This is a genomic window from Pseudoxanthomonas sp. UC19_8, assembly GCF_042700505.1.
Classification (GTDB): Bacteria; Pseudomonadota; Gammaproteobacteria; order Xanthomonadales; family Xanthomonadaceae; genus Pseudoxanthomonas_A; species Pseudoxanthomonas_A winnipegensis.
In genome coordinates this window covers 1,786,108-1,841,102 of sequence record NZ_CP170559.1, presented here as the reverse complement: position 1 = coordinate 1,841,102, position 54,995 = coordinate 1,786,108, and the positions used below count along the sequence as shown (strand labels likewise).

Below are 54,995 nucleotides of genomic sequence, written 5' to 3'. Positions count from 1 at the left end.
GACGCCGGCCTGCTGGATCGCGTCGAGGCCGCGCTGGCCACGCAGCTGGCCGCGCTGCCGCGGGCGGACATCGCGCGCCGCGCGCTGTCGGCCTCGCGCCTGGTCCAGGTGCGGACGCTGGAGGAGGCCTTCGCCATCAGCAACCGCTACGCGCCCGAGCACCTGATCCTGGCCCTGCGCGAACCGCGCGTGTGGCTGCCCAGGGTCGAGGCGGCCGGTTCGGTGTTCCTGGGCGATTACACGCCCGAGGCGCTGGGCGATTACTGCAGCGGCACCAACCACGTGCTGCCCACCAGCGGTGCGGCGCGCGCCTACAGCGGCGTGTCCGTGGCCAGCTTCCAGAACTTCGTCAGCGTGCAGTCGGCCAGTGCCGCGGGCATCCTGGCGATCGGACCCTCCGCGGTGATCTTGGCCGAGGCCGAGAGCCTGGAGGCCCACGCCAACGCCGTGCGCCTGCGCCTGGCGGAGGCGGCCCGATGAGCGCCCCCGATCCGACGCCCCGCGATCCGCTCGACCTGGTCCGCCCGGACCTGCGGGATTTTAGCGGCTACAAGTCCGCCCGCACCGAAGCCCTGCGCGGCGATGTCTGGCTCAACGCCAACGAGAGCGCCTGGAGCAATCCGGCCGACGCCAGCGCGACCTCGCGCCGCTATCCCGATCCGCAGCCGGCCGCGCTGAAGGCCGCGCTGTCCGGCCTGTACGGCTGTGCGCCGGAGGAACTGCTGATCGGGCGCGGCAGCGACGAGGCCATCGATCTGCTGGTGCGCACGCTGTGCGTGGCGGGGCGCGATGCGGTGGTCGTCACCCCGCCGGTGTTCGGCATGTACGCGGTCAGCGCGCGCCTGCAGGATGCGCGGCTGATCGAGGCGCCGCTGGTCGACGGGCCTGACGGCTTCGCGCCGGATTTCGACGCGATCGCGCAGGCGGTGCTGGAGCAGGGCGCCAAGCTCGTGTTCCTGTGCTCGCCGGCCAACCCGACCGGCGCTTCGATCCCGCTGGCCGAGATCGAAGCGCTGCTGCAGCGCCTGCAGGGCCGCGCCCTGGTGGTGGTCGATGAGGCCTACGGCGAGTTCTCGGAAGTGCCCTCGGCACTGACCCTGCGTGCGCGCTATCCGGAAGTGGCCGTGCTGCGCACGCTGTCCAAGGCCCACGCCCTGGCCGCCGCGCGCGTGGGCGTGGTGATCGCCGATGCGCGCCTGGTGGCCGTGCTGCGCGCCTGCCAGGCGCCGTATCCGGTGCCCACGCCGTGCGCCGAGCTGGCCGTGGCCGGGCTGTCGCCGGCCGCCCTGGCGGCCACGCGCGCGCGCATCGCCACGGTGATCGAGGAACGCGCGCGGCTGGCCGCGGCGCTGTCGGTCCTGCCCGGCGTGCGCCACGTGTACGCTTCCGACGCCAACTTCCTTCTGGTGCGCTTCGACGATGCGCAAGGCGCGTTCGGCGCGCTGCTGGCCGCCGGCATCGTGGTGCGCGACCAGCGCGCCGCGCCGCAGCTGGGCGATGCGCTGCGCATCACCATCGGCGCGCCCGAGCAGAACGCCCGCGTCCTGGCCGCGCTCAATGCGCAGGCGGTGGCCGCATGAGCCAGAAGATCCTCTTTGTCGACCGCGACGGCACCCTGATCGAGGAGCCGGCCGACTTCCAGATCGACGCCTACGAGAAGCTGCGCTTCGTCAAGGGCGTGATCCCGGCGCTGCTGAAGCTGCGCGATGCCGGCTTCCAGTTCGTCATCGTCACCAACCAGGACGGGCTGGGTAGCGAAGGCTATCCGCGCGAACGTTTCGACGGCCCCAACGATCTGATGCTGCAGATCTTCGAAAGCCAGGGCATCGCCTTCCGCGAGGTGCTGGTGGACTGCAGCTGGCCGGCCGACAACGCGCCCACGCGCAAGCCCGGCCTGGGCCTGGTGATGCACTACCTGCGCGATCGCGGCATCGACCTGGACGGCTCGGCCATGGTCGGCGATCGCGAGACCGACATCCGCTTCGCCGAGAACCTGGGCATCCGCGGCTTCCAGCTCAAGACCCCGCAGTTCGGCGGGGAATGGGACTGGGCCGGCATCGCCCATGCGCTGGCCGACAAGCCGCGCACGGCGCGTGTGCGGCGCAAGACCAAGGAGACCGACATCCTGGTCGAGCTCGACCTGGACAAGGTGGCCGAGCCGAAGATCCACACCGGCCTGCCGTTCTTCGACCACATGCTCGAGCAGATCGGCAAGCACGGCGGCTTCGCGCTGCAGATCCAGACCACCGGCGATCTGCACATCGACGAGCACCACACCATCGAGGACACCGCGCTGGCGCTGGGCGAGGCCTTGAAGCAGGCGCTGGGCGACAAGCGCGGCATCGGCCGCTACGGCTTCACCCTGCCGATGGACGAATGCCTGGTCAGCGCGGCGCTGGACTTCTCCGGGCGGCCGTACCTGGTGTTCGACGGTGCGTTCAAGCGCGAGCGCGTGGGCGACATGCCGACCGAGCTGGTGCCGCATTTCTTCCGCTCGCTGTGCGATGCGGCCGGGCTCAACCTCAACCTGCAGGTGCGCGGCGACAACGACCACCACCAGGTCGAGGGCTGCTTCAAGGCGCTGGCGCGCGCGCTGCGCCAGGCGATCCGGCGCGAAGGCTCCGAGCTGCCCTCGACCAAGGGGGCGCTGTGACCACGCTGGCCCTGATCGATGCCGGCGGCGCCAACATCGGCTCGGTGCGCTATGCGCTGGGCCGGCTGGGCGTGGAGGCGCAGCTGACCACCGATGCGCAGGTGATCCGCAGCGCGCAGCGGGTGATCCTGCCCGGCGTCGGCGCGGCGGCGCAGGTGATGGCGCGGCTGCACGAACTCGACCTGATCGACACCCTCCGCTCGCTGGAGGCGCCGCTGCTGGGCGTGTGCGTGGGCATGCAGGTGCTGTTCGAACATTCCGAAGAGGACGACACCCCGTGCCTGGGCCTGCTGGCCGGCCGCGTCGGCAAGCTGCCCGTGGCCGACGGCATCCGCGTGCCGCACATGGGCTGGAACACGCTCACCCCGACGCGCGCGGCCTCGCTGACCGCGGGCATCGGTGCGCAGGACCAGGCCTATTTCGTGCACAGCTACGCTGCGCCGGTCGGCGAGGACTGCCTGAGCACGACCACGCACGGCCAGGCCTTCGCGGCGGTGGTGCAGCGCGGCCGCGTGGCCGGCGCGCAGTTCCACCCCGAGCGCTCGGCCGCCACCGGCGCGCGCCTGCTGCATAACTTCATCGAATACGGCCTGGCCTGATGCCCGCGCCCGCACCTTGGCTCATGACCTCCGACTCTTCCTTCCAGCTCTATCCCGCCATCGATGTGCGCGGCGGGCGCGTGGTGCGCCTGGCCCAGGGCGACTACGACCGCGAAACCACCTACGGCGACGACCCCTTGGCCGCCGCGAGAGGCTACGCCGACCAGGGCGCGCGCTGGCTGCATCTGGTCGATCTGGATGCGGCGCGCGCCGGCGGCTACACCCTGGCGCCGCTGCTGCGGGCGCTGCGCCAGACCACCGGCCTGCAGGTGCAGACCGGCGGCGGCGTGCGCGGGCGCAGCGATGTGCTCGCGCTGCTGGAGGCGGGCGCGACGCGCGTGGTGATCGGCTCGCTGGCGGTGCGCGCCCCGCTTGAGGTGCTGAGCTGGCTGGCCGAGTTCGGCCCCGAGCGCATCACCGTGGCGCTGGACGCGCGCCAGGACGCGGCGGGCGTGTGGCAGCTGCCGATCCACGGCTGGACCGAGGGCTCGGGCGTGGCCTTGGACGAACTCGCCGTGCGCTATGCCGACGCCGGCCTGCAGCAGCTGCTGTGCACCGATATCGCCCGCGACGGCATGCTGAGCGGCCCCAACTTCGCCCTTTACCGGCATCTGGTCGCGCTGCTGCCCGGCGTGCAGGTGCAGGCCTCCGGGGGCGTGCATGCGGTCGGCGACGTGCGCGAGGCCAAGCTTGCCGGCTGCGGCGGCATCGTGCTGGGCCGCGCGCTGCTGGAAGGCCGCTTCACGCTGGAACAGGCCTTCGCGGAGGCCGCCTCATGCTGAGCCGGCGCATCGTGCCCTGCCTGGACGTGCGCGGCGGACGCGTGGTCAAGGGCGTGAAATTCCGCGACCACATTGACATGGGCGATATCGCCGAACTGGCGCTGCGCTATCGCGACGCCGGTGCCGACGAACTGGTGTTCTACGACATCGGCGCCAGCCCAGAAGGGCGTTCGGTCGATTACGGCTGGGTGGAGAAGGTCTCGCGCCTGCTCGACATCCCGTTCTGCGTGGCCGGCGGCATCCGCAGCGTGGAGACCGCGCGCGCGGTGCTGCATGCCGGCGCGGACAAGGTCTCGATCAACACCCCGGCGCTGGAACGACCGGCGCTGATCGGCGAGCTGGCCACGGCCTTCGGCGTGCAGTGCGTAGTGGTGGGCATCGATTCGGTGCGCGAGGCGGACGGGCAGTGGCGGGTGCGCAGCTACACGGGCGACCCGAGCAAGACCCGCGCCGAGGGCCTGCGCACGCTGGACTGGATCGTGCAGGCCCAGGACCCTGGGCGCCGGCGAGATCGTGCTCAACTGCATGGACAGCGACGGCGTGCGCCGCGGCTACGACATCGAACAGCTCAAGGCCGCGCGCGCGCTGTGCCATGTGCCGCTGGTCGCCTCGGGCGGTGCCGGCGCGCCGGAGCACTTCGTCGCTGCGTTCCAGGACGCCGATGTGGACGCGGCGCTGGCCGCCAGCGTGTTCCACAGCGGCGCCATCGCCATCCCCGACCTCAAGCGCACGCTGGCCGATGCCGGCATCGCCGTGCGCCCGGCCGCGTGAGCGGCCTTCCAATGGATTCCGAACCGATGGGTACGACCGACACACTGGACTGGGCCAAGGGCGAGGGCCTGCTGCCCGCCGTGGTGCAGGACGCCGACACGCTGCGCGTGCTGATGCTGGGCTACATGAATGAAGAAGCCCTGCGGGTCACGCGCGCGTGCGGCCACGTCACCTTCTTCAGCCGCAGCAAGCAGCGCCTGTGGACCAAGGGCGAGACCTCCGGGCACTTCCTGGACCTGGTCGACATCCAGGCCGACTGCGACAACGACACGCTGCTGGTGCTGGCGCGCCCGCACGGGCACACCTGCCACCTGCAGCGGCCCAGCTGCTTTGCCGAAGCGCCGGCTGCGGTGGGCGTGGGAGCCGCCACGGCGGCGAATGGGCCTTCCCGGGGAAGCCCCATCGCCGCCATGGCGGCTCCCACGGATATCGGGTTCCTGGGGGAGCTCGATGCGCTGATCGCCCAGCGCCACGCGCAGCGCCCGGAAGGCAGCTACACCACGCGCCTGTTCGAGGGCGGCACTCGCCGCATCGCGCAGAAGGTGGGAGAGGAGGGCGTGGAAACCGCGCTGGCCGGCGTCGCCCAGGGCGATGCCGAACTGCTCGGCGAGAGCGCCGATCTGCTCTATCACCTCACCGTCCTGTTGCGGGCCCGCGGCCTGTCGCTGGCCGACGCGGTCGCGGTGTTGCGGCAGCGCCACGCCGGTTAGAAACCGGTTCCTCACGCGACGCAGCGCAGCAAGCCGCATCTTCATCGCGGGTGCAACGCGCCGAGAAAACGTTGCCAGCACGACGTGCGCTTGTCCGCGATCGGACAACGGCGCACGACATCGCCGCTTGTCTGCAACGGACACGGCAGGCGCCGCCGCGACAACACGCGCCGATCAGCTCCGGGGCATAGCTGTCGCAATGCCTGCGAGGCCCGGAAGTCCTGCGGCGACGCGGTCGGCGTGACCGCTGTCCCGACGCGCGGCGGGAGCGGACCGATACGTTGTTTCGCCCTGGCTTCGCCCAATGCGTGCAGCGGCCAACGCATGACGTGGCGATGCAATTCCATGGCCTGATTTCGACAAGCGAGCGTCACCCGCAGGCCAAATTTCCATCATCAGCGCGCGCGAAGAAGCCATTGCGACTGCGGCCACAGAACCGAACATCATCCGTTGACAACGTTGTCTTCGGCAAAGCACGGTCGGTTTGCGGCAGATGTCAAAAACGCCATATGCCGCAGTCGCAGCTGGCGCCTGCCATCAGGGGGAGGCGGGCCAACAACGCCCAGGCGGGGTTTCAAGCAACCGCGCCATCCACTGGAGAGAGACATGATGTCCACCCGCAAATCGACGTTGTGGTCGTTGATCAGTGCAAGCGCCACCACCGGCATCCTCGGATCGCTGGCCTCGGCGGCCGTCGTTACCTTCGTCCCGATGCAGTCGGCGCAGGCCCAGACCGCATGCGCGGCGGCATGGAGCGCCTCGTCCGTCTATACCGGCGGCAATACCGCCAGCAAGAGCGGCATCAACTACGTGGCCAACTGGTGGACCCAGGGCGACGACCCGACCACCCATAACGGAGGTGCCGGGTCGGGCCAGCCCTGGACCTCGCAAGGCGCCTGTTCGTCCACCGGCGGTGGCGGCGGTGGTGGAGGCGGCGGCGGGGGAGGTGGTGGTGGGGGCGGTGGCGGGACGCCGACCAACCCGACCTATCCCAGCTTCGTGTTCAGTCCCTACAAGGACGTCACGATCAACCTCAACTGGAACACCAACGTGATGCAGTCCAAGGTCACCGGCACCGCCTTGCCGGTGGCGGGCGCGGGCAGCCTGATCTCCACGCAGGTGCCGAACCTGCAGGCGGTGACGCTGGCCTTCGCGACCGGCACCTGCGGCAGCGAGACCTGGGGCGGCGTGTCGGCCGATGCCTTCAAGAACGCCAATATCCCGGTGCTCAACAATGCCGGCGTGAACTACATCGTCTCCACCGGCGGCGCCTCGGGCACCTTCACCTGCGGCAGCGCGACGGGCCTGGCCAACTTCATCGCCCGCTACTACACCCCGCACATGATCGGCGTGGACTTCGACATCGAAGGCGGCCAGACCCAGGCCAGACCGATGCGCTGGTGGCCGCGGCCAAGGTGGTCGAGAGCCAGTATCCCGGCATCCGCTTCTCCTTCACCCTGGCCACGCTGGCCGCGTCCGACGGCAGCTACGGCGGCGTCAACGCGCTCGGCAACCAGGTGATCCAGGCGGTGCTGGCCTCCGGCCTGCAGCACTACACGATCAACCTGATGGTGATGGACTTCGGTCGCGCCCAGGCGTCCAACTGCGTGCTCAAGAGCGGTGGGCTGTGCGACATGGGGGCCTCGACCATCAAGGCCGTGGAGAACCTGCGCCACACCTACGGCATCGCGCCGCAGCACATCGAGGTGACGCCGATGCTGGGTCGCAACGATACGGCCGACGAGATCTTCACCCTCGCCGACGTCGACACCGTGGCGCTGTATGCCGCGCAGAACGGCCTGGCCGGTGTCCACCACTGGTCGCTGGATCGCGATACGCCGTGTGCGACGCCGTCGGATTACGCCTCGCCGATCTGCAATTCCTACACCGGCCCGGGCATACTGGCCTACACCAAGCGTTTACTGACCGATCTGGGGTTCTGAGTGGGGTTGGCTGCCAGGGAAGGCGGCCCTTTTATTCAAGTCGCTCGTTGGGGTGGGAACACCTGTTTCCTCAACTCTAGCGCCCGCCCGTCTGTAGAGCGGAGCTTGCTCCGCTGCTCTTCGGCCGGCTCGTGGGGAAGGCCCCAACGGAGCAAGCTCCGCTCTACAGGGAGCAAGCATCGCTTCAAGCCATCAAGCGACCACCAGATCGTCCAGGCGCAGCCTGGCGATCTTCTCGATCTGTTCCAGGCAGGTGGCGATCTCCGCCTCGGTCGGCTGCTCCACGCGCTCGCGCAGCGCGGCGATGATGCTGGCGCGCGTGTGGCCGCGCACGGCCAGGATGAAGGGAAAACCGTGTCGTTCGCGATAGCGGCGGTTGAGCTCCACCAGCTCGGCGTACTCGGCGGGCGTGCACTGATCCAGGCCGGCGCCGCGCTGCTCGCTGGCCGAATGCGCGGTGAGCTCGCCGGCGATGGCGGCCTTGCCGGCCAGCTCGGGATGGGCGCGGATCAGGCCGAGCTGCGCCTCGACGCCGGCCTCGCCCACCACCTGGCACATCGCCGCATGCAGCGCCTCGCGCGAGGGGTAGGGCCGTGTCGCCGCAGCGCCGGCCGGCACCCACGGCGAGTGTTCGAAGATGCCCGCCAGCGCGCCGATGAAGGCATCGCGCGGCAAGGCGTTGAGTTCGGCCAGGGCGATCATGCGGCCACCACGAACGGATGCCGCTGCTGCCAGTGGCGCGCGATGTCGATGCGCCGGCACACCCACACTTTGTCGTGCTTGGCGATGTGATCCAGGAAGCGCTGCAGTGCGATCAAGCGCCCCGGCCGCCCCAGCAGCCGGCAGTGCATGCCCACCGAGAGCATCTTCGGCGCGTCCTCGCCCTCGGCGTAGAGCACGTCGAAGCTGTCGCGCAGGTAGTCGAAGAACTGCGTGGCGGTGTTGAAGCCCTGCGGGGTGGCGAAGCGCATGTCGTTGGCGTCCAGCGTGTAGGGCACCACCAGATGCGGCTTGCGCGCGCCGTCCGTGGTCTCGACCTGGGTCCAGAACGGCAGTTCGTCGCCGTAGTAGTCCGCGTCGTAGGCAAAGCCGCCGTGCTCGACCACCAGCCGCCGCGTGTTGGGGCTGTCGCGCCCGGTGTACCAGCCCAGCGGCGCACTGCCGGTCAGCCGCGTGTGCAGCTCGACCGCGCGCTGCAGGTGTTCGCGCTCGGTGGCCGGGTCCATGTCTTGGTAGTGGATCCAGCGCCAGCCGTGGCTGGCCACTTCATGGCCCAGCTCGACGAAGGCCGCGGTAGCCTCGGGGTGGCGCGCCATCGCCATGGCCACGCCGAACACCGTCAGCGGCAGGCCGCGCCGTTCGAACTCGCGCAGGATCCGCCACACGCCCACCCGCGAGCCGTATTCGTAGATCGACTCCATGCTCATGTGCCGCGCCGGATACGAGGCCGCGCCGACGATCTCGCTGAGGAACTGCTCCGAGCCGGCATCGCCGTGCAGGACGTTGTTCTCGCCGCCTTCCTCGTAATTGAGCACGAACTGCACCGCGATCCGCGCGCCGCCCGGCCAGTCGGCATGCGGCGCATGGCGGCCGTAGCCGATCAGGTCGCGGGGATAGTCGGAGCTGGTATCGGACATCGCGGCACTCGTGGAGCGTTGGAAGGCTTGCACTGTAGGAACAAGGCCGCGGTGGCACAACGCATGGGGGCCGCTACGGCTCTGGTCCTTCCAGATCACCGTGACGCAGCGCGATGCGGATGGCCTGCGCGGTGGTGCTGGCCCCCAGTCGCTTGCGGATGCGGCGCAGGTGGTGCTCAATCGTGCGCGCCGACAAGCCCAGCGTCGCGGCGATGTCGGCCTGGCGACGGCCGGCGGCGGTCCAGGACAGGATCTCGCGCTCGCGGGCGCTGAGCGAACTGGGCGCGGCGGCTTCGGGGGCTTCCAGCAAGCGACGCGCGGTGCGGAACGCGGCGGTGCCGACCATCGCCAGCGACAGTCTGGCTTGCGCCGAGGCGTCGATGCGTGCGCCGCCCAGGCTAAGCGCGCCTTCCAGTCCGAGCGGCCCGAAGACCGGGATCTGCAGCCCGTGCACCCCCGGCCCGCGTGGCACGCGCACCACGCGGTAGCGCTCTCCGGTGGGCGCCTGGGTCTTGGTCCAGAAGAACGGCATGCTCGCCCGCACCACGTGCCGCGTCACCGGGCAGTGGCGCACATAGGTCTCCGCATCGACCTGCGTGCCCGTGCCGAACCAGTCGCCATGAATCCAGTAGATCCGCTCGAGCAGGTCTTCCTGCGCCATCGACGCGGCGAACACCACGACCCGGTCATAGCCCAGCGTCGCGGCGAAGTGGCCGAATCCCGCCTGCAGCGCAGGCAGCGCGGTGCTGGCCTCCATCGCCAGCGTCGCATCGAACGCCGCCTGCGCCGCGCCCTCGCTCATCGCCGTGCCACGTCGTTCAGCAGCGTGCGCGCCGCGAGCTTGCCAAGCTCGTTGGCGGCCAGCGGGCTATCGCCGGTCAGTACGCGCCGGTCGCGATGGACCATGCCCGACATGTCGGCGTTGACGATCTTGACGCCGGCCTGGGTCAGGCGTTCGCCCAGCAGCCAGGGCATCGCGCCGGGCAGATAGCCGATCTCGACGTTGGCGCCGGCATCCAGACTGTCCGGGAACACGCACATCTCATAGCCGCGGAACGGGAAATCGGCCGCCTCCTTGCCCAGGCCCGCGGCCAGCAGCCCGGCCGGGCCGTGACACAGGCTGATGACGTAGCGCTCGTTGGCCATCGCCCACTCCAGCGCCTTGCCGACCTCCTTGCTGAAGGGCAGCCCGTTGAGCGCGCCATGGCCGCCCGGGATGAACACGCCCAGATAGTGGCCGCCCTCCAGATCGTCGACCAGGTCGGAGAGCTTCTTCGGCGTCCTGAAGCGCTGCAGATACTTGGCATAGGTCGCCTTGACCGCCTCGTCCTGATGCGGGAACGCCCAGTGCTCCAGCTTCACCGGATCGCCGGAGATCGTGGCGACCTCGATTTCGAAGCCGGCCTTGTCCAGGTGCAGCATCGGCAGCAGCGTCTCGACCGGATGGTTGCCGGTGGAGAAGAACTTGCCGTTGCCCATCAGCAGATAGCGCTCCTGGGTGGCGATCATCAACATCTTCCACTTGCCGCCGGTGTAGGCGTCGGGATAGTCGGCGCCGTCGAAATCGGTCTTCGGCGAGGTGTATTGCGACAGCGAATAGGGCGAGGGGAAAAAGGCGTCGTGCTCGGCTGCGTCGGGCGCGGGCGCGCGGTCGTTCTGCTCGGTCATGGCGTGCTCCAGGTTCGGTCGAATCGATGGAGTGTCAGGCTAGGACCGTGACAGGGGCGCGGCAATGCGGGTTTTCCCCTAACGTCGCGTCGAGCGCACGCGCGCGTCTCAGCGATCCAGACGACGCACGTAGAAGCGCGAGTCCACCGCCATCAGCGGAAAGCGCGGCGGCAGCGCCTCGCGCGCGATCGGCGCGAAGCCATGCTTCTCGTAGAAGCGGTGCGCGGCGAGGAAGCGGTCGGTGGTGCCCAGATAGATCGCGCGCAGCGCGCTGGCCTGCGCATGCGCATGCGCCAGCAGCGTGGCCAGCAGGCGCGGCGCCACGCCATGCGCGTGGCCGCGATGGCTGGCCGTCACGAACATCTTGCGCAGCGCGGCCTCGCCCTCGCCGATGTCGCGCAGGCCGATGCAGCCCACGATCCGGCCCGCGTCCTCGGCGACCCAGAAGCCGCCTTGGCCCTGGCCGTAGAAGCCTTCCACATCGATCAGGTCCGGCTGCGCGGCCAGGTCGATGTCCAGGCCGAACTCGCCGCGCTGGATGCCGACGATCAGCGCGCCCACCGCATCGCGGTCGGCCGGCTGCCAGGGGCGGATCGCAGGGGCGGGCATCAGGCGTGCGGCGGCTCGGGCGACAGCGGTTCGGAGGATCGCGCGCCGCCCAGGCCGTTGAACCAGAGGTTCAGCGCCACGCAGGCCAGCGTGGCCAGGGCGATGCCACTGTGCAGCAGCGGCGCCAGCGCCTTGGGCAACTGGTCGAACACCGTCGGCGCGGCCACCGGCGCCATCGCCAGGCCCACGCCGACCGCGACGATCAGCAGGTTGTGCCGGCGCCCCTGGAAGTCCACCAGCCCCAGCACGCGGATGCCGTTGGCGGTGACCATGCCGAACATCACCAGCCCCGCGCCGCCCAGCACCGCCGGCGGCACCGAGGCCACCAGCACCGCCAGCTTGGGCACCAGCCCCAGCACGATCAGGATCGCCCCGGCCAGCACGCACACCCACCGGCTGCGCACGTTGGTCAGCGCCACCAGGCCGATGTTCTGCGAGTACGAGGTATCGGGGAAGGCGTTGAACACCCCGCCCAGCAGCGTGGCCAGCCCGTCCACGCGCAGCCCGCGCACCAGCGCCGGGCGATCCACCGGGCGCTGCACGATGTCGCCCAGCGCCAGGAACATGCCGGTGGACTCGACGAACACGATGAACAACACCACGCACATGGTCACGCAGGACCACAGCTCGAATTTGGGCGCGCCGAAATGGAACGGCAGCACCGGCGCCAGCCACGCCGCCTCGCGCAGGCCGCTCACATCCACGCGCCCGGCCAGGGCGGCCACCACCATGCCGCCGGCCAGCCCCAGCAGCACGCCGATATTGGCGACGAAACCGCGCCCATGCCGCAGCAGCGCCAGCACGCCCAGCAGCACCACCGCGGCCAGGCCCAGATTGATCGGCGCGCCGTAGTCGGCCGCGCCCACGCCGCCGGCGGCCCAGTTCACCGCCACCCCGACCAGGGTCAGCCCGATCACGGTGATGACCGTGCCGGTGACCACCGGCGGGAACAGACGCAGCAGCCGCCCGATCAGCGGCGCGGCCAGGATGCCGACCACCCCGGCGACCAGGTTGGCGCCGAACACATAGGGCAGGCCCAGCGCCGGATTGCCGCCGATGGCGATCATCGGCCCCACGCTGGCGAAGGTGGCCGCCATCACCACCGGCAGGCCGATGCCGAAGCCGCCGAGCCCCAGCGACTGCACCAGCGTCGCCAGCCCGCAGCAGAACAGGTCCGCACTCACCAGGAAGGCCGTGTCCTCGCGCGACAGATGCAGCGCCCCGGCCACGATCAACGGCACCGCCACCGCCCCGGCATACATCACCAGCACATGCTGGATCGCCAGCAGCCACAGCGGCCCCGCCGGCGGCACGGCATCGATCGGCGAAAGCGAGGGCAGGGCGCGGGACATCGGCAGGCTCGATGGGGGCGAGCGCTGAACTTAGCCTGCAGGTGGTGCGGCGCACAATCCTCCGGTGGGCCAGGATCGCTTGAGCTTCTTCATCGTCGAGACGTGGGATCTCGGTGCCGAGACGCGCACTTCGGCCACGATTCGATTGCAGTGGAAGGCCTTGCCAGGGCTTGTCGAACTTCCGCTCAGCGCCCGATCACGAACGGATCCGCGCCGCAGGGGAAAAGCTGGCTGTCGTCGCATGGCCAAAGCGCAGCGGGCACTTTCTGCAGGACCTCGAAGCGATCCTTCTGCCAGACCAAGAATCCACCGTGGACGAAATTCCCATGGTCGAACGTGCGTGCGTCCTCGACGAGCTTGCGATCCGGATCGGCTTCCGCGATCCAGCGCACAACGGGAACCTTGTCCAACTGCAGCGTCAGCGCAAACAGCTCGCCCACACCTTGATCGGTGTACTTGGGGGTGATGCCCTCGACCTTGGCCGCGAGCGCAGCGGTGACGTCCTCGGGTGCCGAGGTTCCCTTGACCACGTAGGCGCGCATGCCAACCGTGCTGGCCGGACAGCCGTTCAACTGCACCAGATAGCCTGTCGTATCGCCGGCACTGTGGAAGGCGCGCATCCAGTAGTGGAAGTCTGGTCCGCTCTTGTCCGTGACCAGGAAGTCGCTGTCCTTTCCAGCGCCGGGGATCGCAAAGAGCTGCACTTTCGCGGAATCTTCGACCCGGCAGCCTAGCCCTTGCAGCACCTGCTTCGCGACAGGCGGCAGCGTTGTGTAGGTTCCGCCTTCCCGGGAACTCCCCGAGGCCTCTGGCAACGGCGGTAGTCCCGTGTCCTTGGAAGACCCTTGCGTTGTGACAGGAGCGTTCGGTGCGGCTGCTGCCGGTGCCGGGTCCGTCGCGCCCTTGGTCTGTGGCTTGCCAGCCGGTGCGCATGCGCACGCGATACACATCGCAACCACTGCCGTCATGTCGAGATGAATGTGCGTTCTCGTTTTCATCGGTCAGCGGCCACCTAGGGCAGGCGCATCCTGCTGCTGCTGCGCGGGAGTGTGCTGGGTGGGAGCATCGACGGCTTGTTCCCGCGTCTGCTGCTGGAGCAGTCGCAGGCTCGTGTCCACAGCGGTCTGCTGGAGCTCAGCGGCATTGACCCCCACGCGCAGCGCCCCTGGATCGCCAGGGCGGCCCTGCACCAGGAACAGCGTTTCGCCGGCCGCGCGCGTGCCCGTAGCGTTGCTGGCCACCAGATCGTCCACGCGCGTGATGCCGCCGGCCTTGGCTTCGTGCAGCATCAGCAGGCTGTAATCCTCGGCGTGCTGCGCGTACCGACCTCCCATGGCCCGCAGGCGTGTGCTGATCTGCTGCTGCATGGCGTGGTCGCTGTGCTGGGCATGTCTTGGGTCATTGGCAGGATCGACCTGCACACCTGGATCAAGCGTGCGAGGTTGGCCCGGCGCTACGGACGTCAGCACATACTGCCAGCGGTCCTGGCCCGGCTCCGCGCGCACGGTCTGGACGAAGTCGTTGTATCGCCCTCCGCCAATGGTCTGGCAACCGGCCGAATCGGTATTGCGCGAACTGCCGCGATGGATCTTGAAGGTATCGTTGAGATCCTGGACACCATGGGTATCCCGGGCATCGAACCAGCCATCGCCATTGCTGTCGCGCTCGACGCGGTTCGCGCCGGCGGTCAGCGCGGCCGCAGAGGGGCGAAGCGCAAATTCGTCGGCATGTCCATGGTAAGGGTGGGTCGTTGCCTGCATTTCCGTGGTGCCCTCCGCGAGCCTGCCCATGTCCTTGACGCGGTCGCCGTTGACATCCCCGCCTTCGGTCTTCGTCCGCGTCCTGACGTCGCCGAAGCCGGGACTGGGGGGCTTGGTCTTGGCGTGTCCGTCGTATTGGGCAGTAGGTTCGGTTGTAGCGTCGTTGTACTCCCTCGCATGCTTTCCGCCCTGGGCATCGGTCCAGAGCACCACGATGCGATCGTTGTAGACGCCCTGGCCTCGTTTCTCGGTGGTTCTGTCCTCGTGACGCAGTCCGAGAATGACGCGATCGGTCGTGGACAGGGCATCGCGTGCCGCTGAGTCACCGCGCACCGCAACGATGCTGCCGTAGACATCGTGCTGTTGCGCTTGGGACAAGGCGCTCGTTTCCTCACGCTCCGGCATCCTGGGCGGCCTGTCTGCCGCGGCGAGCCTGTCCAACATGGGGCGCACAGCGGAGCTGTCCGCGGCGGCAACCGCGCCGGGTTGGCGCAAGCCGCTCAGCTGTTCCCTGGCACGCGCGGCAACATATCGATCAAGCGATTCCTGCACGACGGTCGCTTGACCTTGCCGCAGCTCCGCGAGCCGGGCGGCCGCCTGACGGGCCTGATCTTGTCGCAGGAGGGCGACGACTTCATCGGCCGAGGCACTGATATCCATTTCTGGCATGGCGCATTCCTTGATCGCCGGTGAGACATCGGATTCCAGCCTACATGACCGCGATAGAGGCTGCACTCTATGCCAGTTGCAGCAGGGTAGGCCTCTGCTTTGTTCAGAAGCGGCACTGTGACCCTGCTTTCGCGTCCGACGGTCTACAGGCCAAAGAGCGAATGTCCAAGAGCGGGAATTCCAGGAGTGCCATGAATCAGATAGGAAACAGCATTGTCCGTGTCGGCGAACTTACGATGCTGGCCTGTAAGATAAGCTTCATGTGGTATTGGTAAAGCATTCCGGAAGTAGATGGCGTTCCTTGAATACACTTGGATCGCTAGGTTAAGGCCGTCAATTTCCGCATCAGTCAATACAATGCTCGTAAGTTGAGGATTCTTCATGTACTGCCTGTGCCGGCAGATCAATACGCTGATCCATGGCGTGATGGGAGCAAGTATCTCGACGGTCGTGAGCGGCGGACGCGCATACGAGACGTTGTGGTAGAAGCCATCGCCGAACAAAAACTCCTTGTTCGGCGAGAACATAACAACGAATTTTGCGCGAGTGCCGATATCATTGACGATTAATTTCTGCTGACGCCTTATATTAAGGCCCATAAGTGCCTCACGTTCCGGGCGCGGCAGTGATCCGCCTCTGAGCCTTTCAGCCAGAGAGACTGACGCCTCCCGATTCATGGGGCTGCGGACAGCAAGGGAGACAACACACTCAACGGCTCTCAGAAGCTCCTGTTCGGTTGTCTCAACAGGCATGTATCTATCGCGTAGTCCAGCAGAGGCACCAAGCTCCTCTCTCGGCAGCTGCTCCAGCCAGTCAATGAACGTTGGGAAATGGGTGTCAGCGTCATCGAATTCAGATTCGAAGCTCTCGTCCCAATGACTTGGAGCGCCGCCGTGCCCAAGCTTGATGAGATGCCCGTTGCCGATCGCTCCCAACCTGTGGGAAGCCAAGCGCAAATGGGTGCCATCGGGCTTAAGCCATCCCACCTTGCCATCCTCTCCTTCCCAGTGCTTTGAAACGCATGCTGGCCACCAATGATGCAGTGCAGATTTAAGCGGTATTTTATTTTCCATGCCCTGCATTCTGATTATGGTGGCCCGTGCGCGAGATCTGCGGTCAAGGTTGATCTCGATTAATGCTAAATAATTTTCTATTAAAAGATGCCCTGACGTGACTTCTTAATTCGTAGATCGTAAATGACGTCGTGTGCGTTTAAGATTACCGCTAAAAGAGCCACCGATGGTCTTTCAGCTGTCCCCGTTCTTCTTTGCGAGCTTTTTCGTGGGCCTCCCCACCAACCGCGCCGGCAGCCCCTGCACCGCGCTCACCACGCGCGCCAGCACCAGCTGCGCGGCGCGGCTGGGTTGGCGGCGGGGGGCGGTGCAGACGGCCAGCTGCAGGGGGCGGGCCTGCCAGCCGTGCAGGGGGACGAAGGCCAGGGTGCCGCGTTCCAGGTCGGCGGCCACGTCGATCAGGCTCAGCACGCCCACGCCGCCGCCGTCGCGGATCAGCGAGCGGATCAGGCGGGTGTCGTTGCAGGTGGTGACCCGGCGCGGGTCCACGCCGTGGCGCACGTACAGGCTGCGGGTGCGTTCCTCGATCACCAGGGGCGCGGCGGGCACCAGCAGGCGTTCGTCCAGCAGCCGGCTCATCGCCAGGCTCTTTTCATCGGCCAGGGCGTGGCCGGGCGGCAGCACGGCGCCGACGGGGATGTCGATGGCGGTGCGCACCTCCAGGTTGCCGTGTTCGACCGGGTCCAGCAGCACGCCGAAGTCCACTTCCGCCGCGGCCACCAGTTCGCTGGCCACGCGGTTGCCCATCACGCGCAGGTCGAAGGAGAAGCCGGGGTATTCGCGGGTCAATTCGGCCAGCAGCTGGGGCACGAAGCCTTCGCTCAGCGCGTCGATCAGCGCGATGCTGACGTGGCCGCGGCGCAGGCCGCGCAGGTCGCCGACGCGCTCGAGGGTGCGGGTGTGCTCCTTGCGCCAGCGCTTGAGATCGCCCAGCAGCAGTTCGCCGGCGGCGGTGAGCTTCATGCCGGTGGGCAGGCGTTCGAACAGCTCGGTCTCCAGCTGCTGCTCGGCGCCCTGGATCTGGCGGTGGATGGCCGAAGGCGAGACGTGCAGCACCTCGGCGGCCTTGCGCAGGTTGCCCTGGGCGGCGACCTCGATGAAGTAGCTGGCGAAGCGGGAGAAGGGCAGCACCGGGCGCACCTGTTCTGTTTTTTGCAACGCATGATTGAAAAATCTTGGATGGACTGCAACACGTGCGCCGCCGCAAGGTAGGGGCGCACCCCGCAACCGCCCCCGCCAGGTCGCCCGCCTCATGTCCGCCACCGCGTCCGCCCATCCGGCCAATCCCTACAGCCCGCTGCCGCCGGGCAGCACCTTCACCGAGCACGACTGGCGGCTGCTGGCGCGCCAGTGGCACCCGGTGGCCAACAGCAGCGAGGTCACCGGCGCGCCGCTGCAGGCGGTGCTGCTGGACGAGGCGCTGGTGGTCTATCGAGTGCACGGTGAGGTGGTGGTGGCGCGCGATGTCTGCCCGCACCGCGGCGTGCCGCTGAGCATGGGCAGCAACGACGGCGAGGGCGTGGTCTGCCCGTACCACGGCCTGCGCTTCGGCGCGGGCGGGCGCTGCAACCGCATTCCCTCCAGCCCCGGCCAGGCCATCCCGGCCAAGCTGCACCTGGCGACGTATCCCACGGTCGAGCGCTATGGCTTGGTCTGGGTGTGTCTGGCGCCGGATGCGGACAACCCGGCGCCGCTGCCGGTGATGCCGCACTGGGACCAGGCGGGGTTCCAGCAGATCAACTGCCCGCCGTTCGACATCAACGGCTTCGCGGGACGACAGGTGGAAGGCTTTCTGGATGTGGCGCATTTCGCCTGGATCCACACCGGCACCTTTGCCGACCCGGCCAACCAGCTGGTGCCGGACTACGCGCCGGTGGAGACGCCGACCGGCTTCACCGTGGACTACGTCAGCAACGTCAGCAATTACGGCGTGGGCTTCCATCACCTGGCGCCGCCGGACTATCCCTGGTTGCGCCACTTCGAGGTGCACCTGCCGTTCTGCGCCTCGCTGACGATCCATTTCCCGGGCGATGAGCGGCTGGTGATCTTCAACTGCGCCTCGCCGGTGTCGGCGCGCAGGACGCGGCTGTTCGTGCCGATCGCGCGCAACTTCAACCTGGACCAGCCGGTGGAGGAGGTGCACGCCTTCAACCTGCGCGTGTTCGAGGAGGACCGCGCGATGGTCGAGCTGCAGAAGCCCGAGCGCCTGCCGCTGGACATGACGCTGGAGGCGCACATCCCGGCCGACCGCAGTTCCATCGCCTACCGTCGCGGCCTGAAGAAGATGGGCTTCGGCGAGTTCTTCCTCGTCTGATGAACACGATCGAAGTCGTCATCGACGCGATGAGCCGGCAGGGCGCCGGCAATCTGGCCGTCGAACTGGCCCGCGCCGATGGCCTTGCGCTGCCGGCGTTCGAGGCCGGCGCGCACGTGGACGTGCACCTGCCCGGCGGGCTGGTGCGCCAGTACTCCATCGCCAGCACGCCGGCCGACACCTCGCGCTATGTGCTGTGCGTGCGCCGCGAGGCCGCCTCGCGCGGCGGCTCGGCCAGCGTGCACGAGCGCCTGCGCGTGGGCCAGGCGCTGACCATCTCATCGCCGCGCAATCTGTTCGCGCTGCGCGCGGGCAGTCACCATGTGCTGGTGGCCGGCGGCATCGGCATCACGCCGCTGCTGGCGATGGCGCACCAGCTGCAGGCGGGCGGGGCCTCGTTCGAGCTGCATTACTACGTGCGCAGCCGCGCCGAGATCGCCTTCCTGCGCCAGCTGCAGGGCGAGTTCGGCGCGCGTGCGCATCTGCACAGCGCCGAGGAAGGCCGCGACGCGCGGCAGGTGCTGCCCGCGGCGCTGGACGGGGCGGGCGAGGATCACCAGCTCTACCTGTGCGGACCGGGACCGTTCATGGCGCATCTGCGCGAGGCGGCGCTGGCGCGTGGCTGGGACGCAGCGCGCATCCACAGCGAGGCCTTCGCACCGGTCGCGCCGCTGGCCTCGGCCGAGGCCGGCGCGGACACGGCCTTCGAGGTGGCGCTGGCCTCGAGCGGGCAGGTGTTCACCGTCGCGCCCGAGCGCACCATCGCCGCGGTGCTGGCCGAGGCCGGCGTGCCGGTCAGCCTGTCGTGCGAGATGGGCCTGTGCGGCGCCTGCCTGACCGATGTGGTCGAAGGCATTCCCGATCATCGCGACACCGTGCAGAGCGAGGCGGAGAAGGCCAGCAACCGGCAGATCACCCTGTGCTGCTCGCGCAGCCGCAGCCCTCGGCTTACATTGGCGCTGTGACCACGATGGACTCTCCCACGCGCCCGGGCGTGCAGCAGAACCTCGACCTGCTCGGCGGCTATACCGCTGCGCTTGCGGATTTCCAGCCGCCATCCTCGGCACCCGCCGAAGCGGGCGATGCGGTCGATGTGCGTGTGGCCGTGCCCGAGCTGCTGCGCACGCTGCACGCGCGCAATCCGGCGCTGGTGGCCTTCACTCGCATCTTCGAGGCCGGGCTGACGGCGAACACGGACGCGAACGCGCCGCTGGCGGGCCTGCCGTTCGCGGTCAAGGATCTGTTCGACGTGCAGGGCCTGACCACCACCGCCGGTGCGGCCATGCGCCTTGCGGCGCCGCCTGCCGCGCGCGATGCGCAGGTGGTGCGCCGGCTCAAGCGCGCCGGCGCGGTGCTGGTGGGCACGACCAATATGGACGAGTTCGCCTACGGCTTCGCCACGGTCAATGCGCACTTCGGCACCACGCGCAATCCGCATGATCTGGAACGACTGGCGGGCGGGTCTTCCGGCGGCTCGGCGGCGGCGGTGGCGGCGGGGCTGGTGCCGTTCGCGCTGGGCTCGGATACCAATGGTTCGATCCGCGTGCCGGCTGCGCTGTGCGGCATCTATGGCCTGCGCAGCACGCATGGGCAGGTGCCGCTGGACGGCGTGTTCCCGTTCGTGGAGGCGCTGGACGTGGCCGGGCCGTTCGCGCGGTCGCTGGACGTGCTGCAGGCGGTGCATGAAGTGATGGCCGATGCGACGCTGGCGCCGGTGGATGTGGGCGCCCTGCGCATCGCGCGGCTGGGCGGCTGGTTCGATGCCAACCTCGATCCCGCACTGAACGCCGGGCTCGAAGCGATCTGCGCGGCCTTGGGTGCGGGCGCGAGCGTCGAGCTGCCGCAGGCCAGGACCTCGCGCATGGCGGCCTTCGTCATGACCGCCATCGAGGGCGCGTACCTGCATCGTCAGGCGCTGCAGGCGCAGCCCGATGCCTTCGATCCGGCCGTGCGCGATCGCCTGCTCGCCGGTCAGCTGCAGCCGGCGCGGGCGCTGCTGGACGTGCAGCGCTTCGCGGCGTGGTTCGCTGAGGCGATGGCGCAGCTGTGGCGCACGGTCGATGTGCTGATCGCGCCGGCCGTGCCCTGCGTGGCGCCGCGCATCGACCAGGCCACGATCGAGATCGACGGCGCGCCGGTGTCGGCGCGCGCCAACCTGGGGCTGTTCACCCAGCCGCTGGGGCTGGCCGGCTGCCCGGTGCTGGCCGCGCCGCTGTGGCGGCCGGGCCAGCTGCCGCTGGGCGTGCAGCTGATCGCCGCCCCCGGGCGCGAAGACCGCCTGTTCGCCGTGGCGCGCACGCTGGAAGCCAGTGGACTGACCGGCGCGCATGCGCCCAGTGGAGCTTCCAGCTGATGCTGCACACCTTGCGCGCCCGCCGCGGCCTGGCCGTGGCCCCGCATCATCTTGCCGCGCAGGCCGGTCGCGACGTGCTGCGCGATGGCGGCACCGCGGTGGAGGCCTGCGTGGCTATCGCCGCGACGTTGGCGGTGGTGTATCCGCACATGACCGGGATCGGCGGCGATGGCTTCTGGCTGATCCGCGAGCCCGATGGCCGCGTGCATGCCATCGATGCCTGCGGCCGCAGCGCGCAGGCGGCGACGCTGGACTTCTACGCGGGCCTGCCGGTCATCCCGTGGCGCGGGCCGGGCGCGGCCAATACCGTGGCCGGCACCGTCTCGGGCTGGGCGCAGGCGCTGACGGGGCAGAGCAACCGCCTGCCGCTGGCGCGCCTGCTGGAAGACGCGATCCACCATGCCCGGGCCGGCGTGCCGGTCACCGCAGGCGGTGCGCAGATCGCCTTGGCTAAGGGCGCGGAGCTGCGCGTCCAGCCCGGCGCCTGGGCCGCCACGTTCGAACCCGACGGCATGCCACTGCGCGAAGGCGAACTGCTGCGTCAGCCCGCGCTGGCCGCGAGCCTGCAGCGCCTGGCCGACGCCGGCCTGGACGACTACTACCGCGGCGAACTGGCGCTCAGCCTCGCCGCGGACCTGGCCGCGCTGGGCAGCCCGCTCGCGCTGGCCGACCTGCAAACGCATCGCGCGCAGGCCAGCACGCCGCTGCACGTGCGCGTGCGCGACGCCACGCTCTACAACCATGCCCCGCCGACGCAGGGGCTGGCCTCGCTGCTGATCCTGGCGCTGTTCGACCGGCTGGAAGTCGCGCAGGGCGAGCGCTTCGCCCATGTGCACGGGCTGGTGGAGGCGACCAAGCAGGCCTTCCTGGTGCGCGATGCGCACGTCGGCGACCCGGACTGGATGACGCTGGACGCGCAGGCGCTGCTGGACGATGCGGCCGCGCTCGACGCGATGGCCGCACGCATCGATCCGGCCCAGGCGCTGCCCTGGCCGCAGCCCTCGCAGGCCGGGGACACGTGCTGGTTCGGCGCGCTCGATGCGCGCGGCCAGGCGGTCAGCTGCATCCAGTCGACCTATTTCGAATTCGGCTCAGGCGTCGTGCTGCCGGGCAGCGGCATCACCTGGCAGAACCGCGGCTGCAGCTTCCGCCTGGCCAGCGATGGCTGGAACGCGCTCAAGCCCGGCCGCAAGCCCTTCCACACCCTCAATCCCGCGCTGGCGGTGTTCGACGATGGCAGCGTGATGAGTTACGGGACCATGGGCGGCGAAGGCCAGCCGCAGACCCAGGCGGCGGTGTTCACTCGCTACGCGCGCTTCGGCATGCCACTGCAGCAGGCGGTCAGCGCGCCGCGCTGGCTGCTGGGTCGCACTTGGGGCGAGGACAGCACGTCGCTGAAGCTGGAGGACCGGTTCGACCCGGCGCTGATCGACGCGCTGCGCGCGGCCGGGCATGCGGTCGAACTGCTGCCGGCCTACACCTCGGTGATGGGCCATGCCGGCGCGCTGGTGCGCGAGCCCGACGGAACCCTGAGTGGCGCGGTCGATCCGCGCAGCGACGGGGTGGTGGCCGGATGGTGAGTGCCCTGCTGCGCGCGCTGTGCGCCCTCGCCATGCTCGCCTGCCTGCTGGTGCCGGCCGCGCGAGCGGCCGAGTCGCAGGCACAGGAAGCGCCGATCCCGGTGATCGTGGACAACGACTTTGGCACCGATATCGACGACGGCTTCGCGCTGTCGCTGGTGCTGGCCTCGCCGCGCCTGCGGCCGCTGCTGGTGACCACGACCTATGGCGACACCCGGTTGCGCGCACAGCTGGTGGCGCAGCTGCTGCAGGACACCGGCCACACGCGGGTGCCGGTCGCCGCCGGACCCGCGGTCGGCACGCGCGAGGGCGAGATCGGGCAGGCCGGCTGGCTGCGCGATGCCGATCGGCCGGTGCGCGCCGATGGCGTCGAGGCGATGCTGCGCGTGCTGCGCCAGCGGCCGGCCGGGCAGGTGACGCTGCTGGCGCTGGGGCCGCTGACCACGGTGCAGGCCGCGCTCAAGCGCGATCCGGTGGCCTTCGCCCGGCTCAGGCGCGTGGTGCTGATGGGCGGCTCGCTGCGGCGCGGCTATGGGCCGGTGGCCGGCACCAACAGCGACACGCCCAGCGCCGAATACAACATCAAGCTGGCCCCGCAGGCGCTGCGCGACCTGCTGGCCAGCGGCGTGCCGGTCGAGGTGCAGCCGCTGGATTCGACCGAGATCGCGCTGCCCGCCGATTTGCAGGCGCGCATCTTCGCCGCGCCCACGTCCTACGCCGATCCGCTGTCCAGACTCTATGCGCTGTGGGCCGCGCGCAGTCCCTGGGGCACGACGCCGACCCTGTTCGACGTGGTGCCCGTGGCGCGCTTGCTGGACCCGACGGTGTGCACGCCGGTGCCGCTGCATATCACGGTGGACGACGACGGCATGACCCGCGAAGGGCAGGGCGCGCCCAATGCCAGCGCCTGCCTGGACGTGGACAAGGCGCGCGTGCTGGCGCTGGTGGCCAGTTCCCTGGCGCCGGCCGCCAAGGCCGCGCAGGTGCAGCCATGAACGCCCCGGCGCTGCATCGTACCGCCGGCGAGCGCGCCATCGCCCGCTGCGATGCGCTGGGCGTGGCGCCGTACAGCGATGCGGACAGCGGCCTGTATCGCGCCTGGCTCACGCCGGCGCATCGCGAAGCGCAGGGCTTGGTGGCCGAGTGGATGAGCCAGGCCGGCATGGCCACGCGCCTGGACGCGGCCAGCAACCTGATCGGTCGCTACGAAGGCGCGCACCGCGACGCGCCGGCGCTGCTGATCGGCAGCCACCTGGACAGCGTGCGCGACGCGGGCCGCTACGACGGTCCGCTGGGCATCATGCTCGGCATCGAATGCGTGGCCGCGCTGCACGCGCGCGGCGAGCGCATGCCGTTCGCCATCGAGGTGATCGCCTTCGGCGACGAGGAGGGCTCGCGCTTCCCGGCTTCGATGTTCACCAGCCGCGCGGTGGCCGGCACCTTGGCGCCCGGTGCCCTCGACGGCGTGGTCGATGCGGCCGGCGTGTCGGTGGCGCAGGCGCTGGCCGGCTGGGGCCTGGCGGCGGCGCAGTTCCATCAGGCCGCGCGCCGCCCCGACGAGGTCATCGGCTACCTGGAAGCGCACATCGAACAAGGCCCGGTGCTGGAGGCCGAGGGCCTGGCGCTGGGCGTGGTCACCGGCATCGCCGCGCAGCTGCGCTTCGAGGTCAGCGTGCGAGGGCGTGCCGGCCACGCGGGCACCAGCCCGATGCCGCTGCGCGCCGATGCGCTCACCGCCGCGGCCGAGTGCGTGCTGGCGGTCGAGGCCGTCGCCCGCGAGGCGGCGAGCGATCTGGTCGCCACCGTGGGCCGCATGCAGGTGCTGCCGGGCGCGACCAATGTGATTCCCGGGCGGGTGAGCTTCTCGCTGGACGTGCGCGCCGGCGACAACGCGCGGCGCGATGCCGGTGCGGCGCAGATCCTGCGCCGCTTCGAGGCCATCGCCGCCGCGCGTGGGGTGCAGGTCGAGGCCTTGCAGGTGCAGGACCTGGCCGCCAGCCCGTGCGATACGCACCTGGTCGAGCTGTTGGCCCAGGCCGTGGAAACGCAGGACATCGCGCCGCGCCGGTTGGTCTCCGGCGCCGGCCACGATGCGATGGTGATGCGTGCGCTGTGCCCGACGGCGATGCTGTTCGTGCGCTGCGACGGCGGCATCTCGCACAACCCGGCCGAGCGCGCCAGCGCGGCCGACGCCGGCCTGGCCGTGGCGGCCATGCTGGATTTCATCGAACGTTTGGGAGCGATACGTGGCAATTGAAGTCTTTGGCGAGATCGATCCGCCGCAGCGCCTGTTGATGGGACCGGGCCCGGTCAATGCGCATCCGCGCGTGCTGCGCGCCATGTCGGCCGACCTGCTGGGGCAGTTCGACCCGGAAATGACCGCCTACATGAACGAGGTCATGGCGCTGTACCGCCCGATCTTCGGCACCGATAACCGGTGGACCTTCCTGGTCGACGGCACCGCGCGCGCCGGCATCGAGGCCGCGCTGGTGTCGCTGGTGGCGCCGGGCGAGACGGTGCTGGTGGTCAACTTCGGTCGCTTCGGCCTGCTGCTGACCGAGATCCTCGGCCGCATCGGCGCCAGGATCGAAACCGTCGAGGCCCCGTGGGGCCAGGTGGTGCCGCTGGACGCCATCGAGGACGCGCTCAAGCGCGTGCGCCCGACGCTGGTGGCGACCATCCATGGCGACACCTCCACCACCATGGCGCAGCCGCTGGAAGGCTTCGGCGCGCTGTGCCGGCGCTACGGCGCGCTGTCGTACGTGGATGCCACGGCCACCATCGGCGGCATGGAACTGGCCGCCGACCGCTGGCAGGTGGACATCGTCACCGGCGGCCTGCAGAAGTGCCTGGGCGGGCCGTCGGGTTCGGCGCCGATCACCGTCTCCGAGGCGGCGGCCGAGCGCATCTTCGCCCGCCGCCATGTCGAGCGCGGCATCGCGCGCGAGGACATCGACGATGGCGACGGCCCGCGCATCGGCTCCAACTACTTCGACCTGGCCATGGTCATGGACTACTGGTCGGACAAGCGCCTGAACCACCACACCGAAGCCACCACCATGCTCTACGGCGCCCGCGAATGCGCGCGCATCGCGCTGCAGGAAGGCCTGGCGCGGCGCTATGCGCGCCATCGCGCCGCCGGCCGTGCCGTGACCGCCGGCGCGCGCGCGCGTGGGGCTGGAGGTGTTCGGCGACGACGCCCACCGCATGAGCAACGTCACCGGCCTGGTGATCCCCGCCGGCGTCGATGGCGAGGCGGTGCGCCGCGCCATGCGCGAGGACTTCGAGATCGAGATCGGCACCGCCTTCGGCCCGCTGCAGGGCAAGGTCTGGCGCATCGGCGCGATGGGCTACAACGCGGTCAAGCACAAGGTGCTGATCACGCTGGGCGCGCTGGAGACCGTGCTGCGCCTGCAGGGCTTCGCCTGTACGCCCGGCGCCGCCATCGACGCCGCGCTGGCCGCGTGGAATGCGGAAGTGGCCGCATGAGCGCAGGCGGCGAGCCGACGCTCAACGACCCGGCCGTCGTGGCCGAGGTGCGCGCGGCCTTCGATGCCTACGAACGGGCGCTGATGACCGACGACATCGCCACGCTCGATCGCCTGTTCCATGCCGCGCCCAGCACCGTGCGCTACGGCGTGGGCGAGGTGCTGTACGGCATCGAGGAGATCCGCGCGTTCCGCATCGGCCGCGGCGGCTCGCCGCAGCGCCGGCTGGGGCGGGTGGAGATCGCCACCTTCGGCGCCGACTTCGCCACGGCCAATGCGGAGTTCTTCCGCGAAGGCGCCGCCCGGCGCGGCCGCCAGAGCCAGAGCTGGGTGCGCTTCGCCGACGGCTGGAAGGTCGTCGCGGCGCATGTCTCGCTGGAGGGCACGCACGCGTGAGCCTGGCCGATCTGGAAACCCGCGTGGCCCACGACCTGGCCTGCCTGGACCACGGCAAGCCGGACTGGACGCGGCCGCGCCCGCACGACCAGGGTCATGTGTTCGATGTGGTGATCGCCGGCGGCGGGCAGAGCGGGCTGGGCGCGGCCTTCGCGCTGCTGCGCGAGCGGGTCTCCAACCTGCTGGTGATCGACGAATGCCCGGAAGGACGCGAGGGGCCGTGGCTCAGCTATGCGCGCATGGTCACGCTGCGCACGCCCAAGCAGATCACCTCGATCGACTTGGGGCTCCCCTCGCTGACCTTCCGCGCCTGGTGGGAGGCCCAGCACGGCGCGGCCGGCTGGGAGGCGCTGGACAAGATCCAGCGCGAGGACTGGATGGCCTACCTGCGCTGGTACCGCGGTGTGCTGCGCCTGCCGGTGCGCAACGACACGCGCCTGGCCCGGCTCGAACCTCTGCCGGAGCAGGGCCTGCACCGCCTGCACCTGCACGACGGCGGCACGCTGCTGGCGCGCAAGGTGATCCTGGCCACCGGCATCCAGGGCGGCGGCCAGTGGGTGGTGCCCAAGTTCGTCTCCGACCACCTGCCGCCGACGCGCTATGCGCACACCTCCGGGCCGCTGGACTACGCCGCGCTGGCCGGCAAGCGCATCGCCATCCTCGGCGGCGGCGCGTCGGCCTTCGACAACGCGCAGTACGCGCTGCAGCGCGGGGTGCGCGAGGCGCATGTGTTCGTGCGCCGCGCGCAGCTGCCGCGGGTCAATCCGATCCGGCACATGGAGCAGGCCGGCATCATCGCGCGCTTCCCGGCACTGCCCGATGCCGACAAGTACGCGCTGATGGCCAGCTTCTTCGCCCGCAGCCAGCCGCCGACCAACGACACCTTCGCCCGCGCGGTGGCCATGCCGGGCTTCCACCTGCATCTGGGCGCGCCGTGGCTGTCGGTAGCCGAGCGCGATGGCCAGGCGGTGGTGACCACGCCGCAGGGCGCGCAGGCGTTCGATTTCCTTGCCATCGCCACCGGCCTGGTGACAGATCCGGACCTGCGCCCCGAGCTGGCCGCGCTGGCACCGGCCATCGCGCGCTGGCGCGATCGCTACGTGCCGCCGGCCGGTGCCGCCAACCCGCTGCTCGACGCGCATCCCTACCTGGGCCCGGGCTTCGAACTGCAGCCGCGCACGGGCGAGGACGCGGCCAGGCTGCACGGCCTGTTCGCGTTCAACTACTCGGCGCTGATCAACCTGGGGCTGTCGGCCGCCGCGCTGTCGGGCCTGAAGTACGCACTGCCGCGCCTGGCGCAGGCGGTGGCCAACCAGCTCTTCGTCGACGACCGTGCCGCGGTAGTGCGCGACTTCCTGGCCTTCGACGAGGAGGAGTTCACCGGCCAGTGGCCGCTGCCGCAGGAGTCCGCCGCATGACCACGCTCTCCACCCACGTGCTGGACACCAGCCGCGGCGGCCCGGCCGCCGGCGTGGCGGTGCAGCTGTTCGACGCCGACAGCGCGCTGCGCTGGCAGGGCGTCACCGATGCCGACGGGCGCTGCCCGGCGCTGCGCGAACAGGCGCTGGAAGCCGGGCGCTATCGGCTGGTGTTCGCGGTCGCGGCGTACTTCCGCGCGGCCGGCGTGGCGCTGCCGGAGCCGCCGTTCCTGGACATGATTCCGCTGGATTTCGGCATCGCGGGGCAGGGGCATTACCACGTGCCGCTGCTGGTCTCGCCGTTCGGCTATTCGACCTATCGCGGCAGCTAAGCCGCCCGACGCGGCTACACTGACCGCCCGCGTCCGGCGTTGCGCACGGCGCTTTGCCCGTTCGCTTCCGGTCTACGCATGCTCAGCCTGCACGAGGTCTCCCCGCTGATCGCCTGGATGGTCTCGGCCATGGGGCTGCTGGCCGCAGCGCTGCTGGTCTGGTTCGCGCTGCGCTGGCGACGCGGCCGCCGCACCTGGGGCCTGCCGCTGATCGCCGCGCTGCTGGTGCTGGCCGCTTCGCTGGGACTGACGCTGGCCTCGCGCGCCGCGCAGGACAAGGCCGAGCGGGCGCAGGCCATGGCCCGCCCGCTGTCGCCGCAGGAGCAGGCGGTGTGGAGCATCGTGCAGACCCGCTGCCAGGCCTGCCATTCCGACCACGCCACGGTCATGCCCTGGGCCGCCTACGGCCTGAGCCTGGACGACATGGGCGATGTCGAGCGCAACGCCGCCGCCATCCAGCTTCAGGTGGTCCAACTGCAGGCCATGCCGATGCGCAACACTACCCAGATGACGCCGCAGGAACGCGAAGTCATCGCGCGCTGGTACGCCGAGCGCGCAACGTCAGCGCACGGCACAAAAGGCGACTAAGCCCCGAACACGTCATTCCCGCGAACGCGGGAATCCAGTGGCTCTCGCACAAAGCGCTAAAAGGCGCTGGGTTCCCGCGTTCGCGGGAACGACGGTAGGAGGATTGCCGCGGTCTTCAGCAACCCACGATTCCGCGTCCAATCCTCGCAGCGAAGAGCAACCCCCTCCGCTCCAATCCCGAATCCCGAATCCCGAATCCCGAATCCCGAATCCCCAAAACACCAAACGCCCCAAACGGGGCGTCCTGAAACGGTCGGCTGGCTGGCGAAAGCGGGCGGGCGGTGACCGGTGCACGTCGTCGCTGGCGGGAGCGGGCTGACGGCGCGGACGGAAGTCTAGCCAGCGCGCGAAAGTGATGGCGAAATGCGAATCGTTCTTGAGAAGCGCGAGGCCCGCTCAGGCCGCCGGCTCGATCTGCGCGAACGAGGTCACCCGCGGATGCCCGTTGCAGGCGGCCGCATCGCGCGGGGTCGGATAGTCCTCCAGCCGGTCCAGCAGCACGGTCTGCAGGCCGGCCTCGCGCGCGGCGTCCAGCTCGGCCACCACGTCGGACAGGAACAGCACCTCGCGCGGTGCCACGCCGATGCGCTCGACGATGCGCGCATAGCTGTCGCACTCGCGCTTGCCGCCGATCTCGGTATCGAACCAGCCCGACACCAGCGGCGTCAGGTCGCCGGCATCGCTATGGCCGAAGAACAGCTTCTGCGCCGGCACCGAGCCGGACGAATAGACGTACAGCGCCAGGCCCTCGCCATACCAGTCCTGCAGCGCCTGGGCCGCGTCCGGATACATGTGCGCGGTGAAGTCAGCATCGCGGTAGCCGGCCTCCCACACCATGCCCTGCAGCGCCTTGAGCGCGGTGTGCTTGCGGTCGGCGTCGATCCAGTCCTGCAGCACCGCCACGCGCGCGGCATCCTCCTGCGCCTGCGGCGCATCCGCGCTGACCGCATCCAGCCAGCGGCGCACGTCCGGGTCGTCGCCGTGGGCGGCGACGAAGCCCGGCAGCGCACGCCGCGCATAAGGAAACAGCACGTCCTTGACGAAGGAAATGCTGCTGGTCGTGCCTTCGATATCGGTGAGCACCGCCTGCACAACGCCCATCAGGAAGCCCGCTCCGGGGTGTAGCGCGGGAAGCTGGCGGCGATGGTCTCGCCGGTGAAGTGGCCGACCCAGCCATCCGGCTCGGTGAAGAAGCGGATCGCCACGAAGCTGGGCGACTCGCCCATGTCGAACCAGTGCTTGGTCCCGTCCGGCACGGCGATCAGGTCGTCCTTGACGCACTCGATCTCGTAGACCTTGTCGTCCACATGCAGAGTGAACAATCCCGAGCCGGCGACGAAGAAGCGCACCTCGTCCTCCTTGTGGAAGTGCTCGTCCAGGAACTTGGTGCGCATCTCGGCGCGCGCCGGATGATCGGGTGCGATGCTGACCACGTCCACCGACTTGAAGCCGCGCTCGGCGACCAGGCGGTCGATGTCGGCGCGGTAGGCGTCCATCACCGCCTCGGGCGAGGCGCCGGGCTCGATCGGCTTGGAGGCCTGCCAGCGCTCGAACAGCACCCCGATCTTCTCAAGCTCGGTGGCGATGAAATCCGGGTCGTAGCTGGCGAACAGCGGCGTGGACGGATCGGCGTGGTCGAAGATGCGAAGACGGCTCATGGCGGGCTCCTGGCAGGGGGGCGAAGGCCGGGCGGAAAAGGGTAGCAGCGGCGGCGCCGGGCGGCGTCGCCGCCATGCAACGCAGCAGTGCGATTCAGCCGCGCGCGCCGAGCTTGCGCAGCTCCAGCTCGCAGTGGAACAGGAACTCGAAGGCCTCCAGGTGACGGCGCGCCTCGGCCATGGTGCGGCCCCAGGCGTACAGGCCGTGGCCGTCGATCAGATAGCCCCACAGCGGGCCCTGGTCCAGCAGCGCATCCACCTGCGCGGCCAGCACGGTCATGTCCTGGGTGTTGGGCAGCACCGGCACGTCGATGGCCATCTCGTGGGTGCTGTTGCCGTGGAAGGCCTTGAGCAGCTCGTAGCCTTCCAGGCGGATATGGCCGGCGCCGGCGTACAGGCGCGAGGCGATGGTCTGCACCAGCGAGTGGGTGTGCAGCACGCAGCCCACCTCGGGGAAGCGCCGGTAGAGCTGGGTGTGCAGCAGGGTCTCGGCCGAAGGACGCTTGTCGGTGGCCACCGGTCGGCCTTCGAAGTCCACGACCATGATGTGCTCGCGGCCCATGCGGCCCTTGTCCGCGCCGGAGACGGTGATCGCGGCATGGCGATCGTCCAGGCGCTCGGAGAAGTTGCTGCTGGTGGCCGGGGTCCAGCCCAGGCGCGCCAGCTCGGCCACGTTGGCGGTGATGTCGTCGGCCAGCACGGCCAGGCGCGCGGCATCGAAGGGGAGGCTGTTCATGCCGCCATTTTACCGCGCCGGCTTGACCGATCGACGTCAGCCCTGGCCGCGCAGCCGGCTGTGGCGGAACCCGTAGGCGGCGTAGATGACGAAGCCGATCACCGTCCAGATCACCATCAACATCCAGTTGTGCGCGGTCATGGTCGACAGCAGCAGCAGGCAGCTGCCGATGCCGGCCAGGCAGATCGCCCAGGCGAAGGGGATGCGGAACGGGCGCGGCAGCTGGGGCTGAGTGCGGCGCAGGATCAGCACGCCGGCGCAGACCGAGGCGAAGGCGATCAGCGTGCCCATCGAGGTCAGCTCGCCGAGCACGTCCAGCGGGAACACCGCCGCCAGCACCGCGATGCCGATGCCGGTGATCACCGTGTTGATGTGCGGGGTGCGGTACTTGGGATGAATGCGGGTGAACACCGTCGGCAGCAGGCCGTCGCGGGCCATGATCATGAAGATGCGCGGCTGGCCGATGATCATCACCAGCACCACCGAGGACAGGCCGATCAGCGCGCCGATCTCCACGACCAGGCGCAGCCAGCCCAACTCGGGATGCGCGGCCACGGCGGTGACCACCGGCTCGTCGGTGCCGAGCATGGAATAAGGCACCAGGCCGGTCATGACCGCGGCCATGGCGATGTAGAGCACGGTGCAGATCACCAGCGAGGCGAGCATGCCGACCGGCAGGTCGCGCTGCGGCTTGGTCGATTCCTGCGCGGCCACCGACACCGCCTCGAAACCGATATAGGCGAAGAACACGATCGCCGCCCCGCGCACCACGCCGTCCCAGCCGAACTTGCCCGGGCCCTGTGCCTCGGGGATGAAGGGATGCCAGTTGGCCGGGTCCACGTACTTCCAGCCGGCGAAGATGACCAGCAGGATCAGACAGGTCTTCAGCACGACCATGGCCATGTTCATGGCCGAGGACTTGCGGATGCCGACATAGCACAGCCAGGTCAGCAGCAGCACGATGGCCGCGGCCGGCAGGTTGGCGATGGCGCCGGTGGGCTGCAGCTTGCCGTCCAGCGGCGCGCTGACCAGCGCCGCCGGCAGGTGGATGCCGAACTGGTCGAGCAGGCTGAGGAAATAGCCGGTCCAGCTCACCGCCACGGCCGAGGCCGACACGCCGTACTCGAGCACCAGCATCCAGCCGATGAACCAGGCCGCCGCCTCGCCCAGCGTGGCGTAGGTGTAGGTATAGGCCGAGCCGGACACCGGCACCATCGCGGCGAACTCGGCATAGGCCAGCGCGCAGAAGGTGCAGCACAGCGCGGCCAGCACGAAGGACAGCATGATCGCCGGCCCCGCATGCTGCGCGGCGGCCTGGCCGGTGATGACGAAGATGCCGCCGCCGATGACCGCGCCGATGCCCAGCGCGGTCAGGCCCCAGGGTCCCAGCGTGCGATGCAGCTGCAGGTCCTGCGCATCCTGGGTGAGCTGGCCGGGATGTTTGATGCGGAGCAGCTGCTTCATTGAGGGATCCGGTGCGGGGAGTGGAAGAAACAACGGCCGTCTAGCGGCCGTTGTCGGGGTGCGTCGTACGAAGCGGCGCGATCTGCTTAGTGCTGCTCGTTGCCAGGCGCCAGATGGCTGCGCTTGCGGCTGTAGAGCGTGTAGATGATCAGGCCCAGCACCGCCCAGCCAGCGAACACGCCCTTGGCGACCATGCTCAGGTTGACGAACAGCAGCAGACAGCCGGCCACCGCCAGCGGGCACACGATCCAGGCGAACGGCGTGCGGAACGGGCGCGGACGGTCGGGCTGCTGCTTGCGCAGCACCAGCACGCCGATGGACACCATCGCGAAGGCCAGCAGGGTGCCGGAGTTGGAGGTGTCGGCCAGCTTGCCCACCGGGAACAGCGCGCCGCAGAAGGCCACCACCAGGCCGGTGGCCAGGGTGATCACGTGCGGGGTGTGGAAGCGCGGATGCACGCGCGAGAGACGCTCGGGCAGCAGGCCATCGCGCGACATGGTGAAGAAGATGCGGGTCTGGCCGAACATCATCATCAGGATCACCGACGGCAGCGCCAGGATGGCGGCCACGCCGATCCAGTTGCCCAGGTTCGGCCAGCCGATCAGGCGCAGCACGTGGGCCAGCGGCTCATGGCTGCAGACCAGCGCCTCGGAGCCCTTGCAGGCCGCGGCGAAGGCCTGGCTGCCCGGCTCCAGCGGCACGCCGTCGGGGCCCATGATCGGCTGCGCGCCGACCGCGCCGACCGCGGCATAGCCCACCAGCAGATAGAAAATGGTGCACACCGCCAGCGAGGCGATCAGGCCGATGGGGATGTTGCGGTTGGGGTTCTTGGTCTCCTCGGCCGCGGTGGAGATCGCATCGAAGCCCACGTAGGCGAAGAAGATCGACGCGGCCGCGCCGAGCACACCGATGCCGCCCAGCGGGCTGCCCCAGCCACCGGGCAGGAACGGGGTGAAGTTGGCCGTGTGCGAGGTCGCCACCGGCAGCGCCATGACGATGAACAAGGTCAGCGCGATGATCTTGATCGCCACCAGCACCGAGTTGACCTTGGCGCTCTTGGAGGTGCCGATCACCAGCAGCCAGGTCACCAGCAGCGCGATGCCGAAGGCCAGGATGTTGAAGCTGCCCCCGGCGAACAGGCCGGTCTGCAGCGCGGGCGGCAGCGCCAGCGCGCCGGGCTGCACCAGGCCAAACAGCGTCGTGTTGGCGAGCAGGCCGTTCATGTAGCCCGACCAGCCCACGGTCACCACCGCCGCGCCGATGCCGTATTCCAGGCCCAGCGCCCAGCCCACGATCCAGGCGATCAGCTCGCCGAGCACGCCGTAGGTGTAGGTGTAGGCTGAGCCGGAGACCGGCACCATCGAGGCCAGTTCGGAATAGGCCAGCGCGGCCAGGCCGCAGACCACCGCGGCGATCACGAAGGCGATCATCATGCCCGGGCCGGCCTTCTGGCCCGCTTCGGCGGTCAGCACGAAGATGCCGGTACCGATCACCGCGCCGATGCCCAGCATGGTCAGCTGGAAGGCACCGAGCTGGCGCGTCAGCGCTTTCTTCTCGGCGGTTTCAAGAATCTTGTCGAGCGGCTTGACACGCCAGAACAGCATCGCGGAATTCCCCAGGGTCGGTAAAGGCGAAAGGGATCCGCTGCCCCCTTGGCGCGCGGATGGGATCGCCGAACCTTACCCGTCATACTGTCCGTTGCACAAGTTACCTTGTGCCCTTGCCGCGGCCCGACGGGCCGCCGGCCCGGGCATGGGGCGAGGTCCTATGTCCGACGATTCCCGCGCCGCGCTGACGGCGCAACTTCAGGCCTACCAGGCACGCTGGCCGGCTGAACACGAGGATGTCGCCAACTTCCTGGCGCTGCTCTCGCACCCGGACGCGTTCGTGCGGGCGCGGCTGGAGTCCCATTTCACGGCCTCGGCCTGGCTGGTCAGCGGCGATGGCGCGCGCGCGGCGCTGATGCACCACGCCAAGCTGCGGCGCTGGCTGCAGCCCGGCGGCCACGCCGACGGCGACGAGGCGCTGCCGGCGGTCGCGCTGAAGGAGGCGCAGGAGGAGACCGGCCTGACCGACCTGGCCGTGGATGAATCGGCGATCTTCGATCTGGATCGTCACTGGATCCCCGAGCGTGGGGAGGTCCCGGGGCACTGGCACTTCGACGTGCGCTACGTGGTGCACGCCCTGGGCAGCGAGGCCTTCGTCGGCAACGAGGAATCCCTGGCCCTGGCCTGGCGGCCAATCGCCGAGGTCGCCGCCGATCCGGACCCCTCGCTCAGCCGCATGGCGCGCAAGTGGCTGGCCTCAGCCGCCACCTGACCGCGCCTTGATTTTTGTGGGAGCCACTGTCTCCCAGGTCAGGCCGCGGTCTCCTTGTAGAGCGGAGCTTGTGGCAATCCCCTTTTGGGGACTCCGCTGGGGCCTTCCCCCACGAACCGAACGAAGAGCAGCGGAGCAAGCTCCGCTCTACAGGTGGAAGCCGCCCTTGTGGCCTTTTTGGCCATTGGCGGCTCCCACACATCAGGTTTCGTCGAGGATCAGTACAGCACCCGCACCCGCAGCGTGCCCTCGATCGCGGCCATCGCGTCCTTCAGCACCGCGGCCTGTTCCTCCGAGGCGGTGACATCGATCACCACATAGCCGACCTGCGGGTCGGTGCGCAGGAACTGGCCGTCGATGTTGACGCCCTGGTTGCGGAACACGTCGTTGATCTGCGACAGCACGCCCGGCACGTTGCGGTGGATGTGCAGGATGCGGCGGCTGCCTTCGTGGCCGGGCAGGGTGACCTCGGGGAAGTTCACCGCCGACAGGGTGCTGCCGTTGTCGCTGTAGCGCACCAGCTTGGCGGCCACCTCGACGCCGATGTTGTCCTGCGCCTCCAGGGTGCTGCCGCCCACGTGCGGGGTCAGGATCACCTGGTCCAGGCCGGCCAGCGGCGAGACGAAGGCATCGCCATTGCCCTTGGGCTCGACCGGGAACACGTCCACCGCCGCGCCGCCGACCTGGCCGGAGCGCAGCGCCTCGGCCAGCGCGTCGATATCCACCACCGTGCCGCGCGAGGCATTGATCAGGTGCGCGCCGCGCTTCATGCCGGCGATCTGCGCCGCGCCGAACATGTCCTTGGTGGCCGGCGTTTCCGGCACGTGCAGGGTGACCACGTCGGCGCGTTCCAGCAGGTCCTCCAGGCTCAGCGCCGGGGCGGCGTTGCCCAGCGAGAGCTTGGTCTCGATGTCGTGGAAGATGACCTTCATGCCCATCGCCTCGGCCAGCACGCCGACCTGGGTGCCGATATGGCCGTAGCCGACGATGCCCAGGGTCTTGCCGCGCACCTCGTGGCTGCCCGCGGCCGACTTGGACCAGCCGCCGCGATGGCATTCGGCCGACTTCTGCGGGATGCCGCGCATCAGCATGATCGCCTGGGCGATCACCAGCTCGGCCACGCTGCGGGTGTTGGAATAGGGCGCGTTGAACACCGGGATGCCGGCCAGCTCGGCCGCCTCCACGTCGACCTGGTTGGTGCCGATGCAGAAGCAGCCCACCGCGATCAGGCGCCGCGCGTGGCTCAGCACCTCGGCGGTCAGCTGCGTGCGCGAGCGGATGCCGATGATGTGGGCCTCGGCGATGCGGGCCTTCAGCTCGTCCTCGGGCAGCGACTTGGAATGGAGCTCGATCTGGCTGTAGCCGGCCGCCTGGAAGGTCTCCACCGCGGTCTGGCTGACGCCCTCCAGCAGCAATACGCGGATGTCTTCCTTCGGGAACGAGGTCTTCTTCGACATGGGGGGAGCGGGTGGGGAGCCAAGCGGGGCGCCACTATGCCAGATTGCGCCCGGGCCACGCCGTCGCGCCATCTGGACGTGGCGTTGCAGGGCTGGCACGCTGGCGCACCCTTGAAAACAAGCCGTTTCGCGCGCAACCGTCATGACCGATTCCCTGCTTGATTCGCTGCGCGTGGCGGTGCCCGACCTGCGCCTGAAGACCGACGCCGGCGACCTGGAACACTACGGTCGCGACTGGACCCGGCGCTGGACGCCCAACCCCCTGGCGATCGCCCTGCCGGGCAGCGTCGAGGAAGTGCAGGCGGTGATGCGCTGGGCCGCGCAGCGCCAGGTCAGGGTGGTGCCCTCGGGCGGCCGCACTGGCCTGTCCGGCGGCGCGGTGGCGGCCGATGGCGAGCTGGTCCTGAGCCTTGAGCGCATGAACAAGGCGCTGGCCTTCGACCGCGTCGACCGCACCCTGACCGTACAGGCCGGCATGCCGCTGGAAGCCGTGCACAACGCCGCGCGCGAGCACGGCCTGGAGTATCCGGTGGACTTCGCCGCGCGCGGTTCGTGCTCGATCGGCGGCAACATCGCCACCAACGCCGGCGGCATCCGCGTGATCCGCTACGGCAACACGCGCGAATGGATCGCCGGGCTGAAGGTGGTCACCGCGCAGGGCGAACTGCTCGATCTCAACCGCGCGCTGGTCAAGAACTCCTCCGGCTACGATCTGCGCCAGCTGATGATCGGCTCGGAGGGCACGCTGGGCATCGTGGTCGAGGCGACGCTGCGCCTGACCGATCCGCCGCCGCCGACCAATGTGATGCTGCTGGCGCTGACCAGCTTCGAGGGGCTGATGGAGGTGTTCGCCGCATTCCGCGAACGGCTGCGGCTGGAGGCCTTCGAGTTCTTCACCGACATCGCGCTCAGGCACGTGCTGGCGCATGGCGCGGTCAAGCCCTTCGACGAGGTCTATCCGTACTACGTGGTGACCGAGTTCGCCGTGGGCGACGAGGACAGCGAGGCGGCGGCGATGGCGGCCTTCGAGGCCTGCATGGAGGCCGGCTGGGTCGCCGATGGCGTCATCAGCCAGTCCGACGCGCAGGCCCAGCAGCTGTGGCGCCTGCGCGAGGGGATCACCGAGTCACTGGCGCCCTATGTGCCGTACAAGAACGACGTGTCGGTGCGGATCTCGCAGATGCCGGCCTTCCTGGAGCAGACCCAGGCGCTGCTGGGCCAGGCCTATCCGCATTTCGAGGTGGTGTGGTTCGGCCATATCGGCGACGGCAACCTGCACATCAACGTGCTCAAGCCCGAGCAGATGGCGCAGGCGGACTTCGTGCGCGACTGCGAGCAGGTGACCAAACTGCTGGCGCAGGCGCTGAAGGCCCATGGCGGCAGCATCTCGGCCGAGCACGGCATCGGCCTGGTCAAGAAGCCCTACCTGGACAGCACGCGCGGACCGGCCGAGATCGCGCTGATGCGCGGCATCCGCAAGGCGCTCGACCCGCAGGGCCTGCTGAACCCGGGCAAGCTGTTCGATCCCTAAGCGCCTGCGGAGCGGTGGTGCGCCCGGCCGCGGCTGCGGTAGCCTTGCGCGTCGCGGGTGCCATGGGCGCCCCGTTCAATGCGTGGAGTGGATCGATGCGTCAGTGGATCGTAGTGGGCCTGCTGCTGGGAATGGCCGCGCCGGCCTGGGCGATGAGTTCGGCGGCCGGTGCCGCCGGCGGCACCTCGAGCGCGGGCAGCGCCGGGTCTTCGGCGTCCTCGGACAGCTCTTCGGACAACGACAAGCTGGTGCTCGATGCGCGGGTGGACGCGGCCAGCTTCGTGGCCAGCGACGGGGCGATCCGCGGCGCTCGCCTGGAGGCGGCCCTGCGCAGCCTGCGCGAACGCGACGCGGAAGCGCGCCAGCGTTCCGACCTGCAGCTGGCGCAGGCGATCCTGGCCCTGTGAACCCGCCCGACCGGCCGCCGCGTTCGCGGTGGCTGGGCGCTCGGCTGCTGCCGATCTGCCTGCTCGGATGCGGCCTGCCGCAGATCGCGCAGGCGGCGTTGCATCTGCAGCTGGATACCGCCGCGTTGGATGCCGACGAGCGGGCTGCATCGCAGGCCTTGTTCGATGACGTGCAGGCGCGCCTGCCGGCCGCCTGGCGCCAGGCGCTGGACACCGTGCCGGTGCAGTGGCGCGACGACCTGCCCGCGGCCGTGCATGGGCGTGCGACCGGCGCCGGCCAGGTGCTGCTGCCACGCAGCTTGTTGTACGACTGGATGCGGGCCAGCGACGAGGCCGCGCGTACGCCGGCGCGCGCCGCCCTGGTCCACGAACTGGCGCACCTGCTGGATCGCAGCGCGGCCGGCGGCTTCTCGCGCGATCCGCGCCTGCTCGATCTGGCCGGCTGGCAGATCGGCAGCTGGCCGCGCCTGAAGCTGCGCCTGCGCCATAACGCGTTCACCGACCGCACGCCCGATGCGTACGAGCTGTTCTCGCCGCAGGAATACGTGGCGGTCAATCTGGAGCATCGGATCCTCGATGCCGACTACGCCTGCCGCCGCCCGCTGCTGGACGCGTATTTCGCCCAGCGGCTGGGCTCGATGCCGCAGGCCGGACGCGACTGCGCGCCGGGCGTCGCCTTCTTCGAGGACCGGCCGGCGGCGCCGCTGCTGGCGCTGGACCCCGAACGCGTCTACGCCGTCGACTATCTGCTGGCCGACGGCAACGACGCGCCGATGAGCCGCTGGGGCCACAGCATGCTGCGCCTGGTGATCTGCGCGCCGGGCCGACCGCGCGGGCCGGACTGCCGGCTGGACCTGCAGTACCAGCGCGTGCTCTCCTTCCGCGCCTTCATCGACGATGTGCAGATCTCGAGCTGGGGCGGCCTGACCGGGCGCTATCCCTCGCGCCTGTACCTGCTGCCCATGCTGCAGGTGATCGACGACTACACCCAGGGCCAGCTGCGCGGCCTGCGCTCGGTGCCGCTGACGCTGTCGCGCGCGCAGATCGCTGCGCTGCTGCAGCGTGCCGCGCAGGTGCACTGGAGCTACGACGGCGGCTACCGCTTCGCCTCCAACAACTGCGCGTTCGAGACCTACAAGCTGCTGCGCGACGGCGTGCCCGCGCTGGATGCGGGCGGGCAGCTGTCGGGCATCACGCCCAACGGCTTGCTGCGCCGCCTTGAACAGGCGCGCATCGCCGATGGCCAGCCGCTGGCTGACCGGGAGCAGGCCGGCCGCGCCGGCTATTACTTCGCACCGGCCAGCGCGCAATACCAGGCGATGCTGGACATCGCCCGCGCGCGCCTGGGGCTGCCCGCGCAGTCGGTCGAGGACTGGCTGTCGCAGCCGCCGCAGCGGCGCGCGCCATGGATCGAACGCGCCGATCTGCGCGCCAGCGCCGCACTGCTGGTGCTGGAGCAGGCCGCGCGCCGCCGCCAGGACCTGCTGGCACGCGATGCGCTCAAGCGTCGCTTCCTGCACGGGGGAGGCGATGCCGACCTGGATGCCGGCCGCGCCCGCCTGCGCGACCTCCTGGAGGGCGAGGGGCTGTTCGCCCAGCCCGCGCTGCTGCTGCAGGGCCAGCCCGGCTACGGCCTGCCGCAACAGGCCGAGCGCGACTTCCTGCAGGCGAAGGGCAGCGCGTTGCTCGGCCGGCAGCACGCCGCGCGCGATACGCTGGAACACGACGCGCGCCTGCTGTTGCCGCAGGACCTGCGCGATCAGATCGACGGCACCGACGCCAACCTGGCCGCGCTGGGGCAGCGTCTGCGCACGCTCCAGCGCGACACTGGCGTGCCCAGCCTGCGCGGGCTCGCGCCCTGAGGCGTCGCGCCGGCACGCTCGCGGGCGCCGGCGCGGCGAGGATCAGTCCGCCCGACCGCCGAACTCGCCGGTGGTGGTATTGATCAGGATGCGCTCGCCGGTGGTGATGTACTCGGGCACCATGATCTCGATGCCGGTGGACAGCTTGGCCGGCTTCGGGCGCTTGGTCGCGGTGCCGCCCTTGAGCTCGGGCGGGGTCTCGATGACTTCCAGCGTGACGTGCTGCGGCAGCTGCAGCGCCACCGGCTGCTCGTCGATCACCTGCACATAGCAGCCGGTCAGGCCGTCGGTGATGTAGCCCGCATCGTCGCCCAGCACGTCCGCGTCCAGGGTGTAGGGGGTGTAGTCCTCGTCGTCGAGGAACACGAAGGCCTCGCCGTCCTTGTAGGAGAAGGTGGCTTGGCGGCGCAGCAGTTCGACCTCGCTCAGGTTGTCGTCGGCATCGAAGCTGGCGTCGAGCTTGTTGCCGCCCGGCACGCTGTACATGATGAAACGGAAGCGCACGTTGCCGCCGCGGCCCTGCGGCGAGGAGCGCTCGATGTCGCGGATCTGGTAGACGCCGTTGTTGTATTCGACGACGTTGCCCTTCTTGATGTCACCAGCTTTCATGGATCGAAGACCTGATTGAAGAAATGAGTGTGGGAGGAGGGGGGGCGTTGAGCGGCGAGGGGTGAACGAAGGCGGGCGCGTTGCAGAGGCTTTCCGCGCGCGCGCCTGGCTCACGCCCGCCTTACTTGGGGGCCAGGCGCGTGGCGCCATCCAGGCGGATGGTCTCGCCGTTGAGGTAGCGCGCCTGCAGGATGTAGGCGACGGTGTCGGCGTATTCGTCCGGCTGGCCCAGGCGCGAAGGGAAGGGGATCGATGCGGCCAGCGACTGCTGCACCGCCTCGGGCATGCCGTCGACCATCGGCGTCCAGAACACGCCCGGCGCGATGGTCACCACGCGCACGCCGAAACGCGCCAGTTCGCGCGCCATCGGCAGGGTCATGCCGACCACGCCGGCCTTGGACGCGGCGTAGGCCGCCTGGCCGATCTGGCCTTCGTAGGCGGCCACGCTGGCGGTGTTGACGATCACCCCGCGCTCGCCGTCCTCGCCGGGCGCGTTGTCCTGCATCGCCTCGGCGGCGGCCTTGGCCACGTTGAAGCTGCCCACCAGGTTGACCAGCACCGTACTGCGGAAGGTGGACAGCGCCATCGGCCCGTCCTTGCCCAGCACGCGGCCGGCGCCGAGGATGCCGGCGCAGTTGACCGCCACGTTCAGCCCGCCCAGGAAGGCGCGCGCCTCGGCGATGCTGGCCGACACCACGCCCTCGTCGGTGACATCGGTGCGCAGGTAGCGCGCGTTGGCGCGGCCCAGCGCCTGCACGGCCGCCTCGCCCTTTTCGTCGTTGACGTCCAGCAGCACCACCTTGCCGCCGGCGGCGACCAGGCGCTGGGCGGTGGCCAGGCCAAGGCCGGACACGCCGCCGGTGATCACGGCGCGGGATTCGGACAGCTGCATGCAAGGCTCCTGCGGAACGCGTAAAGGCGACAAGTCTAATGGCATGCGCCGGTGCGCCCTTGCGCGGCGCGGCAGCACCGCTCAGAGCGCGAGCGCGTACCAGCGGTCGCAGCCGCCGTGGCCGGTGGCGCCCAGCGGGGCGGGCAGCGGCGTGAAACCGCTCTTTTCGTACAGGCGCATGGCCGCCTCCATGCTGCGCAGGGTCTCGATGTAGCACTGGCTGAAGCCGAAGCCACGCGCGGCCTCCAGGCAGTGGCGCATCATCGCCGCGCCGGCGCCCAGCCCGCGCGCCTGGGGCAGGAAGTACATCTTGCGCAGCTCGCAGGTCCCGGCCGGGCCGCCCTCCAGCGGTGCCACGCCGCCGCCGCCCCGCACCTGGCCGTCCACCTCGACCACGAAGTAGGCGCTGCGCGGCTGCGCATAGGCGCGGCTGAGCCAGTCCACCTCCGGATCGTTGATCGCAAAGCTCGGCCCGCAGGCCCCGAAGTCCGGCATGACGGCACGGATGATCGCCGCCATCGCGGCGTCATCGGTGGGCTGGATGGGCCGGATCAGGAACGGTGCGGACATCGGCGGTGAACGCGCTGGGTGAGGGGTGCGCATCGTACGCCGGGCTGGCCCGCAGCGTCCTGCCCGGTGACCCGACAGACAGCCTCACGTCTTGATCACGGTGGTACTATTGAGAACTGTTTTCATTTGAGCCCGCTCGCGTGATGTTGTCCGATCTGCCCCAGCGCACCCAGGCCATCGTCGATTCGGTCGAAGACCGCGGCCCCAACGACACCATCGCCCGGCGTCTGCGCGAGCTGGGCTTCGTCGCCGGCGAGCAGGTGGAGATCGTGGCGCAGGGGCCGATCGGCGCCGATCCGCTGCTGGTGCAGGTGGGCTTCACCCGCTTCGCGCTACGCCGGACCGAGGCCGCGCGCGTGCGTCTGCGCGTCGAGCGCGGAGCAGGGGCATGAATACGGCCGCCGCGCCCCAGCGCCTGGCGCTGATCGGCAATCCCAACTGCGGCAAGACCGCGCTGTTCAACCTGCTGACGGGCAGCCGGCAGAAGGTGGCCAACTACGCCGGCGTGACCGTCGAGCGCAAGGAAGGCCGCTTCACCGGTGTCAATGGCCAGACCTATGCGCTGCTGGACCTGCCAGGCGCCTACAGCCTCAACGCTGCCAGTCTGGACGAGGCGATCACCCGCGACCTGTGCCGCGGCTTCCTGCCCGGCGAGCCGCGTCCGGACGCGCTTGTGTGCGTGGTCGATGCGACCAACCTGCGCCTCAACCTGCGCTTCGTGCTGGAAGTGCTGCGCCTGGGACTGCCGGTGATCCTGGCGATCAACATGGCCGACGCCGCGCGCCGGCGCGGTATCCAGATCGACCTGGACGTGCTGCAGCGCGAGCTGGGCATCCCGGTGGTGGAGACCGTGGCGGTCAAGTCCAACGGCGCGCGGGCGCTGCTGGAGCAGATCGACCGGATGGCCGCCCAGCCGCAGCTGCCCAGCCACGTGCTGCCCGAGGACGCCGACCTGCACGCCGAGACGCGCCGCCTGCTGTCGCTGGCGGTGAGCATGCCCACCCGCACCGCGCGCGTGGACGACACGCTGGACCGCTGGCTGCTGCATCCGGTGTGCGGGCTGCTGGCGCTGGCGGTGGTGATGTTCCTGATCTTCCAGGCGGTCTACGCCTGGGCCGCGCCGCTGATGGACGCCATCGATGCCGGTACCGCCTGGCTGGGTGGGTGGGTCGGCGGCGCGCTGCCGGAAGGCCCGCTCAACAGCCTGCTCACCGACGGCATCATCGCCGGCCTGGGCGGGGTGATCGTGTTCCTGCCGCAGATCCTGATCCTGTTCGCCTTCATCCTAGCGCTGGAGGAATCCGGCTACCTGCCGCGCGCGGCCTTCCTGCTGGACCGGCTGATGTCCAAGGCCGGCCTGTCCGGGCGCTCGTTCATTCCCTTGCTGTCCTCCTTCGCCTGCGCCATCCCCGGGATCATGGCGACGCGCTCGATCCAGGATCCGCGCGATCGCCTGGCCACCATCCTGGTGGCGCCGCTGATGACCTGCTCGGCGCGGCTGCCGGTGTATGCGCTGCTGATCGGCGCCTTCATCCCGCAGCGGCAGGTCGGCGGCGTGTTCAACCTGCAGGGGCTGGTGCTGTTCGGCCTGTACGTGGCGGCCATCGTCAGCGCGCTGGTGGTGGCCTGGGTGATGAAGCGCTGGCGCCGCGACAAGAGCGAGCATCCGCTGCTGCTGGAGCTGCCGTCCTACCGCATCCCGCACCTGCGCGATCTGGCCCTGGGCCTGTACGAGCGCGCGATGATCTTCCTCAAGCGCGTGGGCGGCATCATCCTGGCCCTCACCGTGCTGCTGTGGTTCCTGCTGTCGTTCCCCGGCGCGCCGGCCGATGCCACGCTGCCGCCGATCGACTACAGCTTCGCCGGGCGCATCGGCCATGCGCTGAGCTATGTGTTCGCCCCATTGGGCTTCAACTGGCAGATCTGCATCGCGCTGATCCCGGGCCTGGCCGCGCGCGAGGTCGCCGTGTCCTCGCTGGCCACCGTCTATGCGCTGTCGGCCGGCGATGACGATGCTAAGGCGCAGGCGCTGGCGCCGCTGATCCACGATGGCTGGTCGCTGGCCACGGCGCTGTCGTTGCTGGTCTGGTACATCTACGCGCCGATGTGCCTGTCCACGCTGGCCACCATCAAGCGCGAGACCAATTCGTGGAAGCGCATGGCGGTGTCGGCCGGTTATCTGTTCGCGCTGGCCTACATCGCCTCGCTGCTGACCTACCAGGTCGCGGTCATGCTGGGGGCGGGCTGATGGCACCGGCGCTGGCGCTGCAGTACCTGGTGATCGCGCTGGCCGTGCTGGTCAGCGCCTGGGTCGTGGCGCACAAGCAGTTCCCCAACGCCACCCGGCGCGCGCGCGCCGCGCTGGCGCTGCCGCTGCTGCGGGACGGGCGCCCGCCGTGGATGCAGCGGCTGGGCAGGGCGCTGGCGCCGCCAGTCAGGGCGGTCGATGCCGCCTGCGGCGGCTGCAGCAGCTGTGGGCCGCAGAAGCCGGCCACGCGCAAGTAAGGCTTGGCCGCACGCGTCGCGCGTGCCGCCGGACGCAGGACCTTCAGGACAGGCGGCGCTTCCCGCGCGGCGCCTGGCCGCCGCTGTGCGGGAACATCTCCACCGCCAGCGAGAAGGTGCGCTGCTCGCCCGGCCGCAGGGCGCCGACGCCGACCACGTGGCGGTCGATCTCGCGGCCCTGTTCGTCGCTGATCACCATCACCGCGGTGTATTCGTAGGCCGTGGCGGCGTCGGCCGGATGGTTGACCGTGCCCTGGACCATCAGCGGCACCACGCGCTGCACCTCGCGCCGGGCCACGGTGGCCGAGTCGTCGAAGCGCAGGTGATGCTTGCACGACGGGCACACGGCCGCAGTCTCCAGGATCATCGCCTTGCAATGCGGGCAGGCGCGGGTGGCGCCTGCCGTGCCGGGGCGCTGGGTGCTCACGCCGCGTCGTGCTGCTTCTCGCTGCCGTCCCAGCCGAAGTCGGCCTGGCCGCGCATGCGGGCGCCGGCGGCCACGGTCATCGTGCCGCACTTGACGTCGCCGGTCAGGGCGCCGGAGGCCAGCAGTTCGACGTGCTTGGCCGCCTCGATATTGCCTTCCAGCTCGCCGGCGATGGTGATCTTGCTGGCCTTGACGCCGCCGGACAGCTTGGCGCCGTGTTCGATGGTCAGGTCGCCCTGCACATTGACGTCGCCCTTGAAGCGACCGGCAATGCGCACGTGGCCGCTGCCCTCGATCTTGCCCTCGATGGTCAGGTCCGAGGCGATCAGCGACTCCTTGCGTTCGCGCCCGGCCGACTGGGCGATGGGCGCCGAGGCGGGGCTCGGGGCGCTGGTCAGCGGGGTGGGCGCGACGGGCTCGGCGCTGGCCACCGGCGGCGGGGACGGTTCGATGACCGGGGCGGGCGGGGCGTCCTTCTTGCTGGACAGCGGATCTTTCCACATGGACATGTCGCAAGGTCTCCTGTCGGGGGAAACGCGACTATCGCGGCTTGCGCCGCACAGGCGCTGTGACTGGGCTCACCAAACCGCCCGTCGGACGGTCTTGCCGGAGCGTTGCATGTCCTGGGTGTTGGGGGCAAATGCAAGGATCGGCGGCAGATCCGTGAGCGCATCACTAGCCGTGCGTAAACCGCGGGTGAGGCTCTCTCAGGGCGACTCAACCCACCGGGACGTTGTGGAGAAGAGGTTGTTCTCTTTATTGGAGGATTGCGGCGGTTGCGCGTGCGGCTTCTGTTGGGCAGCGGTCCGGCGGGCGGGGGCCGCTGATCCCTCAATCAGGGCATCCTGCCCTGATTCGGGCGCTCGGCGTCCTGCCTCGCTAGGCGCGGCCCCCGCCCGCCGGACCGCTGCCTCGCGCGTCAAGTCGCAAGGCTTCGGTTTGCAGGGGCGCTCGAACCCTTTCCTCGCGCAAAGCGCGATCAGTGACGGGAAATCATCGACTTGAGGCCCCCTCCCTTGCGCACAGCGCAGGGGAGGGATGGGGAGGGGTCGGGGCTTTACCGGTAGAGCCACCAAAGCAAAAGCAAGAGCACCCCACCCCGGCCCTCCCCTTCGCCTGCGGCGAAAGGGACGGGGCAGAGCGCTGCTGGACGCCTTTCCGCCGTAGATAGCGGACTGGGCCGAGGAGCCACGCCGGCCGGGTCGATGCTGGTGGGCGCAGCGCCGTTCACCGGCTCGGCACTTCTGCGAACAACCAAAGAAAGAGGCCCGCTCGCGCGGGCCTCTTCGGGTACTGCAGCGTGCGGAAGCGGCTTACTTCTTGGAAGCCTCGCGCGCGTCCTTGGAGACCTCGGCCGCCTTGTCGGCGGTGGCGTTGGCGCCTTCGGACACGGCGGCGGCGGCGTCGGCCGCGGCGGCCTGCGTCGCGTTCTCGGCCTTCTCGGCGGCGTTGCTGGCCGCAGCCGCGGCATTGTCGGCGGCAACGGCGGCCTTGTCGGCAGCGGCGTCGGTGGCGGCGGCCGCCTTGTCGGCAGCGTTGTCGGCCGCGGCAGCAGCCTTGTCCGCGGCAGCCGAGGCATCGGCCGCGGCGCTGTCGGCGGTGGCGGCGGCGCGGTCGCTGGGTCTGCTGCGAGCAGGCGCTCAGCGCCAGGACGGAAGCGATCAGCACGATGTTGAACTTGTTGGTCATGGCGTTCCCCTCAACGAAAGAAGATGGATGGTTTGGCGCGAAGTCTGCGGGTGTCACGGACACCGGCATTCACGACGCGGCGAGCCTACGAAGGCCCATGTCAACGCCATGTAGGGCCGTTCCTTACAAAAATGTTCTTTTTCTTGATCGAGGGATCTTGGCGCTCGGGATTGCTGGGTCGGAGGGGCGGCGATCCGGGGCGCGGTGTCGGCCTTCCCCTCGATCAGCGCACCCTGCAATGACTTGAATCGCGGCATATCGCGTCGCTCGTCGTGGTCGCCGACCGCTGCACCGTTGCCTGGCGTGTCGAGCCGGTCTGCTTGATGTCGAAAGCAGTCCTGATCTATCAGCGCAGAACCTCGACCAGGCTGGGGCCAGGCCGCCGCGAAGTATGTTCACCGCTCTTGTCCCGCAATCCCATCGAGCACAAAAAAAGACCGCCGGTTGCCCGGCGGTCTTCTCGAATCCGATTGCCGATGGCGAGCCACCGGCGAAGCGCGGATTACTTCTTCTCGGCGTCCTGACCGGCGGACTTCGCAGCGTCAGCGGCGTCCTGCGCGGTGTCCTTGGCAGCCTCGGCGGCGTCGGCAGCAGCGTCGGCAGCCTTGTCCGTGGTCGCGGCGCCAGCGTTGGCGGCAGCGTCAGCGGCGGTGTTGGCGGCGGTCGCGGCGGTGTCGGCAGCAGCCTGGGCAGCGTCGGCGGTCGGGGTCGAAGCGGCGGTGTCGGCGGCAGCCTGGGCCTCGGTGGCAGCCTGCTGCGCGTCGGTGGCGGCGTCGGCAGCCTGTTCCGGCTTCGAGCAAGCAGCCAGGGCCAGGCCCATTGCCAGCGCGATCAGCGTCTTGTTGATGCTCATTGGTAAATCCTCGTCGATTAGTTTGGCAACGCGCAGTTGCGCGCCGGGCGACATCATGACAATCCGTTTTCCACTGTCAAGCATTCGCGGGCGTATGGCTCAGATTCGTCAACTTGGCGTTAAAACAGAAAACGTCTTCAGAGCAGTTCGACCGCGATGGCCGTGGCTTCGCCGCCGCCGATGCACAGCGTGGCAATTCCACGGCGCATACCCTGCACGCGCAGGGCGTTGAGCAGTGTGACGACCAGGCGAGCGCCGGAAGCACCGATCGGATGGCCCAGCGCGCAGGCGCCGCCATGCACATTGACCTTGCTGTGGGGGATGCCCAGTTCCTTGATCGGCACCATCGCCACGACGGCGAAGGCTTCGTTGATCTCGAACAGATCCACGTCCTGGACCGACCAGCCCGCCTTCTCCAGCACCTTCTGGATCGCGCCGACCGGCGCGGTGGTGAACCACTCTGGCTGCTGCGAGAACGTGGCATGTGCGACGATGCGCGCCAGCGGCTGCAGGCCGCGCTGGGCGGCGTCCTCGGCGCTCAGCACCACGGTGGCGGCCGCGCCGTCGGAGATGCTCGACGAACTGGCGGCGGTGACCGTGCCGTCCTTCTTGAAGGCCGGCTTGAGCGAGGGGATCTTGCCGATGTCCGACTTGCCCGGCTGCTCGTCGCTGCTCACGGTGACTTCGCCTTTGCGCGTGGCGATCTTGAACGGCACGATCTCGGCATCGAAGGCACCGGAGGCCTGCGCGGCCTGCGCGCGCTTGACCGATTCGATCGCGAAGGCGTCCTGCTCCTCGCGGCTGAAGCCATACTTTTCCACGGTGGCCTCAGCGAATACGCCCATCGCCTGACCGTCATAGGGATTGGTCAGACCGTCCCACGCCATGTGGTCGATCGCCTTGAAATCGCCGAAGCGGTTACCGGTGCGCGAGTTGGGGATCATGTGCGGGGCGTTGCTCATCGACTCCATGCCGCCGGCCACGACCACGCGCGCCGAGCCGGCCTTGACCAGATCGTGCGCCAGCATGATCGCCTTCATGCCCGAGCCGCACACCTTGTTGATGGTGGTCGCGCCGGTGGACTGCGGGATGCCGGCGGCCAGCGCCGCCTGGCGCGCCGGCGCCTGGCCCAGGTTGGCCGGCAGCACGCAGCCCATGATGACTTCGTCCACGTCCTGCGCCGGCACGCCGGCCTGCTCGAGCGCCGCGGCGATGACGCTGGCGCCCAACTGCGGCGTGGGCGTGCCGGTGAACTGGCCGAGGAAAGAACCGATGCCGGTGCGCTTGGCGGCGGCGATGACGATGTCGCTCATGGAGAGCCTGTCCTGAGGAACCAAAGAGTTCCCCATTATCCTCCGGGGCGCCCGCGGCGGCACCCCCGACCATTGGCCGCTTGTCTCAGGCGCCGAGGTGCCATGTGGGGCATCAAAGTGAACGTGCGTTCTGCAGACGCAAGCCCACCTGCGCCGCCGCAGTTGCGCTAGATTGCGCCGGACGGGCGCTGGGGTGCGCCATCCGGGGAGCGGGTGCGATGCGGGGACAGGGAGCGAGGTCTGGGCGGCCTGCGGGCCGGATGCTAGTGCTGAACGTGCTGGCGTGCGCGGTGATGAGTGCCTGCGGCGGCAAGGGCGGGGGCGTCAAGTCGAATCCGCCATCGACGACACCACCGCCCACCACGACCCCCGCGCCGGTGGTGACCACGCCGGATCCGACCTATTCCAAGCATCTGAGCCTCACCCATGCCGACGCCGCGCACGCCGCAGGCTTCACCGGCACCGGGGTGGTGATCGGCATCGTCGATACCGGCGTCAACCGCAGCCATCCGGCGCTGTCGCCACGGGTCACCGCCAACCTCACTTATGTCAGCGGCTCGTCCAACGATCTGACCAAGGACGACGTGGTCGGCCACGGCACGGCCGTGGCGCAGATCGCCGCCGGCCGGGCCTTCGGCGCCTGGCCGGGCGGCATCGCGCCGGGGGCGAGCATCGTCTCGGCGCGGATCATCTCGGACAAGGAGCCGACCGACGACGGCTCGGGCAACGGCAATTCGACCAGCGGCGCGCTGGGCCTGGCGCAGGTGCACCAGGACCTGATCGCGCGCGGGGTCAAGGTGATGAACAACTCCTGGGGCGGGGTGTACTGGACCGACCTGACCGCCACCGCGCCCATCGCCGCCGAGTACCGGCCCTTCGTCGTGCAGAACGGCGGCATCGTGGTGTTCGCCACCGGCAACGACGGCAAGGCCCAGCCGACCGACACCGCCGCCATGCCGAGCAAGCCCGGCCCGAACAACACGCTGCCGGCGGCCGACCTGGAGATCGGCTGGCTGGCGGTGGCGGCGCTGGACACCGACAACCCGACCCAGCTTGCCTCGTATTCCAACGCCTGCGGCGTGGCCATGCACTATTGCCTGGTCGCGCCGGGCAAGGTGATCACCACCGGCACCAACGACGGCCCGACCGCGCCGAGCTACTGGGAGTGGACCGGCACCTCGCTGTCCACCCCGCAGGTCTCCGGCGCGGCGGCCCTGGTGTGGCAGGCCTTTCCTTACTTCTCCAATGACCTGGTCCGGCAGACTCTATTGGGCACCGCCACCGACCTGGGCGCGGCGGGGGTGGACCCGGTGTTCGGCTACGGCCTGTTGAATGTCGGCAAGGCGGTCAACGGGCCGGCGCGGCTGGACTGGGGCGATGTGGCGGTGTCCTTCGACGGCACCTCGACCTGGTCCAACGCGATCAGTGGCGACGGCGGCATCACCAAGTCCGGCGCCGGCACGCTCAACCTGAGCGGGCAGAACAGCTACCTGGGCCAGACCCGCGTCAGCCAGGGCGCGGTGCTGTCCAGCGGCGCGATCCCGGGCAGCGCCAGCGTGGCCGCAGGCGCGCGACTGAACACCGGCGGCGGCGTGGGCGGCGCGCTGCGCAACGACGGCACGGTCGCCTTCACCGGCGCGGCGGGCGCGCGGCGGATCGAGGGCGACTTCACTCAGTCCTCCGGCGCCACGCTGGAGTTCCAGATCGGCACGCCGCTGCAGGTCGATGGCACCGCCAACCTGGGCGGCATGCTCAAGGTGATGGGCATGGCCAGCGGCTACGTGCGCAGCGCGCGCGAGACGGTGGTCGACGCCAGTGCCATCAACGGCACCTTCTCCGGGCTGAGCTCGGCATCGAACGTATTCCTGCAGGCGTCGCTGGGCTTCAGCAGCACCCAGGCGTACCTGGACATCACTCGGCTGGACATCACCGCCACCGCCAGCGCGATGGGCATGAGCGCCGCGTCGGTCGGCGCCGCCCAGCGCGTGGATGCGGCGCTGACCCAGCTCGACGCGCAGCCGCAGGCCCAGAGCGGCGCGATAGCGTCGCTGGCCGGAGATTTCCTGCGGACTTCTTCCAGCGCGGCCGCAGCGCGTTCGCTGGAGAGCCTGTCCGGCCGCGCGCATGCGGCGGCCGACGGCGTCACCCTGGATCTGCTCGATCTGCGCCGGCGTGCGCTGGCCGCGCACGTGGCGCAGGGCGGGGCGAGCGCGGACGGTTGGTACCAGGCGTTCGACGGGCGTCAGGCCTCGGGCCTGGGCGCGACCGCCGGGCTGGACCTGTCGGGCTGGATCGCCGGCCAGGACGTGACCCTGGCGCCGGGCTGGACCTCGGGCCTGGCCGTGGGCCAGATGGACACCAACAGCGTGCGCGACACGCTCGGCGACGCCGGCCAGGACCGCCAGACCCATGTGCAGGCCTATCTGGCCCATCGCGGGCAGGCCGGCTATACGCTGGCGCAGTTCGGCGTGGGCCAGTTCCGCCGCGACCTGCGCCGCTCGGTCTATCTGGGCGACGCGGCCTACGGCGTCGATGCGCGCTACGACGGTGAGATGCGCTTCGCCAGCATGGAAGCCGGCGTGCCGCTGCGCACCGGCCTGGGCACGCTCACCCCGTACGTAGGGGCGGACTACGCCAGCCTGGCGCGCGATGCGTTCAGCGAGCAGGGCGCGGCCGGCTTCGGCCTGGCCGCGGCGGCCAGCCATGCCAGCCGCGCCCAGGCCATCGCCGGGTTGCGCCTGGAGCGGGCGCTGTCGCTGGCGTCGATGGAGCTGTCGCTGTCGGGCCATCTGGAATGGCAGTCGGTGCTGTCGGCCAGCGGGTTCTCGCGGCAGGCGCGTTTCGTCGGCATCGACGCCTGGGGCGCGATCCCGGGCGGCGACGCGGCGGCCTCGGGCGGCTGGGCCGGCTTCTCGCTGGAGGCCGCGCTGCGCGCCAACCAGCGCCTGTCCTTCGGCCTGGACCAGCGCTTCGGCGCGCGCGGGAGCGAATCGGTGGGGTCGGTGCGTTACAGCGTGGGGTTCTGAGTCGCCGACACGGGCCCTGCCGTCATGACGAGCTTCTAAGTGTCACGCAAAGCAGAACGGGCGCCTGATGGCGCCCGTTCTGGTTTTCGCCCCCTGGTGCGGCTCAGTGGTCGCCGCGCAGCTGGCCCATGTAGCGCGGCGCGGTGCGGCCGAGCGGCAGCTTGAGCTTGCCGATCGAGGCGATGCGCGCCTCGGCGATGCGGTCGGCGGCGTACTGCGGGGCGATCCGCTCCTTCTCGGCCAGGTCGAAGACGCGCCCGACGTTGTGATAGATGTTGCGCATCAGGCGCATGGCGCGCTCGCGGTTGTAGCCGTCGATCTCCAGCGAGACGTTCATCACCCCGCCGGCGTTGACCGCATAGTCGGGCGCGTACAGGATCCCGCGGCGCATGGCTTCCTCGCCGACCACGTGCGACATCTGGTTGTTGGCCGTGCCGCAGATGATCTTGGCGCGCAGGCGCGGCAGGGTCTCGTGGTTGATCGACCCTTCCAGCGCGCACGGCGAGAACACATCGGCGGGAATGTCGTAGATCTCGTTGGGCGCCACCGCCTCGGCGCCGTATTCCTCGACCGCGCGCGCCACCAGCGCCGGATTGAGGTCGGTGACGAACAGCTTGGCGCCACGCTCCTTGAGCAGCTTCACGAACTCCATGCCGATATGCCCCAGGCCCTGCACGGCATAGCTGTACTTGCCGATCTCCTCGTTGCCGAACCGGCGGTTGAGCGCGGCCATCAGCCCCTGCAGCGCGCCGTAGGCGGTGAACGGCGCCGGGTCGCCCGAGCCGCGGTGCACCTGGTGCACGCCGACCACGTATTCGGTCTCGCGGTAGACATGCTCCATGTCGTTGACGTCGGTGCCCACGTCCTCGGCGGTGATGTAGCGCCCGCCCAGCGAATCGACATAGCGGCCGAACATGCGGAACAGCGCCTCGGCCTTGTCCTGGCTCGGGTCGCCGATGATCACCGCCTTGCCGCCGCCGACATTCAGACCGGCCAGGGCGTTCTTGTAGGTCATCGTGCGGCTCAGCCGCAGCGCGTCGGTCAGCGCCGTCTCGGTGTCGGGGTAGGGACGCATGCGCACCCCGCCCAACGCCGGACCCAGCACCGTGCTGTGGATGGCGATGATCGCCTTCAGCCCGATATCGGGGTTGTGGCAGAACACGACCTGTTCGTGGCCGGAGGTGTCTAGGGTTTCGAAAATCATGGGGAAGGGCTCCAATCCGCGCAGGCCAAGACTTCGACCAATCCTTGCGAAACGTATCCTAGACGATTGTTTTATAAAACAAAAAAAGACGCCGCCCTGAGGCGGGCGGCGATGTTGCATTGCCACAGTTTACCCAGTCGCGTGCGGTGCGCACATGCGCCCCCTGAGCGCCGCCATGGCGCGCTGCGACTGGTTCGGACCGGCTAGCGCGGCGCGGCGGCCGGCTTGGGATCGGTGTCGGCGTGGCTGACCTGCGCCGGACGCGGCTTGGCGGTCTCGCGCACGGGGCGCGGCGCATCCGGATCCAGCGTGCGGGTGATGGTGTGTTCTTCGCCATTGCTGATGGCGCGCGAGAGCGGGATACCGATGGCGAGCAGGACGACGGCGGCGAGCAGAGCGATCACGGCTTTCATGCGGATCTCCGGAAGCGGGCGGGCGGCTGGCGAAGCAGGACCGGCGCGGTCCTGGTTCAGCCGACTATCCGCCCGCCCCGGAGACGGGTCACGACGCGACGCAGCATCGGCCGCGGCGCGTAGTGCGGGGCATCAGGCCAGATTGACCTTGGCGACCTTGTCGGCGTAGTCGCGCTTGGGGTCGCGTCCCAGCAGCAGCTTCAGCCCGGCCAGCAGGCTGGAGCCGTTCTTCCAGATCTCGGCCTGGTCCGGATCCAGGCGCAGCAGGGCCAGCTTGGGATCGTCCTTGCCGCCCTCGTACCAGGCGGTGATGAAGGGATTCCACAGGCGATCGACGACCGCGCGGTCGGTGTCTAGCACCAGCGTGCCGCGCACGCTGGCGAACAGGTCGTGGTCCTTGGCGGCGAAGGCGGCGATCGCGCGGTGGCCCGAGCCCAGCTGCTGCACCATCGCATTGTCGATGGAGGTGAAGAACCAGACCGGGCCGCCTTCGTCGCCCTCGATCATCGCGGTCATCGGCCGGGTATGGCCGTCTTCGATGCCCTCCAGCCCCAGCATCACGGTGCGGTCGGACTTGAGGGCCTTCCAGAAGGCGGCTTCGAGCTCTTGCGGTGAGGTGGACATGCAGGTCTCCAGGAGGGGTGTGGCTCCAGCCTGCCGCGCGCGATGCTCATGCTTCGTGGTGAAGCGGCGGCGCGGCGTTGACGTGCGCGCAACGTCCGGCCGCCGCCGCGTCGCGGTGCGCGCCGAGCCGGATCGCCAGCGCCAGCAACGAGGTCAGCACCGCCAGGCCCAGCACGCCCGGCCAGCCCAGGTGCTGCATCAGCACGCTGCCCAGCGCAGCGCCGCTGGCCATGCCGATGAACATGCCGGTGAAGAACACCGCGTTGAGCCGGCTGCGCGCCCCAGGATCGATGCCGTAGACGATGGTCTGGTGAGAGACCAGCGTGGCCTGCACGCCCAGGTCGAAGCCGATCGTGCCCACCACCAGCAGGGCCAGCTGGCCGTGCATCGGCAGCAGTGGCCCGGCCAGCATCAGCGCGAACGCGCCCGCCGCCAGCCCGGCGCCGAGGCGGGTAACCAGCCCCGGGCCGCGCCGGTCGGCGATGCGGCCGGCGATGGGTGCCATCAGCGCGCCCGCGGCGCCGGCCAGGCCGAACGCGCCGGCCACCGCGCTGCCCAGGTGGAAGGGCGCGTCCTGCAGCATCACCGCCAGCGTCGACCAGAACGCGCTGAAGCCGACCGCCAGGGTCGCCTGCGCCCAGGTGGCGCGGCGCAGCGCCGGGTGCGCGCGCCATAGCGGCACCAGGCTGGCCAGCAGCGCGCCATAGCCCACCGTGGTGGTCGGCTCGAAGCGCGGCACCC

Annotated in this window: 53 protein-coding genes and 2 pseudogenes (2 of these 55 only partly in view); 28 read left to right on the top strand and 27 right to left on the bottom strand. The window is 69.8% G+C overall.

The window, feature by feature from the left end; translation table 11 throughout:
* From hisD to ACFJIT_RS07950, 8 genes and pseudogenes are all read left to right on the top strand, one after another.
* Window positions 1–480, top strand: partial view of a histidinol dehydrogenase gene (gene hisD, locus ACFJIT_RS07985; RefSeq protein WP_379655528.1) — the final stretch only. 852 nt of this gene lie to the left of the window's left edge; only the last 480 of its 1,332 coding nucleotides appear in the window; its start codon lies beyond the left edge, outside the window; its stop codon occupies window positions 478–480.
* Complete coding sequence (gene hisC / locus ACFJIT_RS07980; RefSeq protein ID WP_379655527.1) at window positions 477–1,580, top strand: histidinol-phosphate transaminase; 1,104 nt, start codon at window positions 477–479, stop codon at window positions 1,578–1,580. Before hisD ends, hisC begins: the two co-directional genes overlap by 4 nt.
* Window positions 1,577–2,653 carry a bifunctional histidinol-phosphatase/imidazoleglycerol-phosphate dehydratase HisB gene (gene hisB / locus ACFJIT_RS07975; RefSeq protein ID WP_379655526.1) on the top strand — a complete coding sequence of 359 codons (1,077 nt, stop codon included), beginning with the start codon at window positions 1,577–1,579 and terminating at the stop codon, window positions 2,651–2,653. Before hisC ends, hisB begins: the two co-directional genes overlap by 4 nt.
* On the top strand, window positions 2,650–3,252 hold the full coding sequence (hisH, locus tag ACFJIT_RS07970) for an imidazole glycerol phosphate synthase subunit HisH (RefSeq protein ID WP_379655525.1): 603 nt from the start codon (window positions 2,650–2,652) through the stop codon (window positions 3,250–3,252). The genes hisB and hisH overlap by 4 nt, the downstream gene beginning before the upstream one ends.
* Window positions 3,253–3,275: 23 nt before the next feature.
* Window positions 3,276–4,034 (top strand): 1-(5-phosphoribosyl)-5-[(5-phosphoribosylamino)methylideneamino]imidazole-4-carboxamide isomerase, encoded by a 759-nt coding sequence (hisA, locus tag ACFJIT_RS07965; RefSeq protein WP_131660026.1) that lies wholly within the window; start codon window positions 3,276–3,278, stop codon window positions 4,032–4,034.
* A pseudogene (hisF, locus tag ACFJIT_RS07960) lies at window positions 4,028–4,805 on the top strand (imidazole glycerol phosphate synthase subunit HisF). The gene hisA and the pseudogene hisF overlap by 7 nt, the downstream one beginning before the upstream one ends.
* Before the next feature lie 26 nt (window positions 4,806–4,831).
* Window positions 4,832–5,515: a bifunctional phosphoribosyl-AMP cyclohydrolase/phosphoribosyl-ATP diphosphatase HisIE gene (gene hisIE, locus ACFJIT_RS07955; RefSeq protein WP_379655524.1), complete on the top strand. Its 684-nt coding sequence runs from the start codon at window positions 4,832–4,834 to the stop codon at window positions 5,513–5,515.
* A gap of 609 nt (window positions 5,516–6,124) precedes the next feature.
* Window positions 6,125–7,036: a hypothetical protein gene (locus ACFJIT_RS07950; protein WP_379655523.1), complete on the top strand. Its 912-nt coding sequence runs from the start codon at window positions 6,125–6,127 to the stop codon at window positions 7,034–7,036.
* Between the two features lie 614 nt (window positions 7,037–7,650).
* On the opposite strand, the gene uraD is transcribed toward ACFJIT_RS07950, so the two are convergent.
* The 10 genes from uraD to ACFJIT_RS07900 form a co-directional block, all read right to left on the bottom strand.
* Window positions 7,651–8,160 (bottom strand): 2-oxo-4-hydroxy-4-carboxy-5-ureidoimidazoline decarboxylase, encoded by a 510-nt coding sequence (uraD, locus tag ACFJIT_RS07945; protein WP_379655522.1) that lies wholly within the window; start codon window positions 8,158–8,160, stop codon window positions 7,651–7,653.
* A complete protein-coding gene (gene puuE / locus ACFJIT_RS07940) occupies window positions 8,157–9,095 on the bottom strand; it encodes an allantoinase PuuE (protein WP_379655521.1) in 939 nt (312 codons plus the stop codon). Before puuE ends, uraD begins: the two co-directional genes overlap by 4 nt.
* 73 nt (window positions 9,096–9,168) lie before the next feature.
* Window positions 9,169–9,897 carry a PA1136 family autoinducer-binding transcriptional regulator gene (locus tag ACFJIT_RS07935; RefSeq protein WP_379655520.1) on the bottom strand — a complete coding sequence of 243 codons (729 nt, stop codon included), beginning with the start codon at window positions 9,895–9,897 and terminating at the stop codon, window positions 9,169–9,171.
* Window positions 9,894–10,763: a glyoxalase III HchA gene (gene hchA / locus ACFJIT_RS07930; protein ID WP_379655519.1), complete on the bottom strand. Its 870-nt coding sequence runs from the start codon at window positions 10,761–10,763 to the stop codon at window positions 9,894–9,896. Before hchA ends, ACFJIT_RS07935 begins: the two co-directional genes overlap by 4 nt.
* 108 nt (window positions 10,764–10,871) lie before the next feature.
* Entirely contained in the window at window positions 10,872–11,372 is a 501-nt protein-coding gene (locus tag ACFJIT_RS07925; RefSeq protein ID WP_379655518.1) for a GNAT family N-acetyltransferase, read from the bottom strand.
* Window positions 11,372–12,724 carry a nucleobase:cation symporter-2 family protein gene (locus ACFJIT_RS07920; RefSeq protein WP_379655517.1) on the bottom strand — a complete coding sequence of 451 codons (1,353 nt, stop codon included), beginning with the start codon at window positions 12,722–12,724 and terminating at the stop codon, window positions 11,372–11,374. The genes ACFJIT_RS07925 and ACFJIT_RS07920 overlap by 1 nt, the downstream gene beginning before the upstream one ends.
* A gap of 185 nt (window positions 12,725–12,909) precedes the next feature.
* Complete coding sequence (locus ACFJIT_RS07915; RefSeq protein WP_379655516.1) at window positions 12,910–13,722, bottom strand: hypothetical protein; 813 nt, start codon at window positions 13,720–13,722, stop codon at window positions 12,910–12,912.
* Between the two features lie 3 nt (window positions 13,723–13,725).
* Window positions 13,726–15,153, bottom strand: coding sequence for an XVIPCD domain-containing protein (locus ACFJIT_RS07910; protein WP_379655515.1), 1,428 nt, complete (start codon window positions 15,151–15,153; stop codon window positions 13,726–13,728).
* Window positions 15,154–15,296: 143 nt separating this feature from the next.
* The gene (locus ACFJIT_RS07905) at window positions 15,297–16,226 is read right to left on the bottom strand and encodes a hypothetical protein (protein WP_379655514.1); all 930 of its coding nucleotides are present in this window, start codon (window positions 16,224–16,226) and stop codon (window positions 15,297–15,299) included.
* A 174-nt stretch (window positions 16,227–16,400) separates the two neighbouring features.
* Window positions 16,401–17,357, bottom strand: coding sequence for a LysR family transcriptional regulator (locus tag ACFJIT_RS07900; protein ID WP_379655513.1), 957 nt, complete (start codon window positions 17,355–17,357; stop codon window positions 16,401–16,403).
* 121 nt (window positions 17,358–17,478) lie between these two features.
* On the opposite strand from ACFJIT_RS07900, the gene ACFJIT_RS07895 reads away from it, so the two are divergent.
* The 11 genes and pseudogenes from ACFJIT_RS07895 to ACFJIT_RS07845 all read left to right on the top strand — a co-directional run bounded on the left by ACFJIT_RS07895 (window position 17,479) and on the right by ACFJIT_RS07845 (window position 28,695).
* Entirely contained in the window at window positions 17,479–18,540 is a 1,062-nt protein-coding gene (locus ACFJIT_RS07895; RefSeq protein WP_379655512.1) for a Rieske 2Fe-2S domain-containing protein, read from the top strand.
* Window positions 18,540–19,505 carry a PDR/VanB family oxidoreductase gene (locus ACFJIT_RS07890; protein ID WP_379655511.1) on the top strand — a complete coding sequence of 322 codons (966 nt, stop codon included), beginning with the start codon at window positions 18,540–18,542 and terminating at the stop codon, window positions 19,503–19,505. The genes ACFJIT_RS07895 and ACFJIT_RS07890 overlap by 1 nt, the downstream gene beginning before the upstream one ends.
* A gap of 5 nt (window positions 19,506–19,510) precedes the next feature.
* Window positions 19,511–20,893: an AtzE family amidohydrolase gene (locus ACFJIT_RS07885; RefSeq protein WP_379655510.1), complete on the top strand. Its 1,383-nt coding sequence runs from the start codon at window positions 19,511–19,513 to the stop codon at window positions 20,891–20,893.
* Complete coding sequence (locus tag ACFJIT_RS07880; protein WP_379655509.1) at window positions 20,893–22,473, top strand: gamma-glutamyltransferase family protein; 1,581 nt, start codon at window positions 20,893–20,895, stop codon at window positions 22,471–22,473. The genes ACFJIT_RS07885 and ACFJIT_RS07880 overlap by 1 nt, the downstream gene beginning before the upstream one ends.
* Window positions 22,470–23,468, top strand: coding sequence for a nucleoside hydrolase (locus ACFJIT_RS07875; RefSeq protein WP_379655508.1), 999 nt, complete (start codon window positions 22,470–22,472; stop codon window positions 23,466–23,468). The genes ACFJIT_RS07880 and ACFJIT_RS07875 overlap by 4 nt, the downstream gene beginning before the upstream one ends.
* Before the next feature lie 38 nt (window positions 23,469–23,506).
* Window positions 23,507–24,730, top strand: a complete 1,224-nt coding sequence (locus tag ACFJIT_RS07870) for an allantoate amidohydrolase (protein WP_379655740.1) — start codon at window positions 23,507–23,509, stop codon at window positions 24,728–24,730.
* Between the two features lie 37 nt (window positions 24,731–24,767).
* Window positions 24,768–25,962, top strand: a pseudogene (locus tag ACFJIT_RS07865) (pyridoxal-phosphate-dependent aminotransferase family protein).
* On the top strand, window positions 25,959–26,357 hold the full coding sequence (gene hpxZ, locus ACFJIT_RS07860) for an oxalurate catabolism protein HpxZ (RefSeq protein WP_379655507.1): 399 nt from the start codon (window positions 25,959–25,961) through the stop codon (window positions 26,355–26,357). Before ACFJIT_RS07865 ends, hpxZ begins: the two are co-directional and overlap by 4 nt.
* Window positions 26,354–27,775, top strand: coding sequence for an FAD/NAD(P)-binding protein (locus ACFJIT_RS07855; protein ID WP_379655506.1), 1,422 nt, complete (start codon window positions 26,354–26,356; stop codon window positions 27,773–27,775). The genes hpxZ and ACFJIT_RS07855 overlap by 4 nt, the downstream gene beginning before the upstream one ends.
* Window positions 27,772–28,107 (top strand): hydroxyisourate hydrolase, encoded by a 336-nt coding sequence (uraH, locus tag ACFJIT_RS07850; RefSeq protein WP_379655505.1) that lies wholly within the window; start codon window positions 27,772–27,774, stop codon window positions 28,105–28,107. Before ACFJIT_RS07855 ends, uraH begins: the two co-directional genes overlap by 4 nt.
* Window positions 28,108–28,185: 78 nt before the next feature.
* Window positions 28,186–28,695, top strand: a complete 510-nt coding sequence (locus ACFJIT_RS07845) for a hypothetical protein (protein ID WP_379655504.1) — start codon at window positions 28,186–28,188, stop codon at window positions 28,693–28,695.
* Window positions 28,696–29,091: 396 nt separating this feature from the next.
* Here ACFJIT_RS07845 and mtnC read toward each other — a convergent pair whose 3' ends face one another.
* The 5 genes from mtnC to ACFJIT_RS07820 all read right to left on the bottom strand — a co-directional run bounded on the left by mtnC (window position 29,092) and on the right by ACFJIT_RS07820 (window position 34,157).
* Complete coding sequence (mtnC, locus tag ACFJIT_RS07840; protein ID WP_379655503.1) at window positions 29,092–29,796, bottom strand: acireductone synthase; 705 nt, start codon at window positions 29,794–29,796, stop codon at window positions 29,092–29,094.
* Window positions 29,796–30,353, bottom strand: coding sequence for an acireductone dioxygenase (locus ACFJIT_RS07835; protein WP_130519736.1), 558 nt, complete (start codon window positions 30,351–30,353; stop codon window positions 29,796–29,798). The genes mtnC and ACFJIT_RS07835 overlap by 1 nt, the downstream gene beginning before the upstream one ends.
* A 94-nt stretch (window positions 30,354–30,447) precedes the next feature.
* A complete protein-coding gene (locus tag ACFJIT_RS07830; protein WP_379655502.1) occupies window positions 30,448–31,089 on the bottom strand; it encodes a methylthioribulose 1-phosphate dehydratase in 642 nt (213 codons plus the stop codon).
* A 36-nt stretch (window positions 31,090–31,125) separates the two neighbouring features.
* Complete coding sequence (locus ACFJIT_RS07825; RefSeq protein ID WP_130531249.1) at window positions 31,126–32,553, bottom strand: amino acid permease; 1,428 nt, start codon at window positions 32,551–32,553, stop codon at window positions 31,126–31,128.
* Between the two features lie 86 nt (window positions 32,554–32,639).
* A complete protein-coding gene (locus tag ACFJIT_RS07820; protein WP_130531251.1) occupies window positions 32,640–34,157 on the bottom strand; it encodes an amino acid permease in 1,518 nt (505 codons plus the stop codon).
* Between the two features lie 163 nt (window positions 34,158–34,320).
* Between ACFJIT_RS07820 and ACFJIT_RS07815 the strand changes: the two genes are divergently transcribed.
* A complete protein-coding gene (locus ACFJIT_RS07815; RefSeq protein WP_379655501.1) occupies window positions 34,321–34,872 on the top strand; it encodes an NUDIX hydrolase in 552 nt (183 codons plus the stop codon).
* 218 nt (window positions 34,873–35,090) lie between these two features.
* On the opposite strand, the gene serA is transcribed toward ACFJIT_RS07815, so the two are convergent.
* The gene (gene serA / locus ACFJIT_RS07810) at window positions 35,091–36,329 is read right to left on the bottom strand and encodes a phosphoglycerate dehydrogenase (RefSeq protein ID WP_379655500.1); all 1,239 of its coding nucleotides are present in this window, start codon (window positions 36,327–36,329) and stop codon (window positions 35,091–35,093) included.
* A 142-nt stretch (window positions 36,330–36,471) separates the two neighbouring features.
* Here serA and ACFJIT_RS07805 point away from each other — a divergent pair, with 142 nt between their 5' ends.
* From ACFJIT_RS07805 to ACFJIT_RS07795, 3 genes are all read left to right on the top strand, one after another.
* Window positions 36,472–37,860 (top strand): FAD-binding oxidoreductase, encoded by a 1,389-nt coding sequence (locus tag ACFJIT_RS07805; RefSeq protein WP_379655499.1) that lies wholly within the window; start codon window positions 36,472–36,474, stop codon window positions 37,858–37,860.
* 95 nt (window positions 37,861–37,955) lie between these two features.
* The gene (locus ACFJIT_RS07800) at window positions 37,956–38,267 is read left to right on the top strand and encodes a DUF2388 domain-containing protein (protein WP_379655498.1); all 312 of its coding nucleotides are present in this window, start codon (window positions 37,956–37,958) and stop codon (window positions 38,265–38,267) included.
* A complete protein-coding gene (locus ACFJIT_RS07795; protein ID WP_379655497.1) occupies window positions 38,264–40,129 on the top strand; it encodes a DUF4105 domain-containing protein in 1,866 nt (621 codons plus the stop codon). The genes ACFJIT_RS07800 and ACFJIT_RS07795 overlap by 4 nt, the downstream gene beginning before the upstream one ends.
* A gap of 42 nt (window positions 40,130–40,171) precedes the next feature.
* Here the strand turns inward: ACFJIT_RS07795 and yeiP are convergent, their stop codons facing one another.
* From yeiP to ACFJIT_RS07780, 3 genes are all read right to left on the bottom strand, one after another.
* A complete protein-coding gene (gene yeiP / locus ACFJIT_RS07790) occupies window positions 40,172–40,738 on the bottom strand; it encodes an elongation factor P-like protein YeiP (protein WP_130519751.1) in 567 nt (188 codons plus the stop codon).
* 121 nt (window positions 40,739–40,859) lie between these two features.
* On the bottom strand, window positions 40,860–41,630 hold the full coding sequence (locus ACFJIT_RS07785; RefSeq protein ID WP_379655496.1) for an SDR family NAD(P)-dependent oxidoreductase: 771 nt from the start codon (window positions 41,628–41,630) through the stop codon (window positions 40,860–40,862).
* Between the two features lie 81 nt (window positions 41,631–41,711).
* Window positions 41,712–42,200, bottom strand: a complete 489-nt coding sequence (locus ACFJIT_RS07780) for a GNAT family N-acetyltransferase (protein ID WP_379655495.1) — start codon at window positions 42,198–42,200, stop codon at window positions 41,712–41,714.
* Between the two features lie 140 nt (window positions 42,201–42,340).
* Between ACFJIT_RS07780 and ACFJIT_RS07775 the strand changes: the two genes are divergently transcribed.
* From ACFJIT_RS07775 to ACFJIT_RS07765, 3 genes are read left to right on the top strand one after another with little or no spacing between them, the layout of a single operon-like run.
* Entirely contained in the window at window positions 42,341–42,592 is a 252-nt protein-coding gene (locus ACFJIT_RS07775; RefSeq protein ID WP_130519757.1) for a FeoA family protein, read from the top strand.
* Window positions 42,589–44,448, top strand: a complete 1,860-nt coding sequence (feoB, locus tag ACFJIT_RS07770; RefSeq protein ID WP_379655494.1) for a ferrous iron transport protein B — start codon at window positions 42,589–42,591, stop codon at window positions 44,446–44,448. The genes ACFJIT_RS07775 and feoB overlap by 4 nt, the downstream gene beginning before the upstream one ends.
* Window positions 44,448–44,705 carry a DUF6587 family protein gene (locus ACFJIT_RS07765; RefSeq protein ID WP_379655493.1) on the top strand — a complete coding sequence of 86 codons (258 nt, stop codon included), beginning with the start codon at window positions 44,448–44,450 and terminating at the stop codon, window positions 44,703–44,705. Before feoB ends, ACFJIT_RS07765 begins: the two co-directional genes overlap by 1 nt.
* A gap of 43 nt (window positions 44,706–44,748) precedes the next feature.
* Here ACFJIT_RS07765 and ACFJIT_RS07760 read toward each other — a convergent pair whose 3' ends face one another.
* Together ACFJIT_RS07760 and ACFJIT_RS07755 are read right to left on the bottom strand one after the other, a co-directional pair.
* Window positions 44,749–45,132 carry a hypothetical protein gene (locus ACFJIT_RS07760; protein ID WP_130531268.1) on the bottom strand — a complete coding sequence of 128 codons (384 nt, stop codon included), beginning with the start codon at window positions 45,130–45,132 and terminating at the stop codon, window positions 44,749–44,751.
* Window positions 45,129–45,641 (bottom strand): polymer-forming cytoskeletal protein, encoded by a 513-nt coding sequence (locus tag ACFJIT_RS07755; protein WP_379655492.1) that lies wholly within the window; start codon window positions 45,639–45,641, stop codon window positions 45,129–45,131. The genes ACFJIT_RS07760 and ACFJIT_RS07755 overlap by 4 nt, the downstream gene beginning before the upstream one ends.
* An 832-nt stretch (window positions 45,642–46,473) precedes the next feature.
* Here ACFJIT_RS07755 and ACFJIT_RS07750 point away from each other — a divergent pair.
* Window positions 46,474–46,935 (top strand): hypothetical protein, encoded by a 462-nt coding sequence (locus ACFJIT_RS07750; RefSeq protein WP_379655491.1) that lies wholly within the window; start codon window positions 46,474–46,476, stop codon window positions 46,933–46,935.
* Between the two features lie 388 nt (window positions 46,936–47,323).
* Here ACFJIT_RS07750 and ACFJIT_RS07745 read toward each other — a convergent pair whose 3' ends face one another.
* Both ACFJIT_RS07745 and ACFJIT_RS07740 read right to left on the bottom strand, forming a co-directional pair.
* The gene (locus ACFJIT_RS07745) at window positions 47,324–47,674 is read right to left on the bottom strand and encodes a hypothetical protein (protein WP_130518717.1); all 351 of its coding nucleotides are present in this window, start codon (window positions 47,672–47,674) and stop codon (window positions 47,324–47,326) included.
* A gap of 137 nt (window positions 47,675–47,811) precedes the next feature.
* On the bottom strand, window positions 47,812–48,987 hold the full coding sequence (locus ACFJIT_RS07740; protein WP_130522433.1) for a thiolase family protein: 1,176 nt from the start codon (window positions 48,985–48,987) through the stop codon (window positions 47,812–47,814).
* Window positions 48,988–49,247: 260 nt separating this feature from the next.
* Here ACFJIT_RS07740 and ACFJIT_RS07735 point away from each other — a divergent pair, with 260 nt between their 5' ends.
* The gene (locus tag ACFJIT_RS07735) at window positions 49,248–52,013 is read left to right on the top strand and encodes a S8 family serine peptidase (RefSeq protein WP_379655490.1); all 2,766 of its coding nucleotides are present in this window, start codon (window positions 49,248–49,250) and stop codon (window positions 52,011–52,013) included.
* A gap of 103 nt (window positions 52,014–52,116) precedes the next feature.
* On the opposite strand, the gene ACFJIT_RS07730 is transcribed toward ACFJIT_RS07735, so the two are convergent.
* From ACFJIT_RS07730 to ACFJIT_RS07715, 4 genes are all read right to left on the bottom strand, one after another.
* The gene (locus ACFJIT_RS07730) at window positions 52,117–53,217 is read right to left on the bottom strand and encodes a Glu/Leu/Phe/Val dehydrogenase dimerization domain-containing protein (protein WP_379655489.1); all 1,101 of its coding nucleotides are present in this window, start codon (window positions 53,215–53,217) and stop codon (window positions 52,117–52,119) included.
* A gap of 203 nt (window positions 53,218–53,420) precedes the next feature.
* On the bottom strand, window positions 53,421–53,630 hold the full coding sequence (locus tag ACFJIT_RS07725) for a hypothetical protein (RefSeq protein WP_130522435.1): 210 nt from the start codon (window positions 53,628–53,630) through the stop codon (window positions 53,421–53,423).
* Window positions 53,631–53,762: 132 nt separating this feature from the next.
* Window positions 53,763–54,254, bottom strand: coding sequence for a pyridoxamine 5'-phosphate oxidase family protein (locus ACFJIT_RS07720; RefSeq protein WP_379655488.1), 492 nt, complete (start codon window positions 54,252–54,254; stop codon window positions 53,763–53,765).
* A 46-nt stretch (window positions 54,255–54,300) separates the two neighbouring features.
* Window positions 54,301–54,995: the 3' portion of an MFS transporter gene (locus tag ACFJIT_RS07715; RefSeq protein ID WP_337052377.1), read on the bottom strand. 574 nt of this gene lie beyond the right edge of the window; 695 of the gene's 1,269 nt are visible here — the last part of the coding sequence; the start codon falls outside the window, past its right edge; its stop codon occupies window positions 54,301–54,303.

Excerpts from the sequence above, each read along its gene's own strand:
- ACFJIT_RS07730 (WP_379655489.1), bottom strand. The coding sequence starts at position 53,217 with ATGATTTTCGAAACCCTAGACACCTCCGGCCACGAACAGGTCGTGTTC.
- yeiP (WP_130519751.1), bottom strand. The coding sequence starts at position 40,738 with ATGAAAGCTGGTGACATCAAGAAGGGCAACGTCGTCGAATACAACAAC.
- hisC (WP_379655527.1), top strand. The coding sequence starts at position 477 with ATGAGCGCCCCCGATCCGACGCCCCGCGATCCGCTCGACCTGGTCCGC.
- ACFJIT_RS07925 (WP_379655518.1), bottom strand. The coding sequence starts at position 11,372 with ATGCCCGCCCCTGCGATCCGCCCCTGGCAGCCGGCCGACCGCGATGCG.
- puuE (WP_379655521.1), bottom strand. The coding sequence starts at position 9,095 with ATGTCCGATACCAGCTCCGACTATCCCCGCGACCTGATCGGCTACGGC.
- ACFJIT_RS07885 (WP_379655510.1), top strand. The coding sequence starts at position 19,511 with ATGGACTCTCCCACGCGCCCGGGCGTGCAGCAGAACCTCGACCTGCTC.
- hpxZ (WP_379655507.1), top strand. The coding sequence starts at position 25,959 with ATGAGCGCAGGCGGCGAGCCGACGCTCAACGACCCGGCCGTCGTGGCC.
- ACFJIT_RS07720 (WP_379655488.1), bottom strand. The coding sequence starts at position 54,254 with ATGTCCACCTCACCGCAAGAGCTCGAAGCCGCCTTCTGGAAGGCCCTC.
- hisB (WP_379655526.1), top strand. The coding sequence starts at position 1,577 with ATGAGCCAGAAGATCCTCTTTGTCGACCGCGACGGCACCCTGATCGAG.
- hisIE (WP_379655524.1), top strand. The coding sequence starts at position 4,832 with ATGGGTACGACCGACACACTGGACTGGGCCAAGGGCGAGGGCCTGCTG.
- ACFJIT_RS07935 (WP_379655520.1), bottom strand. The coding sequence starts at position 9,897 with ATGAGCGAGGGCGCGGCGCAGGCGGCGTTCGATGCGACGCTGGCGATG.
- ACFJIT_RS07830 (WP_379655502.1), bottom strand. The coding sequence starts at position 31,089 with ATGAACAGCCTCCCCTTCGATGCCGCGCGCCTGGCCGTGCTGGCCGAC.
- uraD (WP_379655522.1), bottom strand. The coding sequence starts at position 8,160 with ATGATCGCCCTGGCCGAACTCAACGCCTTGCCGCGCGATGCCTTCATC.
- mtnC (WP_379655503.1), bottom strand. The coding sequence starts at position 29,796 with ATGGGCGTTGTGCAGGCGGTGCTCACCGATATCGAAGGCACGACCAGC.
- ACFJIT_RS07755 (WP_379655492.1), bottom strand. The coding sequence starts at position 45,641 with ATGTCCATGTGGAAAGATCCGCTGTCCAGCAAGAAGGACGCCCCGCCC.
- ACFJIT_RS07745 (WP_130518717.1), bottom strand. The coding sequence starts at position 47,674 with ATGAGCATCAACAAGACGCTGATCGCGCTGGCAATGGGCCTGGCCCTG.
- ACFJIT_RS07890 (WP_379655511.1), top strand. The coding sequence starts at position 18,540 with ATGAACACGATCGAAGTCGTCATCGACGCGATGAGCCGGCAGGGCGCC.
- ACFJIT_RS07740 (WP_130522433.1), bottom strand. The coding sequence starts at position 48,987 with ATGAGCGACATCGTCATCGCCGCCGCCAAGCGCACCGGCATCGGTTCT.
- ACFJIT_RS07910 (WP_379655515.1), bottom strand. The coding sequence starts at position 15,153 with ATGCCAGAAATGGATATCAGTGCCTCGGCCGATGAAGTCGTCGCCCTC.
- hchA (WP_379655519.1), bottom strand. The coding sequence starts at position 10,763 with ATGACCGAGCAGAACGACCGCGCGCCCGCGCCCGACGCAGCCGAGCAC.
- ACFJIT_RS07805 (WP_379655499.1), top strand. The coding sequence starts at position 36,472 with ATGACCGATTCCCTGCTTGATTCGCTGCGCGTGGCGGTGCCCGACCTG.
- ACFJIT_RS07725 (WP_130522435.1), bottom strand. The coding sequence starts at position 53,630 with ATGAAAGCCGTGATCGCTCTGCTCGCCGCCGTCGTCCTGCTCGCCATC.
- hisA (WP_131660026.1), top strand. The coding sequence starts at position 3,276 with ATGACCTCCGACTCTTCCTTCCAGCTCTATCCCGCCATCGATGTGCGC.
- ACFJIT_RS07895 (WP_379655512.1), top strand. The coding sequence starts at position 17,479 with ATGTCCGCCACCGCGTCCGCCCATCCGGCCAATCCCTACAGCCCGCTG.
- ACFJIT_RS07780 (WP_379655495.1), bottom strand. The coding sequence starts at position 42,200 with ATGTCCGCACCGTTCCTGATCCGGCCCATCCAGCCCACCGATGACGCC.
- ACFJIT_RS07845 (WP_379655504.1), top strand. The coding sequence starts at position 28,186 with ATGCTCAGCCTGCACGAGGTCTCCCCGCTGATCGCCTGGATGGTCTCG.
- feoB (WP_379655494.1), top strand. The coding sequence starts at position 42,589 with ATGAATACGGCCGCCGCGCCCCAGCGCCTGGCGCTGATCGGCAATCCC.
- ACFJIT_RS07905 (WP_379655514.1), bottom strand. The coding sequence starts at position 16,226 with ATGGAAAATAAAATACCGCTTAAATCTGCACTGCATCATTGGTGGCCA.
- ACFJIT_RS07950 (WP_379655523.1), top strand. The coding sequence starts at position 6,125 with ATGTCCACCCGCAAATCGACGTTGTGGTCGTTGATCAGTGCAAGCGCC.
- ACFJIT_RS07785 (WP_379655496.1), bottom strand. The coding sequence starts at position 41,630 with ATGCAGCTGTCCGAATCCCGCGCCGTGATCACCGGCGGCGTGTCCGGC.
- ACFJIT_RS07800 (WP_379655498.1), top strand. The coding sequence starts at position 37,956 with ATGCGTCAGTGGATCGTAGTGGGCCTGCTGCTGGGAATGGCCGCGCCG.
- ACFJIT_RS07765 (WP_379655493.1), top strand. The coding sequence starts at position 44,448 with ATGGCACCGGCGCTGGCGCTGCAGTACCTGGTGATCGCGCTGGCCGTG.
- ACFJIT_RS07835 (WP_130519736.1), bottom strand. The coding sequence starts at position 30,353 with ATGAGCCGTCTTCGCATCTTCGACCACGCCGATCCGTCCACGCCGCTG.
- ACFJIT_RS07815 (WP_379655501.1), top strand. The coding sequence starts at position 34,321 with ATGTCCGACGATTCCCGCGCCGCGCTGACGGCGCAACTTCAGGCCTAC.
- ACFJIT_RS07880 (WP_379655509.1), top strand. The coding sequence starts at position 20,893 with ATGCTGCACACCTTGCGCGCCCGCCGCGGCCTGGCCGTGGCCCCGCAT.
- serA (WP_379655500.1), bottom strand. The coding sequence starts at position 36,329 with ATGTCGAAGAAGACCTCGTTCCCGAAGGAAGACATCCGCGTATTGCTG.
- ACFJIT_RS07920 (WP_379655517.1), bottom strand. The coding sequence starts at position 12,724 with ATGTCCCGCGCCCTGCCCTCGCTTTCGCCGATCGATGCCGTGCCGCCG.
- uraH (WP_379655505.1), top strand. The coding sequence starts at position 27,772 with ATGACCACGCTCTCCACCCACGTGCTGGACACCAGCCGCGGCGGCCCG.
- ACFJIT_RS07825 (WP_130531249.1), bottom strand. The coding sequence starts at position 32,553 with ATGAAGCAGCTGCTCCGCATCAAACATCCCGGCCAGCTCACCCAGGAT.
- ACFJIT_RS07915 (WP_379655516.1), bottom strand. The coding sequence starts at position 13,722 with ATGAAAACGAGAACGCACATTCATCTCGACATGACGGCAGTGGTTGCG.
- ACFJIT_RS07735 (WP_379655490.1), top strand. The coding sequence starts at position 49,248 with ATGCTAGTGCTGAACGTGCTGGCGTGCGCGGTGATGAGTGCCTGCGGC.
- ACFJIT_RS07820 (WP_130531251.1), bottom strand. The coding sequence starts at position 34,157 with ATGCTGTTCTGGCGTGTCAAGCCGCTCGACAAGATTCTTGAAACCGCC.